The organism is Geothrix fermentans DSM 14018 (genome assembly GCF_000428885.1).
In the GTDB taxonomy this organism is placed as follows: Bacteria; Acidobacteriota; Holophagae; order Holophagales; family Holophagaceae; genus Geothrix; species Geothrix fermentans.
In genome coordinates this window covers 113,612-164,722 of record NZ_AUAU01000009.1, presented here as the reverse complement: position 1 = coordinate 164,722, position 51,111 = coordinate 113,612, and the positions used below count along the sequence as shown (strand labels likewise).

Genomic DNA, 51,111 nt, shown 5'->3' with positions numbered 1-51,111 from the left:
CAGGGGCCGCTACCTGCCAGCATTTCAGTGATTTCGAATCCCCCACTCTCCGCCAAAAAGCGCGCCCCGCAGGCGGGGCGCATTGGCGGAGAGTGGGGGATTCGAACCCCCGAACGGCTTTTGACCGTTACACGATTTCCAATCGTGCTCCTTCAGCCACTCGGACAACTCTCCCGTGGCTCCGCGCCGGGGCGCGGGGAACAGCAAGGTTAGCACGGCCCCTGGCGCGGGCCAAGGGCCGAGGTTTGAGGGGACTACACGGCCTCGAGGACGGCGACAAGGAGCTTCCAGAAGTTGCCCACGGAGGGCACGCTCACGTGCTCGTCGGGGGTGTGGACGTCCCACATGCTGGGGCCGAAGGAGACCATCTCCATCTCGGTGTACTTCTCGCCGATGAGGCCGCACTCCAGGCCGGCGTGGATGGCCATGATCTCCAGGGTCTTGCCGAACACCTTCTGGTTGGTCTCGTTGACGATCCTCACCAGGGAGGCCTTGGGCTCGGGCTTCCAGCCGGGGTAGCCGCCCGTCACGTGGGACTCGAAGCCGCCCAGGGCGCAGGTGGCGGCGATGCGCTCGGAGAGGGCGGTCTTCGAGGCGTTGATGGAGCTGCGGGTGAGGAGGTTCAGCTCCACCTCGCCCTCGCGGGTCTCGATCACGCCCATGTTGGTGGAGGTCTGCACCAGCCCGGGGATGTCGGGGCTCATGGCCTCGACGCCGTGGGGCAGGGCCAGCAGCAGGCGGATCAGGGCCTCGGCGTCGGCGCCGGACATGGCCTGGGTGGCCTCCCCGGCCTCCAGGGCCAGGTGCAGGCCGGGATCGAAGGCGCCCAGGGCGGCGCGCCAGTGGGCCTCCTGGCCCGCCAGGGCCGCCTTGAAGGCCGCTTCCTTCGCGGGATCCAGGAAGATCTGGGCGGAGGCCTCGCGGGGGATGGCGTTGCGCTTGTTGCCGCCCTTGATGCCGCCCAGGGCGAAGCCGAAGTCCGCCTTCAGGGCGCCCAGGATCTGGGCGAGGATGCGGATGGCGTTGCCGCGGCCCGCGTGGATGTCGATGCCGGAGTGGCCGCCCTTGAGGCCGAAGACCTTCAGGCGGTAGGCGCGGGCGCCCGCGGGCGGCGCCGTGCGGGTGAGCTTGCGGGTGGCGATGGTGTCCTCGCCGCCGGCGCAGCCGATGGTGAGGTAACCCTCCTCCTCGCTGTCGAGGTTGAGGAGGAACTTGGCCTTGAGGCGGCCGGGCTGGAGGCCGTTGGCGCCGGTCAGGCCCGTCTCCTCGTCGATGGTGATGAGGACTTCCAGGGGGCCGTGGGCGATGTCCTTGCTGGCGAGGACCGCCAGGGCGGCGCTCACGCCGATGCCGTTGTCGGCGCCCAGCGTGGTGCCGGTGGCGCGGAGGAGATCCCCGTCCTTCCAGACCTTGATGGGATCCTTGAGGAAGTCGTGGCCCGTGCCCTCGTTCTGCTCGCAGACCATGTCCACGTGGGCCTGCAGGCAGGTGGTGGGCCGGCCTTCCTTCCCGGGCGTGGCCTTCTTGCGGATGATGACGTTGCCGACCTCGTCGCGCTCCACCTCGCAGCCCAGGGCCTTCGCCTGGTCCGCCACCCAGGCGGCGGCCTGGGCCTCGTTCTTGGAGCCGCGGGGGATCCTGGAGAGCCCGAGGAAGTAGGACCAGATGGTTTTCGGTTCGAGGGTTTCGAGCAGGGCGTCCATGGGATCTCCGGGCGCATCGGGCCTCGGGCCCGGCGGTCCCCTCAGGGTACCGGCGGGCCCGAGGGGCCGTTCGTGACCAAGGTCACGTCAGCGGCCGCCCCCCAGCACCTTGTAGAGGCCCACCAGGTTGCCGTAGCGGGCCCGGCGCAGGGCGATGACCCCCTGCTGGGCGGAGTAGAGCGAGCGCTGCGCGTCCAGGACACCCAGATAGCTGTCGATGCCGGCGTCGTAGCGGGCCTTGGCAAGGCTGTGGGTCCGCTCCAGGGCCTGGGTGAGCGACTCCTGGGCGGCCAGCTGGTCGTCGAGGGTTCCCCGCTGGGCCAGGGCGTCGGCCACTTCCCGGAAGGCCACCTGGATCGCCTTCTCGTACTGCGCCAGGGCGATGTCGCGGCCGGCCTCGGTGGCCTTGAGGTTCGCCCGCCGGGCGCCGGTGTCGAAGATGGGGAGGACGATCTGGGGCGAGAAGGCCCAGGTGCTGGACCCGGACTTGAAGAGTCCCGAGAGCTCGTTGCCCATGGTGCCCACGCTCGTCGTGAGCGAGATGCGGGGGAAGAAGGCGGCCCGGGCGGCGCCGATGTCGGCATTGGCCGCCTTGAGCTGGTGCTCGGCCATGAGGATGTCGGGCCGGTGGGTCAGCACCTCCGAGGGGAGGCCGGGCGTGATGTCCTTCAGGGGCGTCACGGAGCCCAGGGAGGCGGGGAGCAGCTCCGCGGGGACGGGCGCGCCGACCAGGAGATCCAGGGCGTTCCGGTCGATGGCCACGGCGCGGGTGAACACCGCGACGTCGCCCCGGGCGGCATCCACGCTGACCTGGGCCCGGCGGGCGTCGATCTCGGAGGAGGCTCCGACCTCGAAGCGCCGCTGGATGAGCTTGTACGAGGCCTCCTGGCTGGCGAGGGTCTCCTGGGCCAGGGCCAGGCTCTCCCGGTCCGTGGCCAGGGCGAGGTAGACGTTGGCCACCTCGGCCAGCAGCGAGATCCGCGCGCTGTCCTGGGCCTGTTCCGTGGCGAGGTACTGCTCCAGGGCCCGGTTCTTCAGGCTCCGGACCCGCCCGAAGAAGTCCAGCTCCCAGGCGCTGATCCCGACGCCGGCCTGGTCCTGCTCGACGACGAGGGCCTGACCCGTGCCGGAGACGCTGGCCGGGAGGCGCTGCTTGGTGCCCTGGGCGAAGGCGTTCACCTTCGGAAGCAGGTCGGCCCGCTGGATCCGGTAGTAGGCCCGGGCCTGTTCCGTGCGGAGCGCGGCGATGCGGAGGTCCCGGTTGGTCTCGAGGGCGAGGTTGAGGACCTTCCTCATCCCCTCGTCCAGGTAGAAGTCCCGCCAGGGAAGCTCGTGGGCCGCGGGAGAGGTGGCCGCCCCGGCCTTGTAGGCGGGGCCTTCGGGCCAGGCCTTGGGGACCGGGGGTTCCGGCGTGCGGTACCTCGGGGCCATGGAGACGCAGCCCGTCATGGCCAGGGAGAGGGGGAGGATGGACCAGGCTTTGAGGGACATCACAGCTTCCCCTCCTCGGAGACGGCCTCGGAGACGGCGGGGCCCGCGGGCGCCGCTTCCCGGCCCGGGCCCGTGAAGAAGCGGTTGACCAGGACGTAGGACAGGGGGATGAAGAAGACCGCGATGAACGTGGCGGACAGCATGCCGCCGACCACGCTCGTGCCGATGGCGTTCTGGGCCGCGGCGCCAGCCCCCCGGGTGAGGGCCATGGGCAGCACGCCGAAGGTGAAGGCCAGGGAGGTCATCATGATGGGCCTCAGCCTCAGCTTGGCGGCTTCCAGGGCCGCCGCGACGAGCCCGGCGCCCTGGGCCATCTGCTCTTCGGCGAACTGCACGATGAGGATGGCGTTCTTGGCGGTCAGGCCCATGGTGGTCAGCAGGCCGATCTGGAAATACACGTCGCTGGACAGGCCCCGGGACCAGGTGGCCAGCACCGCGCCGAAAACGCCGATGGGAAGGACGATCAGGACGGAGAAGGGCACGCTCCAGCTCTCGTACAGGGCCGCGAGGCAGAGGAACACCACGAGGATGGAGACCGCGTAGAGCGCCGGAGCCTGGCTGCCGGCCTGGCGCTCCTGGTAGGAGAGCCCGGTCCACTCGTAGCCGATGCCCGCGGGGAGCTTCGAGGCGAGGTCCTCCATGGCCAGCATGGCGTCGCCGGTGCTCTTGCCGGCAGCGGGCTCGCCCTGGATGTTCATCGAGGGGAAGCTGTTGTAGCGCTGGAGGTTCGGGGAGCCGTAGCTCCACTCCCCGGTGGAGAAGGCGGAGAAGGGGACCATGGTGCCGGTCTTGTTGCGGACATAGAGCTTGTTCAGGTCCTCCAGCTGCATGCGGAAGGGGGCGTCGGCCTGCATGTAGACGCGCTTGACCCGACCCTGGTTGATGAAGTCGTTGATGTACGAGCCGCCCCAGGCGCTGGCGAGGGTGTCGCTGACCACGGGAAGGGGGACGCCCAGGGCGCCGGCCCGGTCCTGGTTGACCCGGACGTTGTACTCGGGCTGGTCGTCGAGCCCGTTGGGGCGCACGGCCTTCAGGTTGGCATTCTGGGCGGTCATGCCCAGCAGCTGGTTGCGGGCCTCCATGAGCTTGGCGTGGCCCACGCCGGCCCGGTCCTGGAGCTGGAAGTCGAAGCCCGTCGCGTTGCCGAGCTCCAGGATGGCGGGCGGAGCGAAGGCGAAGACCATGGCGTCCCGGCGGGAGGAGAAGGCCTTCATGGCCCGGCCCACGACGGCGTCGGCCTTCAGGTTCTTGCCATCCCGGAGGTGCCAGTCCTTGAGCTTGATGAAGGCCATGCCGTTGTTCTGGCCGCGGCCGGCGATGCTGAAGCCGGAGACGGTCATGCAGGAGGCGACCGCATCCTTCTCCTGCTCCTGGAAGTGCTGCCGGACCTCGTCCATCACCTTCTGGGTCTGCTCCATGGTGGACCCGGCGGGGAGCTGGACCATGGTCATGAGGATGCCCTGGTCCTCCTCGGGCAGGAAGGCGGTGGGGAGGCGCATGAACAGCACGCCGAGGCCGACGACGATGACGCCGTAGATGACGGTGTAGCGGACCCACTTCGCCAGCACGCGGTCGAGCTGGGAGACGAAGATGCCGTTCAGCTTGTGGTAGAAGCGGTCGAACCAGAGGAAGAGGGGGCGCGTGACCTTCCAGCCCTTCTCGGCGGCCTCGTGGCCCTTCTCGATGGGCTTGAGGAACGTGACGCAGAGGGAGGGCGTCAGGATCAGGGCCACCACCACGGACAGCATCATGGCCGTGATGAGGGTGAAGGAGAACTGCTGGAAGATGACGCCGGTGGAGCCGCCGAAGAAGGCCATGGGGCCGAACACGGCGGACAGCACCAGGCCGATGCCCACCAGGGCGCCGGTGATCTGGCCCATGGACTTCCGCGTGGCCTCCAGGGGTGGGAGCCCCTCGTCGTGCATGATGCGCTCGACGTTCTCCACCACCACGATGGCGTCGTCCACCAGGAGGCCGATGGCCAGCACCATGGCGAACATGGTGAGCATGTTGATGGACATGCCCACGTACTGGAGGATCGCGAAGGTGCCCAGCAGCACCACGGGGACGGCGATGGTGGGGATCAGGGTGGCGCGGAAGTTCCCGAGGAAGAGCAGCATCACCAGGAAGACGAGGATCACCGCCTCCACGAGGGTCTTCACCACCTCGTTGATGGCCACGGTCACGAACGGCGTGGTCTCGTAGGGGTAGCTGGCCTCGACGCTGGGCGGGAAGTAGGGCGCCAGGTCGCCGACCTTGGCCTTGATGAGCTTCGAGGTGTCCAGCGCGTTGGCGCCGGAGGCCAGGCGGATGAGCATGCCCGCGGCGGGCTTGCCGTTGAGGCGCGTGTCGCTCTCGTAGGACTCGGTGCCCAGCTCCGTGCGGGCCACGTCCCGCAGCCGGATGGTGGAGCCGTCGGGGTTGATGCGGAGGGGGACGGCGCCGAACTGCTCCGGGGTCTGCAGGAGCTCCTGCACGTTCACGGTCACGTTCAGCTTCTGGCCCTTGACGGCGGGGAGGCCGCCGGCCTGGCCGGCGGAGACCTGGGCGTTGTAGGCCTTCACGGACTGGCGGATGTCGTCGGGGGTGATGCCGTAGCCCACCATCTTGTCGGGGTTGAGCCAGATGCGCATGGCGTACTGGGTGCCGAAGGACATGACCTCGCCCACGCCCTGCACGCGGCTGATGACGTTCTCCACATTGGAGGCCAGGTAGTCGCGCAGGTCCTCGGCGTTCATGCTCCCGTCCGTCGAGGTGATGGACAGGATCATGAAGATGTTCTTCGTGGATTTCGTGACGGTGATGCCCATCTGCTGCACCACCTGGGGCATCAGGGGCTTGGCCAGCTCCAGCTTGTTCTGGACCTTGGCCCAGGCGGCGTCGGGATCCGTGCCCGGCTGGAAGGTGAGCGTGACGCTGCCGTGGCCCGCGGAGTCGCTGGTGGCGGACATGTAGAGCAGCCGGTCCAGGCCCGTCATCTTCTGTTCGATGATCTGGGTGACGGTGTTCTCCACGGTCTTGGCGGAGGCGCCGGGGTAGAAGGCGTCCACGGAGATGGAGGGCGGGGCCACGGGCGGGTACTGGGAGATGGGCAGGGTCTTGATGGCCAGCAGGCCCGCCAGCATCATGACGATGGCGACGACCCAGGCGAAGATGGGCCGGTCGATGAAGAAATTGACCATGGGGCTGCTCCTCTACTTCTTCGCGGCCGGGGCCGCGGGAGCGGGGTTCGAGCTGGCGGGCACGACCTTCACGGCCGCGCCCGGACGGATCTTCTGCAGGCCCTCCACCACCACGCGGTCCCCTGCGGAGAGGCCCTCGGTGACCAGCCACTTCGCGCCGATGGCCCGGTCCACCTTGAGGGTGCGCTGCTCGATCTTGTCCGAGGCGCCCACCACCATGGCGATGGCGTTGCCCTTGGGATCGCGGGTGACACCCTGCTGGGGCACGAGGATGGCCTGCTCGGCCACGCCCTCCTCCACGATGGCGCGGACGTACATGCCCGGCAGCAGGACGTGGCGGGGGTTGGGGAAGACCATGCGCAGGAGCTGGGAGCCCGTGGTCGGGTCCACGGTCACGTCCGAGAACTTGAGGATCCCGGTCTGGGGGTAGGGCGTGCCGTCCTCCAGCAGGAGCTTCACCTTGGCGGAGTCCGCGCTGCCCTTGATGCGGTTGGCGGCCAGGTTCCGCTGGATGCCCAGCAGCGCCGCGCTGGACTGCGGCGAATCCACATAGACCTGGTCCAGCTGCTGGATGGTGGTGAAGGCCGGGCCCTGGTAGGCGGCGGCCAGGGCCCCGGGGGTCACATTGGACTTCCCGACGCGCCCGGAGATGGGCGCGACGATGCGGGTGTAGCCGAGGTTGATGCGGGCGGACTCGGCGGCGGCCTTCAGGGCCTGGACCTCGGCCTCGGCCTGCTTCTGGGCCGCGGAGGCATCGTCGTAGTCCTGCTGGCCCACGGCGTGGACCGCGAGCAGCTCCTTGAACCGCTCGGCGCGCTTCCGGATGGCCGGCAGGTTGGCCTCGGCCCGGGCGAGGGCGGCCGCGGCCGAGTCGTAGGCGGCCTGGTAGGGCCGCGGATCGATCTGGTAGAGCAGGTCGCCCTGCTTCACATCGGCCCCCTCGGTGAAGAGCCGCTGCTGGATGATGCCGTTCACCTGGGGATGGACCTCGGCCATGAGGAACGCGGAGGTCCGGCCGGGCAGCTCGAAGGTGACTGCGACCTTCTCGGGCTGCATGGTCACCACGGCCACCTCGGGGGTGGGCTTGACCTGCTCCTTCTTGCCGCATCCGACCAGGAGTCCGCCGGCCACGAGGGCTCCGGCGAGGGAAAGCATTCCGCCTCGAGATGGGGTGCGCATGAGAAAGCTCCGTGTCATGAACGGGGGCGGAAGCCCCGGCTCGTCGGGTGGGACCGAAAGAATTCGGACCGAAAGTATCTAACGGCGCTGGAGGCCGTTGAAAGCGAAATCCGCGAGCCGGTCCGCTGCGGCATCGAGGGTCAGGGAAGGGTCGGCCGAGGTCCAGGCCAGCTGATGGATCTCGGCCATCGAGGCGTGGTGAATGCAGCACCCGTGAATGGCGCAGCCCCAGAAGTCGACCTCCGCGGGGGAAAGGTCGGGGCGGATGGCCCGGATGCATGTCCGGGCTTCGCGCACGAAGGGCTCGATGCGCTCCTGGAGGAGGTCCCTGATCTCGTGCCTCGGAGCCAGGAACTCGCTCATCCACAGCCGCGACGCCGACTCCCGGAGGGGGTCGGAGGTGTCGAAGTGGGCGTCCACCTCGCGGAGGACCCTGCGGATGTGGGCCCGCAGCCGCGCCCGGCCCTCCTCGGGATCCGCCGGATTGGGTCCGGCCTGATCGGCGTCCTGCGCGCCCTCATCCTGCGTCTTGGCGGCGAAGTGGGTCAGCAGGTACCGGAAGACCTCCCGGTACAGCCCCTCCTTGCCCTTGAAGTAGTAGGAGATGAGGGAGGAGTTCTTCCCGGCCATGGAGGCCACCAGCCGGGTGGAGGTGGCGTCGTACCCGTACTTCGCGAAGCAGGCCAGGGCCGCTTCGATCAGCGCTTCACGCGAGTCGGGACAGGAGGGGGTGTTAGAGGGGCACATGGGACCGGATGTATAGGTCGTTCGACCGATCTACAGCATTGATCAATCGAACAATCATGGCAATCCTTTTTTGCCCCATGTTGCATTTTAAGTTTCAAGATCATTTTTTTTATTGATTTATGTGCATTTCGAATGATTTGATGACCTGTTGGTCAATCGTGCCATCGAGGGTTCCCGACCGCCCTCAGATGCTGTAATCCTCGGGGAAGACCTGGACCCGCGCCGGCCGGACATAGACTTGGCTGCCCTCGGCGATCTGGAGATCGGCCAGGCGGTCGCGGGTGAGGTGCACCTCCACCTCGCCGCCGGAGGCGAGGCGCAGGCGCAGGCGGGCCAGGGCCCCCGTGGGCGCCAGCCGCGCCACCTGCGCCGCCTGGCCCTCGCCGGGATCCAGGCTCAGCTCCATCTCATGGGGCCGAGCGAAGGCCGTGCCCTCGGCCACCTGGTGGAGGCGGTTCATCTGGCCCACGAAGCCGGCCACGAAGGCCGTGGCGGGGTGGTCGTAGATGTCCCGCGGGGGGCCCACCTGCTCGATGCGGGCGCGGTTCATGACGGCCACGGTGTCGGCCACCTCCATGGCCTCCTCCTGGTCGTGGGTGACGAGGACCGTGGTGACCTTGGAGACGTCGTGCAGGCGGCGCAGCCAGTGGCGCAGCTCGGCGCGCACCTGGGCGTCCAGGGCCCCGAAGGGCTCGTCCAGCAGCAGCACGCGGGGCTCCACCGCCAGGGCCCGGGCCAGGGCCACCCGCTGGCGCTGGCCGCCGCTCAGCTCCGCGGGCAGGCGGTGCCCGTAGCTGCCCATCTGGATGAGCTGGAGCAGCTCGTCCACCCGCGCCCGGATGGCCTCGCGGGAGGGCCGCTGGGCGCGGGGCTTCACGTCCAGCCCGAAGGCGATGTTCTGGCGCACGCTCATGTGGGGGAAGAGGGCGTAGTGCTGGAAGACGAAGCCCACCTGGCGGTCCTGGGGCCGCCGGGCGTGGCTGGCCTCCCCGTGGACCCGCACCTCGCCCTCGTCAGGGGTCTCCAGGCCCGCGATGATGCGCAGCAGGGTGGTCTTGCCCGAACCGCTGGGGCCGAGCAGGGCCAGGAGGCCGCCCTCGGGGATGTCCAGGCTCACGCGATCCAGGATGGTCTTGCCCCCCAGGCGCTTGGACAGGTTCCGGATCTCGATGCTCATGCGACCTCGCCAGGGAAAAGGAACACCACGGAGACACGGAGGGCACTGAGGGAAACACGGAGGGAAGCACGGAGGAAGACAGGGTTTCTCCGTGTTCTCTTCTCTGCGCCCCCCGTGTCTCCGTGGTGGATCTTTCTCATGTTCCCTCCCGGTCCCGCCGGGCGCGCCAGGCGACGAAGGACTTCAGGGCGAGGCTCACCAGGGCCACCAGGCTCAGCAGGCTGGCGCAGGCGAAGGCGGCGCCGAACTGGTACTCGTTGTAGACGGCCTCGATGTGCAGGGGCAGGGTCATGGTCTCGCCGCGGATGTGGCCGCTCACCACGCTGACGGCGCCGAACTCCCCCATGGCCCGGCTGGCGCAGAGGATCACGCCGTAGAGCAGGCCCCACTTCAGGGCAGGCAGGGTGACCCGCAGGAAGGTCTGCCAAGGCGAGGCGCCCAGGAGCCGGGCGGCCTCTTCCGCTTCGGGCCCCAGGGCCTCCACGAGCGGAAGCAGCTCCCGGGCCACGAAGGGGAAGGTGACGAAGGCCGTGGCCAGGATGATGCCCGGCTTGGCGAAGATGACCTGGGTGTTGTGCCGGTCCAGCCAGGGGCCGAACCAGCCGTCCAGGCCGAAGAGCAGCACGAACATGAGGCCCGCCACCACGGGCGAGATGGCGAAGGGCAGGTCCAGCACCGCCACCCAGAGCCCGTGGCCGGGGACCCGGTGGCGGCCCAGGAACCAGGCCGCCGCCAGGCCGAAGACCGTGCTGAGCAGCACGGCGGCGGCAGAGCTCGTCAGGCTGAGGCGGATGGCTAGGGCTGCCTCCTCGTCCCGCAGGCTGGCCAGGAAGACGCGCCAGCCTTCGGACAGGGCGGCATGGAAGATGTTGGCCAGGGGCAGCACCAGGAACCCCAGCAGGAAGGCGAGGGCCAGGGCGGTGAGGGTCCACCGCAGCCAGCGGGGCTCGCCCACGCCCTCGGCGGGTAGGGGCATCTCAGGCATGGCGGCTGGCCCCCCCGAAGCGGCGGTGCAGCAGGTGGACCCCCAGCAGCACCAGCAGGGAGACGGTGAGCATGATGACCGCCAGGGCCACGGCGCCGTCGTAGTCGTACTGCTCCAGCTTCACCACGATGAGCAGAGGCGCGATCTCGGTCCTGAACGGCAGGTTGCCGGAGATGAAGACCACGCTGCCGTACTCGCCCACGGCCCGGGCGAAGGAGAGGGCGAAGCCGCTGAGCAGGGCCGGCAGGAGCTGGGGCAGCACCACCCGGCGCAGGGTGGCCCAGCGCGAGGCGCCGAGGCAGGCGGCGGCCTCCTCCATGTCCCGGGGCAGCTCCTCCAGCACGGGCTGGAGGCTGCGCACCACGAAGGGCAGGCTCACGAAGCTGAGGGCCAGCACGACGCCGGCCTGGTTGTAGACCGCGGAGAACGGCAGCAGGCGCCCGATCCAGCCGGTGGGGCCGTAGAGCGAGGCCAGCGTGAGGCCCGCCACGGCGGTGGGCAGGGCGAAGGGCAGGTCCACCAGGGCATCCGCCAGGCGCCGCCCGGGAAAGGGATAGCGCACCAGCACCCAGGCCAGGAGCGAACCCCACAGCAGGTTGAAGAGGGCCGCGATGAGGGCGGCCCCCAGGCTGAACAGGCAGGCCGTCCGCACCCGCGGATCCCCCAGCAGGGCTGCGAAGGTCCCGACTTTGGCGTGGCCCGCCTTGAAGGCGAGGGCGGCCAGGGGCAGGAGGATCATGAGGCTGGCGCCCAGCAGGGTGATGCCTGCGCTGAGGGCGAATCCGGGACGGCGGGGCTTCACTGGGGTTCCCTTCTTCTACTTCCGGGCGGTGATCTGGTCGAAGGTGCCGCCGTCCTTGAAGTGGGTCTCGTGGGCGTGCCCCCAGCCCCCGAAGGGATCGGCGACGGTGAAGAGCCTCAGCTTGGGGAACTTCGAGCCCGCGTCCTTCAGGGCCTTGGGATCGGAGGGGCGGAAGCCGTTCCGGGCGATGATGGCCTGGGCCTCCGGCGTGTAGAGGAACTCCAGGTAGGCCTTGGCCACGGCGGCGGTGCCCTTCCGCTGCACCACCCTGTCCACCCAGGCCACGGAGGGCTCAGCCAGGATGCTGCTGGAGGGCAGGACGATCTGGAACTTGCCCTTGCCGGTGCCCTCCGACACCAGCAGGGCCTCGTTCTCCCAGGCCAGCAGCACGTCGCCCAGACCCCGCTCCACGAAGGTGGTGGTGGCGCCCCGGGCTCCGCTGTCCAGCACGGGCACCCGCTTGAACAGCTCGGTCACGTAGGCGCGGGCCTTGGCCTCGGAGCCGCCCTTCTGAGTCAGGGCCTGGCCCCAGGCCGCCAGGTAGTTCCAGCGCGCGCCGCCACTGGTCTTGGGGTTGGGCGTGATCACCTGCACGCCGGGCTTGAGGAGGTCATTCCAGTCGCGGATGCCCCTGGGATTGCCAGCCCGGACCAGGAACACCACCGTGGAGACGTAGGGGGAGCTGTTGCGCGGGAGGCGCTGCTGCCAGGTCGCGGGGAGCAGCTGGCGCTGGGAGGCGAGGGCGTCGATGTCGTGGGCGAGGGCCAGAGTCACCACGTCCGCGGGCAGCCCGTCTATCACCGACCGCGCCTGCTTGCCCGAGCCGCCGTGGGACTGCGAAATGGACACAGTCTGTCCTGTCTTCGCCTTCCACTGGGCCGCGAAGACCGGGTTGAGGGCCTGGTACAGCTCCCGCGTCGGATCGTAGGAGACGTTGAGCAGCTTCAGGGACTGGGCCTGGAGCGGGGCGCCGACGGAGGCGAGAAACAAGAAGACCGTAAGGAAAGGTTTCATGAGGCCATCTTTCGAAAATGTCTGGAATCAATGGGCGAAAAGAAGGGAAGCGATCCTGCCGATCGAGTCATGCCACGCAGCGTTCATGACTGGGGAAAACCGCTTTCACCACGAAGACGGGAAGACCACGAAGAAGAAAAAAGTAAGGAACTACACTCGCGGAGGGTCGCAGAGACAGCAGAGGGCCCAGAGAAAGGACCCAGGCTTGAAGGCTCCGCATCCTCCGCTTCCTCATCTTTTCTCCGCGAGTGTTTGTTCCGTTCCTCGTGATCTTCCTGTCTTCGTGGTGAATCCTTTCCCCCCGTCATCAGTAGTTCTCCTGCGCCAGCACGAGGCCGGCGGCAACGGTGGCGTGGGTGGCTTCGTCCACGAGGATGAAGGAGCCGCCGCTGCGCACCCAGCCGTGGGGATCGGCGGCGACCGGCTGCTGGAGGCGGAGGTTCACCGTGGCGATGTCGTTCATGCGGAGTTCCGAAGCGGGCAGGGACTCTAGGGCCTGGAGGTCGAAGCGGCCGAGGATCTCTTGCACCTTGGCCCGCACCTCCCGGGTGCCGTGGCGCAGGACCAGGCGGCTCCCGGGGTCCAGGGGCTTCTCACCCAGCCAGCAGAGGGTGGCGTCCAGGTTCCGCACGGGCACCGGGGCTCCGGCGCTGCCGGCGATGAGGTCGCCGCGGCTCACGTCCACCTCGTCGGCCAGATGCAGGGTCACGCTCTGTCCCACCACGCCGCGCGCCAGGTCCTCCCCGAAGAACTCCACCCGCCGTACGGTGGTGCGCACGCCCGAGGGCAGGAGCGTCACGGCGTCACCGGGGGCCACGGAGCCGCTCTCGATGCGGCCCTGGTAGCCGCGGTAGTCCAGGAGGCCGCCGGTGCGGGGCCGGCAGACGAGCTGCACGGGGAAGCGGAAGGGCGCGTCGAGGTCCCGGGCATCCAGGTCCACGCCTTCGAGGAGCTCCATGAGGGTGGGGCCATCGAACCAGGCCAGATTCACCCCCCTCTCCACCACCATGTCGCCCTTGAGGGCGGACAGGGGCACGTACTGGAGGTGGGGGATCTCCAGCTTGCGGACCAGGGGCGCCACCTCCGCCTGGATGCGGCGGAAGACGCCCTCGTCATAGCCCACCAGGTCCATCTTGTTGATGGCCACCACCACATGGCGGATGCCCATGAGGCTGGCCAGGGTCATGTGGCGCCGGGTCTGGGGCAGTACTCCTTTTCGAGCATCGATGAGGACGATGGCCAGGTCCGCCGTGGAGGCGCCCGTCACCATGTTGCGGGTGTACTGCTCGTGGCCGGGCGCGTCGGCCAGGATGTACTTCCGGGTGCCCGTGCTGAAGTAGCGGTAGGCCACATCGATGGTGATGCCCTGCTCCCGCTCGGCGGAGAGACCGTCCGTGAGGAGGGAGAGGTCCACCTCCTCCAGGCCGCGCTTGCGGCTGGAGGCGGCCAGGGCGTCCAGGGCGTCCGCCAGGATGGCCTTGCTGTCGTAGAGCAGGCGCCCGATGAGCGTGCTCTTGCCGTCGTCCACGCTGCCGCAGGTGATGAACCGCAGCAGGCCGTTGTCCACGAGATGGTCCTGGGTCATCAGAAGTACCCCTCCTTCTTGCGCTGCTCCATGGAGGCCTCGCTGGTCTGGTCGTCGAGGCGCGTGGCGCCGCGCTCCGTGATCTCCGTGGTGGCGGTCTCTTTGACGATGGCCGCCAGCGTGCCGGCCTCGCTGGGGACGGGAGCGGTGCAGCTGATGTCGCCCACGGTACGGAAGCGGACCGACATGCGGACGGACACGGCGCCCTCGGACACCGGCGTGAGGGGCGTCACCGGCAGCAGGGCGCCGCCCGGCAGCACCACCACCTCCCGCTCATGGGCGAAGTAGATGGAGGGCAGCTCCAGCCCTTCCTCGGCGATGTACTGCCACACATCCAGCTCCGTCCAGTTGGAGATGGGGAAGGCGCGGATGTGCTCGCCGGGGTGGATGCGGGCGTTGTAGAGGTTCCACAGCTCAGGCCGCTGGTTCTTGGGGTCCCACTGGCCGAACTCGTCGCGGAAGCTGAAGATGCGCTCCTTGGCCCGGGCCTTCTCCTCGTCCCGGCGGGCGCCGCCGATGAGGCAGTCGAACCTGAACTCGTCCACGGCGTCCAGCAGGGTCACGCTCTGGTGTCGGTTGCGGCTTTCATGGGCCTGGCGCAGCACGATGCGGCCCTTGGCGATGCTCTCGTCCAGGGTGCGCACGATGAGCCGCTCGCCCAGCTCTGCGGCGCGGCGGTCGCGGAAGGCGATCACCTCGGGGTAGTTGTGGCCGGTGTCGATGTGCAGCAGGGGAAAGGGGAAGCGGCCGGGCCGGAAGGCCTTCTCTGCCAGGCGGAGGAGCACGAGGCTGTCCTTGCCGCCGCTGAAAAGGAGCGCGGGATTCGAGCACTGGCCCGCCACCTCCCGGAGGATGTGGATGGCTTCGGCTTCCAGGGCCTGGAGGTGCGTGAGGGTCTTCGTCATGGTTCTCTCGTTTGTTTCGCGGCAGGCGTGGTGTCCGGGCTTTGCCCGGGCACCGCGTGGGGGAGCACGAGGGGATGCGACGCATGCGTCGCATCAGAGGGAGCGGAGCGACTGGGCGGTCCCCCTTCGTTCTTGCCGGCACGGTTGTGGAGGCCGCATTCCTTGTGCTCGGGCCGCTCCCACCACCAGCGGCCCGCGCGCAGGTCCTCGCCGGGCTGGATGGCCCGGGTGCAGGGGGCGCAGCCGATGGAGGGGTAGCCCGCGGCGTGCAGGGGATGGGTGGGGATGTGGTGCTCCTTCGCGAAGGCCCAGACGCGCGCCGTGTCCCAGTCCAGCAGGGGGGCGACCTTCAGGCGCTCGGGGGTGCCGCCGTCGGCTTCCGTGGCCTGAAGATCCGTGCGGGTGGGGCTCTGCTCCCGGCGCAGGCCCGTGAGCCAGGCCCGGGAACCTGCCAGGGCGCGCTTCAAGGGGCGCACCTTGCGGATCTCGCAGCAGGCGTGGCGCTGATCCAGGCCTTCGCGGAAGCCGAAGAGCCCCTGGTCCCGCACGAGGGCTTCCACCTCCGCGGCCTCGGGGGCGTAGGCCTCGAAGCGCAGCCCCGGATAGCGGGTGCGGAGCCGCTCGAAGGTCTCGTGGGTCTCGGGGTGGAGGCGGCCCGTGTCGAGCATGAAGACCCGCACGGGATGGCCGGTCTGGGCCGCCAGGTGGACCAGGACGCTGTCTTCCACGGCGGCGCTGCAGGCCAGCGCCAACTCGTCGCCGAAGGTATCCGCGGCCCACTGGACGAGGGCCTGGGCGTCGAGGCCCGGCGGTGGCTGGGGAAAGGGGGTGGACATAGGCGGCCTCAGCTTTCGGGTTCCAGGAGGTGGCTCAGAGCTTCGGCACCGGCGCGGGCGGCGAAGTCCCCGAAGGCCTCGGCGGGGCGGCCTTCCCGGGCCCAGGCGCCGAACAGGGCGTCCAGGGCCGTGGGCAGGGCGTCCACGGCCAGCTTGTGGCGCACAGGAAAGGCCAGGCGGGTGCCCTCCGGGTCGCCGCCCACATAGAGGGCATAGCTCTTCGAGGTCTGCCCCACCAGGGCCAGCTCGGCGGTGTAGGGCCGGGCGCAGCCGTTGGCGCAGCCGGTGACGCGGAAGATGAGGGTGCGGCCCGCGAGTCCCTGGCGGGCCAGGGCGCTCCGGACCTGGCCGAGGAAGTCCGGCATGGCCCGCTCGGCCTCGGTGAGGGCCAGGCCGCAGAGGGGCAGGGCCACGCAGGCCATGGCCCGGGCGGCCAGGGGATCCACGGCCTCCAGCGCATGGCCGTGCTTCCGGAACAGGGCTTCCACGGCGGGGCGATCCTCTCGCGCCAGGCCCAGCAGGATCAGGTCCTGGTCCGGGCTGACCTGGGACGAGGGCCGGAAGGTGGCGATCACCTCGCGCAGGGCCGCCTTGAGGCTTCCCGCGATGCGGCCCGAGGGGACGGAGAGCCCCAGGGCCAGGGTGCCGTCCGTGCGGTCCAGCCAGCCCAGCACCGGGGAGGTGCGCCAGGGCGGCAGGGGCCGGGCCTCGAAGGTCAGGCCGGCGCGGGCCTCCACCTCAGCCTTGAACCAGGGCAGGCCCTTGCGGGCGATGACGTACTTGAGGCGGGCGCGCTTACGGTCCTCGCGGTTGCCCTCGTCGCGGTGCACGCCGACGACGGCCTCGGCCACGGGAAGGAGCGCCGCCGCCGGGATCCAGCCCAGCTCGTCCGCCACCCGGGGGAAGGTGGTGGCGTCGCCATGGGTCATGCCCAGGCCGCCGCCCGCCACCACGAAGAAGCCGTCCAGGAGCCCGCCGTCATCGAAGGTGGCGGCGAAGCCCAGGTCGTTGGTGTAGAGGTCCACCAGGTTCTCGCCGGTGACCGTGGCGCTGATCTTGAACTTGCGGGGCAGGTAGGTGGCGCCGAAGAGCCGCTCCTGCTCGCGCTCCGGGTCCACCCGCTCGCCGTCCAGCCAGATCTCGGCGTAGGCGTTGGAGGTGGCCTGGAAGTGCGAAGCCAGCCGGTCCACCACGGCGTCCAGCTGGGCCAGGTCCGGCCGCAGCCAGGGATTGGGGGCCTGGGTGACGGTGCGGACCACGTCGCCGCAGGCGCCCTTGGTGGTCTGCAGGGCGTCGTGGATGCCCTGCAGGGTGGCCTTGAGATCGCCCTTGAGGACGCCGTGCAGCTCGATGCTCTGGCGCGCGGTGAGGCGCAGGGTGCCGTCCCCGTACTGATCCGCCAAGCCGTCCCAGGCCAGGTACTGGTCCGGGCTGAGGCGCCCGCCGGGGATGCGGCCCCGCAGCATCAGGACGGGCGGCTTGTCGGCGGCGCCCCGCTCCTTCTGCTGGTAGAAGCCGTGGAACTTCACCAGGGCCTGGCCGTCCTTGGAGAAGGAGGGATCGGGGCTGGCGAGCTCCTCGGCGAGGGTCCCCCGCAGGTGGCGGGAGGCGGCCTTGAGGGTTTCCATGGCGGTGAGGGTCATCGGTGGGCCTCGGCGGGAAGGGCCTCCTGCTGGACCTGGCGCAGGAGGGAGCGGAGCCGTTCGGCGCGCTCGGCGGGATCGGGAAGGGACTGGCGGAGTTGGCGGCGGAGCTGGACCAGGGCTTCGAACTCAGGGATGGCGGCGTCGGGCACCAGGCCCTCCAGAGCCTCCCGCACCACGCGGCTCAGGCCGGCGAAGGCGCCTTCCGTCGAGAGGGCGGCCACGAAGGGCCCACGGCGCAGGATGCTGGGAAAGAGGGCATCGCAGGAGGCGGCGTCGTCCACGGCGTTCACCCACAGGCTCTGGGAGCGGGCATGGGCGGCGACGACGGCGTTGGCCGCCGGGTCGTTGGTGGCGGTGATGACCAGGTGGACGCCGTCCAGGTCCTCCGGGACGAAGGCGCGGTCGTGGCGCTCGGTGTCGAAGGCTGCCAGCTCCGCCAGGAAGGCCGGATTGAAGGCCGGGGAGACGGCCCGGATGCGGCAGCCCGTGGGACGGAGGGCGCGGAGCTTAGCCTGCGCGACGCTCCCGCCGCCCACCACGAGCACCTGCTTCCCGCGGAGATCCAGGAACAAGGGCAGCAGGCTCATGGGGGATCTCCTGGGTCGGGTGGAAGCGGTGGTGGAGGGATTCGCCGAGGAAGAGGATTCCGGGGCCGGGAGTGGCGGGGAGGAGGGCGCCGGAGGCCGCGTGGGCCAGGGTGGAGAAGGTGCTGGTCTGGCCCGGACACTGGGCCTGCTCCACCAGCGCCACGGGCAGGGCGGGCGAGGCGCCGTGGGCCAGCAGCTCCCGGGCCAGGGCCCGGAGGGTGCGGGTGCCCATGTAGACGGCGATCGTGCCGCCGCTGGCCGCCAGGTCGCGCCAGGCGGCGGTCGTGGCGGGCAGGTGGTGGCCCTCCAGCACCGTGATGCGGCGGCTGACCTCCCGGTGGGTGAGGGGGAAGCCCGCGCCCGCGGCGGCGCCCTGGAGGGCGCTCACGCCCGGGATCACGTCGAAGGGGATGCTTGCGGCCTCCAGGGCCAGGGCCTCCTCGCCGCCCCGCCCGAAGATGAGGGGATCGCCGCCCTTGAGGCGCGCCACCCGGCGTCCCGCGCGGGCATGTCCGATCATCAGCCGGTGGATGTCCGCCTGGACCGTCCCGGCCGAGCCGCAGCGCTTGCCCACGGGGATGGCCAGGGCCCCGGCCGGGAAGAGGGCCGCGAAGGAGGGATCCAGCAGGGCGTCGTAGAGCACCACCTCGGCAGCCTCCAGGGCCCGGAGGCCCCGGACCGTGATCAGGTCGGGGTGGCCGGGGCCCGCGCCGATGAGGCTGACGAAGCCTGCGGTGGATGCGGTTGGGCTGGGGACCTGCTCGATGCGATGGGGATCGGGCATGGGGTGCTCCGGGGGCGGCCTGGGGAGGCGGTCACCCCAGATTCCACGGAGCTGGATGGATTGTCAATCTGTTTAATTAAATTGATTAAGTATTATTGAATTCCCGGGCGCCCATCCAACGCAAAGCGCCCGCCGGAGGGCGGGCGCAGGGCAGTGGGGGTGGGGGCAGGCCCTGGGAGGATCAGGCCCCGGCCGCCTCCCTCACTTCGGTGAGCTGGGCCAGCGTGTAGGCCGCGAGGGCGAGCAGAAGGTCCCGGACCGCCACGTCCAAGTAGGCGCCCATGGTGAGCAGGTTCAGGGCGATGCCCACGAGCCAGAGGCCGGCCACGTAGGCCCCCAGGCGGGTCCAGCGGGTGAGGATGGCCAGGCCCACGGCCATCTCCACCAGCCCGATGGCGCGCATGAAGGTGGCGGGGGAGACCGGGATCACGCGCAGCGCCAGGGGGTTCAGGTACAGCTCCCACTTGGCGAGGAGGTTGAAGTACTTGTCCAGTCCGGCCAGGAAGGGCGCGGCGCCGAGGCCGATGCGCAGGGCCCACCAGCTGGTGTTCAGTCGGTCGTTCATGGTGTGTGTCCTTTCGTTCAGGAGAGCCTCACAGGCTCTTCAGGTACTCGACGAGGTCCGCCTTCTGCGCGGGGGTCAGCCCCAGGCCCTTCCGGGTGTCATAGGTGTCGACGACCGCGCCGAGCGTGGGGGCCGTCCCGTTGTGGAAGTAGGGCGCGTGCTGCCACAGCCCCGCCAGGGGCGCGGTCCGGTACATCTTGGTGGCGCTCCGCGAGGCGTAGCTGGGCACCCCCGCGGGCTCGGGCTCGCTGACCACCTCGCTGGGCGAGTGGAGCCTGAGGTTGGCATCCGTGAACGTCGGGCCCGCGTGGCAGGCGGCGCACTTGCCCGGGCCCTCGAAGACCGCCTTGCCCCGGACCGCGGCGGCGGCATCGAAGCTCCCGGCCGGCGGCCGCGGCGCGGCGATGCTCAGCTGGTAGGCCTGGAGGGCCGGCAGCTTGGAGGACACCAGGTCCGTCGTCCCGTTCGTCACGTTCACGCCCGTGCGGGGCTCGGAGAAGCTGCCCTGGCCGCCCATCTGGGTCACGGCCACGTAGCGGTTCCAGTAGGCCAGCTCGGTGCCGTCCCCGGTGGCGGTGACGCTGTGCACGCCCAGCAGGCCGTAGGCGGGGGGGATCACCTGGGGCCCGTTCTGGCCGTCCAGGTTGAAGCGGGGATCGTACCTGCCCTTGCCCCAGGAGGCGTAGACGGCCTTGGCGCCCGCGGGCACCGCGGGGGAGAGGGCGATGATGGCGCCGGGGTTCAGGTCGCGGTTGGCCCAGCCGTCCAGGCGCTTGCCGATGCCCGGCGCGAAGGAATCGTCCACGGTGGAGTGGCACAGCGCGCAGGTGATGCCGACCCGCGTGAGGGTGTCCTTCCCGTTGACGCTCTCCACCGTGCCCTTCACGCCCACGACGGCGTTGAGCTTCAGGAGGGCCACCGTGGTGGCCGGGTCCGTCAGGCTGATGGCCCCGCTCTGGATTCCCTGCACCACCGCCGGGGGCAGCGCCTCGGCGTCCACCTTCAGGCCCACGGACAGGGCGGTGGTGGGATCCACGGCGGCGGCGATCACCTGGTGCATGCCCAGGGTGTCCGTCCAGAAGGCCTCATCCCCGAAGGTGTCATTCCGGAAGATGACCTTGCCCTGGGCCACCAGGGCGGGGTCCAGGGGCGGCTCTCCCGGCACGGCTGCCGCGCGGTGGCTGGATGTGCAGGCGGCGGCGGCGAGCAGGGCCAGGACCGGGAGGGCCAGGGCGTATTTCAGGGGCGGTTTCATGGCGGACTCCTTGAGCGGACGGGCGCTCCAGTGGCGCACCCTCCGAATCTAGGGGTTCGATAAAAACAAACAAGAATGTTTAAATTGTTTAAACTCTCACTGAACTCTCACTCGGACACGCGCCTCCGGAGGCGGCCATGAAGAACCTGCACGAGAACCAGCGCAAGATCCTGGAGCACCTGCTCAGCCACCACGAAGGCGCCTCGCTGGACGAGCTGGCCACGCACCTGGGCCTCACCCGGACGGCGGTGCAGCAGCATGTCCTGAGGCTGATGGACCTCGGCTACCTCACCTACACCGACACGAAGGGAGCCGTGGGCCGACCGCGGCGGCACTACCTGATCTCCGACCAGGGGATCGACGCCTTTCCCAAGCAGTACTCCTGGCTGGCCAACGCCATCCTGGCCCAGCTCGCCCAGGATCTGGGGCCCGGCGCCGCCCGATCCTTCATGAGGAACCTCGCCGGGTCTGTGGCGGCCTCCCTGGAGGGCCAGGTGAACCCTGCCGATCCGCCGGCCCAGCGGCTGCGGAAGGTCACCGCCCTCATGAACGACCTGGGCTACCGGGCCGTCCTGAAGCCCGGGGGTTCCGCCGGAGAGGGCGCCATCGAGGCGGTCAACTGCGTCTACCACTCCGTGGCCAAGGCGCACCCGGAGCTGTGCCAGTTCGACGTCAGCCTCATCGAGCGCGCCACCGGGATGGACGTCCACCTCGAGACCTGCATCGCCAAAGGCGGCGCCGTCTGCCGGTTCTGCGTGGCGAAGGCGAAGCTGGCGTGACCCGGATGGCAGGGGTTCTCCCGACGGCGGGCTTGCCTTCCGGCCGGTGCCCCCTCATCTTGGAGGCGGAGTCTGGATGCGCCATCAGCACACGACAACCTGGATGAGCCTGGAGACGGTTGAAGCCTCCAGGGCCGAAGCCTAGGCTCCGGCCCTCACCCACTCAGAAGCGCCCCCGCCCAGGGGCTTGAGCGGCCATTCATCCAGGAAATCCACCATGACGCATCCTGCGCACGCTCCCGCAGGCCCCGGCCTGCCTTCATTCAATCCCCTCGAGCCCTATGGTTGGACTCCAGCCCGCGCCGAGGCCTATGGCAGATGTCTCCAGCCAGGCTGCGAGCCGGGGCGCATCGTGGCTGCGACCCGTGGCCTCGTGCTCGCCCAGACCGCTCACGGCGAACACTGGGGCGTGCCCACGGGCCACCTGCGGGAACGCCTCCAGCGCGACGGGCTGAGCCTCTGCGCCGGGGACTGGATCGTTCTCCAGCCGAACCCCGGCCCCTCGAAAGCCTCGGTCATCGAGCTGCTCCCGCGCGGAGCTTCGCTCCTGCGGCAGGGGGCTGGACCCGGCGGCCGCCCCCAGTGCCTCGCGGCCAACCTCGACGTGGTCCTGCTGGTCATGGGGCTGGACCGCAACTTCAACCCGGCGCGCATGGAGCGGCTGCTGGCCCTGGCCTGGGGCAGCGGCGCCCAACCCATGGTGGTGCTCACCAAGCGCGATCTGAACGCGCAGTGGAAGGCCTTCTCCACCCGGATTGAAGGGATCGCCCCCGGCGTGATGGTCCGGGCGATCTCCGCGTGGAGCGGCGAGGGCCTGGAAGCGCTCCAGGACCTTCTTCCCGTGGGGCGCACCGGCGTCATGGTGGGGTCCTCGGGGGCCGGGAAGTCCGCCCTCCTCAACGCCCTGATGGGCAGCGAGATGCGGCGCACGCAGGAAGTGCGGGCCTCGGACGGCCGGGGCCGCCACACCACCTCACTGCGGGAGCTCTTCCTGCTGCCGGGCGGCGGCTGCCTCATCGACACCCCGGGCATTCGCGAAGTCGGCCTCTGCGTCGAGGGCTCCGACCTGGACACCGCCTTTTCCGACATCGCGGCCCTGGCGGAAGGATGCCGTTTCAGGGACTGCACCCACGGCGCCGAGCCGGAGTGTGCCGTGCAGGCCGCCCTCGCGGGAGGCGCCATCGATCCGGATCGATACGGCCACTACCTGCGCCTGCGCCGGGAAGCGGCCTTCGAGGCCGCCCGCAGCGACGAACACCTCTGGCGGGAGCGCGAGGAGAAGTGGCGCCGCATCAGCAAGCTCCAGAAGCGATTCAAGAAAGGCGAGTGAATGTTCCGCAGTCAGCGCCCTCTCTAAGCCCGGGCGGCAAGACCGACACGCCATTGTCCGAACACGGCCATCTTTTCTCATTAGGTAATGAGGCGTTATTCGATTGGTGTAATGTCCTTTTGACGTAGGCCAAGAACCAAATCATTCAATTCTTCGAGTGCTTTCTGCTCGAGGATCCATGCCTTCGTTCGAAGGGTGCTTGCGCGAAGGGCAAGATTACCAATCTCATCTCGAACTTCTGCGGATGGCCAAGGCACTGGGATGGTGGCGAGTTGAAATCGATCAATTTCTTGGATTACAGAGCCATAGGCCTGCCGTTTAACGAGGAGTTGCCCAAGATCAGATGCCAACCACACGTATAGGTACCCAGGATTACAGGTATCAGCAGGCACAATCCGATTTGCATGTTCACTAGCAGTCCAACCGCTCATATATTTCGGGACTAGAAAGGTTTTTCCGGTTGTTCCCGACCTTGTCACCAGTACCATGTGTTCAGCAAGTTGGATTTCAGGGAGGTCTTTAGTATGTGCACCCTTAGCTAATCGTTTGATGTCGATTGGGTCGATTTGGAATATCTGTTTACTGCTGAGCATGGGAATTCCGCCTTTGGGCACATAGACCCGTTTGCGGAATTTGGTGACTGAAAAGATGTTTTTAGAAATATTGGGATCACCAAGGGTCAGCGTGGTAATAGGCAGTTTTTTAATTAATTGAAGAACTCGATATACTTCGGGAGAATGATAACTGCCCTCTAAGCGGTCCTCTAAGGTTGATGCACGAATTTGACTGCAGCGTGGACCTGGGTTTTCGGCACCCAAGTCACTGACCGGGGGTAACCCAAGACGCTCATGCAATAACTTGCCTGCATGTTTGAGGAGGTTATTGGCCTCGTCTCTTGCTTCAGTGGCCTCTACCATCGCTCGGCCAATTTGGAAGCGCATGAGGGTTGGAATATCTGGCACTTGTATTCTTTTCAAGTGGTTTGGCTCGATATGAACAACCACTGATCCGTAGGTGGCTTGGGTCATCTGCAGACGTCCCCAGCGTGTGCGCAAAAAAGCGGCAATGAATCCCGCCAGTTCCGGTTCTATGGAGCGAAGACGGATTGCGTGCTGAGACAGCGCCATTCCTTCAATGGATTGTCCGGCTAAAGCAACATTCCCAATCGTTCCAGAACATGAAATAAGAACGTCCCAAAGTCTTATCTTTAAATGATCAATTCGTTTAGTGTGTTTTAAGCTCAAATACCCTTCTGGCTCTGGATTTAGTGCAATAATATCAGAGCTAGACAGAAAAGGAATACCATGAGGAGGGCGGACCCAAATTCTTTTAAATCTGAAAGCATTATGGGCTTCATGTGCAAGCCCTCCGTGGCCAAATAGGGGCACCAAGTTATAAGGAGCAGCATCAAGCTCCTCAATGGCCTTCTTAGCTTCCAGGTTGAAGGCCGACGCTTCCAAACGCTCCCCTGCCTTCAAAACCTCTCGTAATGACACGCCGATAGAGTGCCTAAATATCGGACCATTCGAATAGGGCTGAGTTTTGACGGCGGTTTTCACCATCCCAACACCTTCTCGATTTTCCAGGTCAAGAATTCCGCAGCAACTTCTGGGGTGTCGTCGTCCAATACCTTTAAACGCGGGGCATGACGGACAGTCCCTTTTCCATTTGCAGTGTGTTCCATATGGGAAATTTTAGGACTAATTAAAATTTCTTGACCATCCTCATCGCGCTTAAACACCTTATTATTTCGCTTGTCATGGCCTATGGCCTTGATTTCAGCCATGAAAATCTCGTAGTCACTCAAAGATCCTTGAAGAGCCTCTTTTGTCATTTCCTCCTCAGTTTTTCGTTGGAGGATAAGCACAGATGTTTGCGTGCCGTTTCGGGGTTGAAAGGTGTCAGGATGGAGATCGATTGATCCCACAATGCGGCAGTGCGTAAGCATCCAATGACGGACATAGGCTAGCCCTGGCGCGCCCAGGATGGCGTCTGGAAGCACAATAGCCATGCGGCCACCCGGCTTCAAGAATTGCCAACATCGCTCAATAAAAAGAATTTCGGGTGGTTGAGAATTCTGCACTTGCTCTGTTGGTTCCCATCCCTTAGAGGATTTTCGCCAAACGTGTCCTAGCTTGAATTGGGATAGAATTTCTCGGTCTTTTATGGGTAGTTTTGAACCGAATGGTGGGTTTGTGGCGATGGCGTCAAACAATGCCAGATCCTTTGGCCCTCGAATCTGATTGGGTTTAACTTTTACAGAGGCAGCAAAGGCATCTCTGAAATCACTTTCCCAAGCATGTGGATGGAGGAGACTATCTTGTCGAAGGATGTTTCCTGCGCCGTCATTATTCATTACCATGTTCATTTTTGTGGCTTTGACGAGGTCGGGGTTGATGTCGATCCCAAAGAAACAATCCCCAGCTAATCGTTTAACTCTCTCTTGAATAGCGAGCCGTTGAGCTTCTGATCGACCACGCCCGGCTTCGGTTCTCAGTTGGTTGATCATTTGGGCCATGGCGATGACCAGGAATCCACCCGTACCACAAGATGGATCCAGGATCCGTTCGCCTCGCTTTAAATCTAGCATTCGAATGGCCATAGTTTGGACATTACGAGGAGTAAAAAACTCTCCGCGGTCACCGCGGAGATTCGCACCAACCAACTCTTCATAGGCTTTCCCCTTCACATCAATATCCGTGTCCAGGAAGCTATAGCGCTGGAGCTCTCCTACCACATATGCAAGTGATCGTGGCTGTAACTTAATTTCATCATTTGCATCGAAAATAGCGAGGTATTGCTCTCGCACCTTCTTGAAGATTTTTCCGAGGCGATTCTTTACTGTGAGTTGACCATCAGATGAGGCCTTTTCCTTGGCTGTTGCAAAAAATTCGAGTGGTTCAGGGATATTTCGTTCATCCCAAATTTTGCAGAATATAACTTTCAATAATTCAAAAAAGGCTGGCTGTTTTTGCATGCCATCAGTTACGTAAATATGGTCATGACAAATCCTAAATGAAAATAACATATTGTCGTCGGAGGCATGTTTTAATTCATCCCTTTTGGGGCGATCTACCTCTTCGGGATCACCATTCTTAGCCGGAATGTCATTTGGTTCCTCCCACTCCGTTGCGCCATCAATCTGAACTTTTCGATATACAGCCTTGTGCTTCCCGTTGGTCCACATGCCCCATTGCGCATTTGGGCAGGCTGTCATGTAACTCTTTAACTGCGCAGCTCCATCCTTTTGACTAGAGGGGGGTATAGTGTCGCGCTTGCATTCGATAATGATCCAAATATTGTCCTGAAGATGATCCTTACCCTCTGGAAATATGGCCAAATCTACACGCGTCTTCTTTACTCCCATCTGAATCTGAAACTCAACCGCGATTTGGTCGGATGAGAAGCCAAGCTCTAGGACGAGACGCCGCTCAATGTTTTGACGGACGTATTCTTCTGGGGTGTCGTTGCGAATCTTGCCGTCGATGTAATCGCAGATCTTGCCATCGGGTAGTGCTTCGAGAACCTTGGTCATTGGATTCCTGGCCGCTGGGAACGGCATTCGCCGTTGGTTGGATGATTGGGATTCTGCCAGGAATGTTCCCAATCCCGTCCATTGCCTTTGCTCGGTGGTAGCGCGGTGGTAGCACGAAAGGAAAAGGCCCTTCCTGGCGGGAGGGCCTAAGTGGCGGAGAGAGAGGGATTCGAACCCCCGTTGAGGTCACCCCCAAACCTGATTTCGAGTCAGGCGCCTTCAACCGCTCGGCCATCTCTCCAGGCCGTCCAGTCTAGCAAACTGGAAGCTAGAATCCAGCGGCAGGAGGGGACACATGGCGGCGAGGGCCTGGGCATTCGGTCTGGCGGTGATGGCGGCGGGGAGCGTGGTCCGGGCACAGGAGACGGACCTCGTCCTGACGGACGCGGCGGCGGACCGCTTCGCGGCGCTGGCGCTGAAGTGCGTGCGGCAGGAGTACCCGAACAAGCTGGACCACGTGATGAACGGGGCGGGCGAGGTGAAGGGGCCGAAGGACCTGCACCCGGCCTTCTACGGCTGCTTCGACTGGCACTCGTCGGTGCATGGGCATTGGATGCTGGTCCGGTTGCTGCGCACCCATCCGGAGATGGCCCGGGCGGCGGAGATCCGTGCGGTATTGGATGAACACCTCTCGCCGGGCCCCATCGCGGCGGAGGTGGCCTACCTCGGCCAGCCCAACCGGCGCAGCTTCGAGCGCACCTACGGCTGGGCCTGGCTGCTCAAGCTGACGGCGGAGCTGAGGGCCTGGGACGCGCCCGAGGCCCGGCGCTGGTCCGCGGCCCTCCAGCCGCTGGCAGACCGGGTGTCGCAGGCCTTCCTGGACTTCCTGCCGAAGCAGACCTACCCCATCCGCACCGGCGTGCATCCCAACTCGGCCTTCAGCCTGGACCTGGCCCTGGACTACGCGAGGGAGGCGAAGGACACCCGGCTGGAGGCGGCGATCCTCGACCGCGCCCGCGCCTGGTTCGCGAAGGACCGCCGGGGGCCCCTGGCCTGGGAGCCGGGCGGGGAGGACTTCCTCTCGCCCTGCCTGGAGGAGGCGGCCCTCATGGCCCGGCTGCTGCCCCGGGACCGCTTCGTCCGGTGGCTGGACGGCTTCCTCCCGGGCCTGCCCGGCGCGCTGGTCCCGGCGGTGGTGTCGGATCGCACGGATCCCAAGATCGTCCACCTGGACGGCCTGAACCTGAGCCGCGCCCGGGCCCTGTACGAGCTGGGGCGCGCCCTCGGGCCCGCGGACCCGCGCCGCGCCGCCCTGGTGCGGGCCGCGGACCGGCACGCCCGGGCCTCCCTGCCGCACCTGGCCACGGGCAGCTACGAGGGCGAGCACTGGCTCGCCACCTTCGCCGTGCGCGTGCTTGAGGCGCGCTGAGCCGGGGCCGGCCTCTCAGGCCCGGGAGGCGGGCCCCAGCTTCTCATTCAGGTGCGCGAAGTAGTGGCGGTCCTCGGTGATGAGGTGCCCCTTCACCACGTCGTTGACCAGGAAGGCCACCAGGCGGCCGAAATCCACCTGGCCCTCCCGCAGGTCCTGCTGGAGGTCGTGGGCCGTGGCCAGGAGGCCCGCGTGGATGCGGTGGTGCTCCGGCAGGTCGGGATAGCCCGCCCGCTGGAGGAGGCTCTCCTCGTCCCGGAAGTGCTTGTCGGTGTGGTGGATCAGGGCGTCCAGGCGACCCTCCACCTCCGCCTGGGGCCGGCTCTCCAGGAGGGCGGCGAAGAGGGCGTTGGATAGCTCGAAGAGAAGGATGTGCTGGGCATCGATGAGGCGATGGCCGCTGGCATAGGCCTCCTCCCAGACCAGCTCCAGCAGGTTCGGTTCCGCCTGGGCGGTGGTGCCCGGGCTGGCGGCCACCTGGTTCCTTCCCCCGGCCTTGGCCTGGTAGAGGGCCCGGTCGGCCCTGGCCACCCAGGCCTCCACGTCCTCGTCGTGCAGGTACTCGGCGACGCCGGCGCTGAGGGTGATGGGCTCGGCTCCGGGGAACGCGGTCTCGGCCAGAGCCGCCCGCAGACGCTCGCCGAGGCGGAGGGCCCCTTCCAGGTTGGTGGCCGGCGCGAGGACCAGGAATTCCTCGCCCCCCCAGCGCACCAGGACATCCGAGGCCCGCAGCACGGGCCTGAGGGCCGCCACGGCGCCGGCCAGCACCGCGTCCCCGGCCGGGTGGCCGAAGGTGTCGTTGATGCGCTTGAAGTGGTCGAGGTCCACGATGATGAGGGCCAGGGGCAGGCGGCGGCGGCGGGCCAAGCTCATCTCGGCGGCCGCCACCTCCTCGAAGTGGCGCCGGTTCCAGGCCCCGGTGAGGCGGTCGCGGCTGGCGGCCTCCTCCAACTCCCGCATGGTCTGCTGGAGGTCGGTCCTGGCCTGGAGCTCGGAAGCGGCCGCGGCCTCGGCGGCCCGGGTCCGGGCCGCGAGGGTGCGGCTGCGCGCCGCCGAGCGCCACCAGCCCAGCAAGGCCAGGGCGGCCAAACCGGCTGGAAGGGTCGAGGCCAGGGATCCGAAGGTCGCCACGGTTGCTCCGATGCTTCCATCATCGGACGGGCGGGGGGGAAGTCTGAGAAGTCTGAGTCGTGGGCAGAATGTGCTTGACCCTCAATCTCGATTGGCCGAATATCGGGCAGTCTAGTCCGAATCATCGATAAATGACTGCGCTCCGCCTGATGCCACGGGGAAGGCGTTTCCGCTCTCCCCGGGGCGCGGGCCTGATCCAAGGAGGATCCCATGAGGATGCGGCCTGATGTCCTGGCAACCGTGGCTCTCGTGAGCCTTTTCCCGCTGGCCACCCCGCTCCAGGCCTGCTGCGACGATTTCTGGAGCTGCGTGGGGGCCGTGGCCTCCGGGGGCCTCACCTGCGCGGTCGAGAGCCTGATCAACAGCATTAGGAGCCTCATCGAGAACGTCTCGCGGCTGGCCTCCACCCTCGGCCAGCAGGCGGCGGACGTGGTGAACCTCGCCAAGTCGGAGCTGAACGGCGCCGCCAACGACCTGCGGAACCTGGCTGGGCAGGCCGAAGGCGACTTCAATGCCGCGGCCCAGCTGGCCCAGTCCGTCGTCAACGAGGCCAACCGTCCGCAGGTGATGGTCCCCCATGTGGCGCCCGGCGTCGCCACGGCCGGAGCGCGCGTGGGCGCGGCCGCCGTCCAGCCTCCCGGGAGCCGCCCCGCGGCCGCAGCCGCACCGAAGCCCGGTGCCGCCACCGCCATCGCTCCGAAGCCGGTGGCCGTGGGCGCCGCAGGCATGGGCACGGCCGTCCGCGTGGACCAGCTGCCCGCCGATCCCCAGGAGATGTTGGAGGCGCTGCGGCGGGCCAAGGAGGCCATCGACGCCCTGCGCCCGGACGTGACCCAGCCCATCAACCAGGTCCGCCAGTTCGCCACCCAGGCGGAGCAGCAGGCCGCCTCGGCGGCGACCTCGGCCGCGAACATCGCCCAGACGGCCCTGCTGGGGCCCCTGCAATCCCTGGGGAACATGCTCACGGACCTGGTCAACCACCCGGAGCGGATCTTCGACCCCAGCCGGATCGTGGACGATGCCATCACCCAGGTCACCAACCAGGCCGTCACCACCATGACCCAGGTGCACGACGCCGTGATGCAGCAGGCGAAGGCCACCCTCGACCAGGCCCAGCGGCCCATCCAGGACGCCCTCGACCGCGCCGCCGTCGCGAAGAAGATCGCCGACGCCATGCAGAAGGTCCAGCGCGCGAAGACCAAGGCTTCCTGCGACGCCCTCAACGGGCTGATCCCCCGCCAGCGGCTGGACGTCCGCGCCTTCACCACCCATGTGGCCGGCGCCGCGCCCGCGCCGGGGATCGCGGCCCTGAACCTGGGCCAGCACCGGACCATGGCCCTGGCGCCCTTCAACCGGACCGCGGCCTCGCGGCTCACCGCCAAGACCGCCGGCACCCAGATGGGCGCCAAGCTCAAGGGCCCCTGGCAGGAGTTCAAGCGCCTCCAGGCGGCGCCGCCCAAGGTGGATCCCGCGGCCAGGCCGCGGGTGGACGCCGAGATCTCCCGCCGCTTCGCCGGCAAGTCCGGACCGGCGGCGGAGGCCGAGAAGCGGGCCATGCTGAACGAGGCCCGCGCGCGGTTCGCCAAGGATCCCGCCCTGCTGCGGAAGGTCGAGGCCATGCTCGACAACGATCCGGTGATCCGTGGCCACCTGGGCGGACCGCAGGGTCCCGCGGTGCGCGAGCGGTAGGTCCTTCTGAGTTCCCCCCTTGCCTGGGAGGCATGCGTGATCGACCGGTCTCTGCGGACCTTCGTCCTGGCCACCGCCGTCGCCACTGCCACCGCCACGATGGCGGCCGGGGAGGCCTTCGAGCTGAAGCCTCCCGCGGCGCCCGGTAGGCCCCTCCAGGGCACCGCCACGGCCCCCGCAGGGACGGAGTGGGTGGTGGTCTTCTACCGCGTGGCGGGCGAGGAGGAGTTCTCCAGCTTCAACCTGGATGCGGGACCGGACGGCACCTCGTATGCCGGCCAGCTGGAGGCGGCCCTCCCGGCCGGGGCGAAGCTGGAATACTACGCCGCCCTGCGCACGCCCTCCGGCATCAAGTACCTGCCCAGGGAGGCCCCGGCCTCCTTCGCCAGCCTGCAACTGTCCGGCACGCCCTCCGCCTCCGCCGGCGGGGCGGCCCCCGCACAGACCCCGGCCCCGGCCCAGGCCCAGGCCCAGGCTCAGGCCGGGGCCACCTCCACCCCGCCTCCGGGTACGGTTCCAGGCGCCCAGCCCCCGGCCCATGGCCCCATCTATTTCGACGGCGCCTTCGAGCGCGTGGCCCACCACCAGGAACCGGTTCCCGGGGAGGCCCGGAACCTCGCCTCGGGCCAGATCCGGCTCGCCTACCAGAGCGAGGAGAATGGCCGCCAGGTGCTGCTCAACGCCCGGCTCGTCTACACCAACCAGCCCCTCGGCACCCAGTCCCGCTGGAGCCTCGGCGACCTCCAGGCGGCCTATGCCGCCGGGAACCACAGGATCCAGCTGGGCGACATGGTGGTCCAGGAATCGGAGTTCACGCTGGCCGGGGCGGGTCGGCGGGGACTCGACTACGCCTATGCGGGGCAGCCCCTGGGAGCCCACCTCTTCGCCCTGAACACCCAGGCCCACTCCGGCACCGAGGGCCTGGCCTGGCCCGAGAAGGGCAGCGAGGTCTACGGCGGATCCCTCGGCTACGGCTGGCTCGCGGGGAACCTCCGGGCCAAGGTCGTCTTCCTGTCGGGGAAGGACGACCCTGCCACAGCCGTGAACCTGGCCTCGCTGTACGCGCCCATGGTGCGGGATGGCTCCACGGGCTCCTTCGTGCTGGACGGCCGGTTCTTCGACAGCCGCCTGGCGGTGTCCGGGGAATACGCCCGCAGCCTCTTCACCAAGGACCTCCTGAACCAGGGGACCCACCTCACGGACCAGGCCTGGCGCCTGGGGGCCATGTGGATGAACGGCCCCTTCAGCGCCCAGCTGGGCTACCGGGACGTGGGCCGGGATTTCGGCACCGTGGGCGTGGCCTTCTTCGTGGGGGATCGCCGCACCCTGAACGGCAGCGTGGGCTTCAACCGCGCCACCTGGAGCCTGAGCGCCACCGCCGTGGACGAGCGCACCAACCCCACGGGGCAGCCGGGCCTGGACCAGGCCTGGAACCAGTCCCAGAGTCTGGACGCGCGGGTGGGCCTGACCCAGTCCCTGTTCTGGCGCGTGGGCCTGCGGCATGCCCGCCAGGAGGCCGAGCTGGTCTCCAATCCCCTCATCCCCTTCAGCAACAGCAACCGCGCCGGCTTCACCACGGGCCTCGACCTGATGCTGCCGCCCGCCTCGAGCCTGGCCTTCAATGCCCAGTTCGACCGCCTGCGCTCCGAGGGCGCCAGCGGCACCCGGGGCACCAGCACCACCTTCTCCCTGGGCGGGAGCCTGGGCCTGGGCGCGCGGGTGCGGCTCTCCCCGAACCTGAGCTGGTCCCGCACCCTCAGTGACCCGGGCGACCAGAAGACCACCATGGAGAACGCCTTCCTGAACGCCGACGTCGCCCTCGTTCCGGGGCTCCTGGGATTCCTCCTGAACGGGGGCGTCTCCCGCACCATCCTGGTCACCGGCGATGTGATGGAGAACTCCGTGGCGGAGGGCACCCTGCGCCTCTTCCTGGACACTTTCCTCAAAGGCCGCGGCCGGGCCAGCCTGGGCCTCAAGGGCCGCTACACCCACGCGCCCGACCTGGCGGCCCTGGCCCGGAGCGCCGCGGCCACGGGCGTCCCCGCCACCGGCGCCACGGCCCCCATGGCCAATGACACGCAGGTGTCGATCCTCCTGAACGTCTCGTACTGAGGAGCTGCCCATGCGAATCCTCCTCCTCACCCTCGCCCTCCTCGGTTCCCTGGCGCTCCGCGCCCAGGGGACCATCTCCGCGGCCCCGGGCCTCCCCCTCACGGGGATCCCCACCACCTTCCTCCTGTCGGCCCAGCCCGTGGGCCCCGTGGCCTGGGACTTCGGGGATGGCGCCACCCTCAGCGGCGGCACGGCGGTCTCCCACGTGTACGCCCGGCCCGGGACCTTCCTCGTGCAGGCGGTCTATCCGGTGGTGGCGGGCCAGGTCATCCAGACGGCCCAGCTCCCCCTCCGGGTGGCGGACCGGTTCGGCCCCGCCGCGCCCTTCAGCATCTCCATGCTGCGCCTCCGCTGGGAGGACGGGCGCGTGGACACCACCGTGGAGCAGGGCTTCAGCCCCCTGACGGCCTATGCGGACCTGAAGTTCGAGGGCACGGGCCAGCTCCAGGCCCAGTGGGTGGTGGACGGGATCCCCCTGGGCACCTTCACGGCCCCCCTGGCCTTCGCCGGGACGGCCACCCTCGACTCGAGGACTGCGATCCCGCTGCCCACCACGGACTACGGCGAGCACCGGGTCACGCTGAGGATCCTTTCGCCGGCCATGCCCTTCGAGCCGCCCCAGATCCGGTACTTCGTGAGGCTGGGCGGCGAAGAGGCTCCCCAGATCGACGATGTGGTTCCCTCCGCGGCGCGTCCCGGCGAGGAGGCCGAACTGCGCATCCGGGGCCGCCGCCTGGCTCCGGGCATGGCCGTCTCCTTCGGGAAGGACGTCGCCCTGGTGGCGCCCCTCCGCTTCCCCGAACCCGGCTGGGCCATCGCCCGGGTCTTCGTCTCGCCCACCGCCAGGCCCGGGTTCCGAGAGGTCCAGGCCTTCAGCAAGGCCGGGCGCAGCCGGGGACCCGCCCGCCTGGAGGTGCTGCCCCGGCCGAGGCAGGCCGCTGCGGGACCGGCGCCGGCGCAGGCCTCCCCCCTGGTGGCCTTCCTCTGGTCCGAAGGGGAGGGCGTCGCCCGGCCCAGCCTCCTCCGGGCGCTGACCGCCGCGTTCTTCCCCGTCCCGGACGAAGCCGGTGTCCCGATGGAGGCGGCGGGCCTCTTCCCGCTGAGCTCCATGGAACGCTAGCCCCGGCGGCGCCGGAAGAAGGCCTGGAGTTGCTCCCGGCACTCGGGCTCCAGCAGGCCGCCCTCGAAGGTGAACCGGTGGTTCAGGGCGGCGCCGTCGAGCGTGTCCAGCCACCGGCTGACGCCGACCTTGGGGTCCGACGCGCCGAACACCACGCGGCCGACGCGGGCGTGGATCAGGGCGCCGAAGCACATGAGGCAGGGCTCCAGCGTCACGTAGAGCGTGGCACCCGTGAGCCGGTAGTTCCTGGCCCATGCCCCGGCGGCCCGCAGGGCCTGGACTTCCGCGTGGGCGGTGGGATCGTTCAGCTTCACGGGGTGGTTGTGCCCCCGGCCCAGCAGGGCGCCCTCGGAGACCACCACCGCGCCCACGGGCACCTCGTCCAGGCGGTCCGCCTTCTCGGCCTCCTCCAGGGCGAGCTTCATGAAGTAGATGTCGTCGCCGCTCCACATGGGATCAGTGTGGCCGAACAGCGATCGGTACATCGGAAACAAAGGAGCAGTATGACCGGAAAGCCCTTGAACAAAAAGGCTGATCCTCGCTTTCCCAGGTCGTTACACTCACTTTTGGTCCCGAAGGACCGAGTCATTCTCACGACCCCGCGGCGGCCCGGCCCCCGCGGGGTTTTTGCAGAGCCACTTGACATGATCCGTGGGGGACGGCCTGCTCACTGCATTCACGATGTCCCCCCCGGGCCCCCCACCTCGCCATCAGGCTCAGCCTGACGCAGAGGTCCGTTGCGGAGGACGCACATGCAAGCGCACCTGATCCTGAAGGACGGGACCATCTTCCGGGGGCGCGCGCCGTTGGGTTTCGGCGGAGACGGCGAGGCGGTGTTCACCACGGCCATGGCCGGCTACCAGGAGATCCTCACGGATCCCAGCTTCGCGGGGCAGATGGTCTGCATGACCTTCCCCGAGCAGGGCATCTACGGCATCCACGCCGACCTGAACGAGGGCACGCGCCCCTGGGCCACGGGCCTGCTCTGTCGCCGCCTGACCTTCGCGCCGGATCACACCCGCTCCGAGGGTGATCTGGCGGGCTGGCTCAAGCGCCACCACATCCCCGTGATGACGGACCTGGACACCCGCGCCCTCACCCAGCACCTGCGCGACCAGGGCTCCCAGCCTTCCCTCATCTGGACCGAGCTGGACGGCAGCCTGGACGCTGGGGTGGCCAAGGCCAAGGCCCTGCCGGACATGACCGGCCAGGCCCTCTGCGCCGAGGTGAGCTGCAGGGAGCGCTACGAGCTGAATCCCGGCGGCACCTTCCGCGTGGCGGTGCTGGACGGCGGCATCAAGCTCAGCATCCTGAGGCAGCTGGAGGCCGTCGGCCTGCACCTGGAGGTCTTCCCCTGGGACGCGCCCGCGACGGAGCTTACGGACAAGCGCTTCCACGGCCTCTTCCTCAGCAACGGCCCCGGCGATCCCGCCGCGCTGCCCGGCATGCAGAAGGAGGTGGAGGCCTGCCTCGGCAAACTGCCCATCTTCGGCATCTGCCTGGGCCACCAGCTGCTGGGCCAGGCCTTCGGCGGCCGCACCTTCAAGCTCAAGTTCGGCCACCGCGGGGCCAACCAGCCCGTCCACGACCTCATGACCGGCCGCATCGAGATCACCGCCCAGAACCACGGCTTCGCCGTGGACGAGGCCAGCCTCCCCAAAGAGATCGAGGTCACCCACAGGCACCTGAGCGACGGCACCGTCGAGGGCCTGCGCCACACGAAGCTGCCCATCTTCAGCCTCCAGCACCACCCCGAGGCCAGCCCCGGCCCCCACGACGCCCATCCTGCGTTCAAGCGGTTCGTTGCGTTGATGGAAAAGAATCCAAGATGATCAACCGCAGAGGACACAGAGGGCACAGAGAAAGAAAAAGCCTTCTGTTTTTCCTCTGCGCTCTCTGTGTCCTCTGCGGTTAAACACAAGGATCTGGTGATGCCGAAGCGTACGGATTTGAAAAGCGTGCTGGTGCTGGGCTCGGGCCCCATCCAGATCGGGCAGGCCTGCGAGTTCGATTACTCGGGGACTCAGGCGCTCAAGGCGCTGCGGGAGGAGGGCATCCGCACCATCCTGCTCAACTCCAACCCGGCCTCGATCATGACGGATCCGGGCCGGGCGGACGCCACCTACCTCGAGCCGCTGACGCTGAGCGTGCTGGAGAAGGTGATCGAGGCTGAGAAGCCCGACGCCATCCTGCCCACGGTGGGCGGCCAGACGGCCCTCAACCTGGCCATGGAGGCCCACGAGAGCGGCCTGCTGGCGCGCACGGGGGTCCTGCTCATCGGCGCCCAGCCCGAGGCCATCAACCGCGGCGAGGACCGCCAGCTCTTCAAGGCCCTCATGGACGACCTGGGCCTGGAGACCTGCCGCGGCGGCTTCGCGCACAACATGGCCGAGGCCCGCGACCTGCTCAAGCTCACCGGCTTCCCTGCCATCATCCGGCCCAGCTTCACCCTGGGCGGCAGCGGCGGCGGCATCGCCTACAACGTGGACGAGTTCGAGACCATCGTGGCCCGCGGCCTGGACCTGAGCCCCACCAAGCAGGTGCTCATCGAGGAGAGCATCCTGGGCTGGAAGGAATTCGAGCTGGAGGTGGTGCGCGACCTGGACGACAACGTCGAGGTGATCTGCTCCATCGAGAACCTCGACCCCATGGGCGTCCACACCGGCGACAGCATCACCGTGGCGCCGGCCCTCACGCTCACGGACCCGGAGTACCAGCGCATGCGCGACGCCGCCCTGGCCGTCATCCGCGCCGTGGGCGTGGAGACCGGCGGATCGAACATCCAGTTCGCCCTGGACCCCGAGACCAGCCGCATCATCGTCATCGAGATGAACCCCCGCGTGAGCCGAAGCTCGGCGCTGGCCTCGAAGGCCACGGGCTTCCCCATCGCCTGGGTGGCCACGAAGCTGGCCCTGGGCTACCGGCTCTGGGAGCTGCCCAACGCCATCACCCGCATGACCAAGGCCGCCTTCGAGCCGGTGCTGGACTACGTGGTGGTGAAGATCCCCCGCTTCACCTTCGAGAAGTTCCCCCAGGCCGAGAAGGTGCTGGGCACGCAGATGAAGAGCGTGGGCGAGGTCATGAGCCTGGGCCGCAGCTTCCAGGAGGCCCTGCAGAAGGCCATCCGCTCGCTGGAGGAGGGCCACCGCGGCATCTCCGGTGCCCTGGAGGGCAAGCTGGACCTGAACCGCCTCAAGGAGCACCTGCTCATCCCCGGGCCCCAGCGCATCTTCTGGGTCTACCACGCGCTGAAGGCCGGCCACAGCGTCGAGGAGCTGCACCGCCTCACGAAGATCACCCCCTGGTTCCTGCGGGAGATCGAGGAGATCGTGGTGCTGGAGGGCCGCCTGCGGAGCTTCCCCGTGGACCGGCTGCCCGTGGAGCTGCTGGAGAAGGCCAAGCGCGCCGGCTTCGCAGACGACCAGATCTCGGTGTTCTGCTCGGGCACCGAGGCGGAGGTCGCCGCCCGCCGCGAGGCCCTGGGGCTGAGGCCCGCCTACAAGCGGGTGGACACCTGCTCCGGCGAGTTTCAGGCGGAGACGCCCTACCTCTACGGCACCTGGGAGGATCACAGCGAAGCCGCGCCCACGGACCGCCCCAAGGCCATCGTGCTGGGCAGCGGCCCCAACCGCATCGGCCAGGGCGTGGAGTTCGACTGCTGCTGCGTGCAGGCCGTGGAAGCCATCCGCGCCAGCGGCGTGGAGGCCATCCTCGTCAACTGCAACCCCGAGACCGTCAGCACGGACTTCGACACCAGCGACCGCCTCTACTTCGAGCCCCTCACCTTCGAGCATGTGAAGGCCGTGGTGGACCGAGAGGCCGCGGGCGGCAAGCTGCTCGGCGTCTTCGCCCAGTTCGGCGGCCAGACGCCGCTCAAGCTGGCCTCGCCCCTGGACGCGGCGGGCGTGAAGCTGCTGGGCACACCCCTCGACACCATCCTCGACGCCGAGGACCGCGAGCGCTTCGGGCGCGCCCTCAAGCGCCTGGGCATCCCCGCGCCCGCCTGGGGCATGGCCACCAGCTTCGAGCAGGCCAAGGACATCGCCCAGCGCCTCAACTATCCCGTGATGGTGCGGCCCAGCTTCGTGCTGGGCGGCCGGGCCATGGCCGTGGTCTTCGACGACAAGGGCCTGGAGAAGTACATGCGGGAGGCCGTGGCGGTGAGCAACGACCAGCCTGTGCTGCTGGACCGCTTCCTGGACGGCGCCCAGGAGCTGGACATCGATGTGGTCTGCGACGGCGAGGAGGTTGCCATCGCGGGCCTGCTGGCCCACATCGAGGAGGCGGGCATCCACAGCGGCGACAGCTACGCCGTGATCCCGGCCCTGGGCGTGCCCGAGGACATCCTGGAGACCGTGAAGGGCTACGCGCGCAAGCTGGCCCTGGACCTGGGCGTGAAGGGCCTCATGAACCTCCAGTTCGCCGTGAAGGACGGCATCGCCTACTGCCTGGAGGCGAACCCCCGCGCCAGCCGCACGGTGCCCTTCGTGAGCAAGGCCACAGGCGTGGATTGGGCCGGCGTGGCCGCCCGCATCGGCCTGGGCCAGACGCTGAAGCAGCAGGGCGTCACCGACGGCGTGCCCCGCGCGGTCTCGGTGAAGGGCGTGGTGTTCCCCTTCGCCAAGTTCCCAGGCGTGGACCCGGTGCTGGGCCCTGAGATGAAGAGCACGGGCGAGGTCATGGGCATCGGTGAGACCTTCGGCGAGGCCTACGCCAAGGCCCTGCTGGCCGCGGGCATCCCGCTGCCGCTGTCGGGCACGGTCTTCCTCACCGTCAACGACCGCGACAAGGCGCGGCTGCCGGAGCTGGCCCACAAGCTCGTGGCCCTGGGCTTCGGCCTCTGCGCCACCGAGGGCACGGCCCGCACCCTGGAGTCCGTGGGCCTCAAGGTCCGCAAGATCTTCAAGGTGAACGAGGGCCGGCCCAACGCGGTGGACCTCCTCAAGAACGGCGAAGTGCAGTGGGTGATCAACACGCCCCTGGGCCGCGACGCATTCTTCGACGAGAGCGCCATCCGCCGGGAGGCCCTGCGCCTGAAGATCCCCTGCCTCACCAACCTCAGCGCCGCCCTCGCCGCCTGCGAAGCCGTCGAGACGTTGCGGGGCGAGATGAAGGTGAGGGCCATCCAGACGCTGGGGGCTCCTTCTCCTTCTGGGCGTTAGTTCGTATCGGTGGTGTTTCCACTTGATTCGATTTTATGGTCCTGTAGTGCTTTTACTAAAGTTATTAATTCTGGATGATCACCTAAAATATTAATTCTGAGATGACTTACTTTATTTATCTGTTGATAAGCATCGGTAATTCTTTCTAGCATTGGTACAATTTTTTCGTGAGAAGTGGATACAAACTCTTCGATATCGGATAATTTTGTTGGCAATTTGTATCCATATTTTCCACTTGAAATGATGACATTTCTTCTACGTAGTATGGATATACCCTGCGCTGCTAAACGCCTACGATTGAGATTTTCGATTCCCTTTGTTTTTAAATGTTTTATAATTTTATCTGAATATGCAAATTTTTCATCGTCAAATATTTCATTATTTAGTAGAAGAAACTTTAAGATTTCTACCCGAAGACGCTCCTCAAGCCCATCTTCCGTGGATTCCATAGACTTTGGAGTATTAGCTTCAATATATATTTGCGCTTGAGTGTAACAATAATTACGAATGATTTTATCCAAATGATCAGGAGTATGTGTATCACTGTAAAATGATTCATGTGATGGTGGCCAGAATTCAATGGAAAGTGCGGTTGATCTTATGACATTTTTAAATTCATTTCTTATCTCAATTGGTATTCTTTTATCTACAATTTTAGCCCATGTTCCTGCAATGAAGTCTGCAATTTGGATTAATATTTCGTCTTTACTTGATTTAAATGAAAAGATATAGTTTTCTTCTGGCAGCAACGAGGGAGTTGTTTTTGATCCGACGTATTGTTCAACGGATTTCATGAATTCTCTACTGCCATGTTCATCGCTTATGATCGTTAGATTTTTATATGTTTTAAAAAGATCTTGATATAATATTCCTGGAAGATATTTTCTAAATACTTTTTTAAAGCCTAAACCACCTGTTTTGTCAATTTTATTTTTATCAACGATAAAAGTTATATATTTGATATTAATCATTTCGATATCTTGTAATATTTTTATTCTTTTTGTATGTTTATTGCTGATTGTCGATGATTTTATTTCGCCTGTTTGGAAATGTGTGTTTCTGAGTGAATTTGAAAGTCTCTTTGCAAGTTCAAGACCCGATTCGGGAACAAGAACGGCTGTGATTATAAAAAAATCAGAAACGCCATCAATTTTTGTATTTAAATTTTCGTTACCTGCTTCGTCAATAAACGCAAAATATGTTTCTTCCATACCTATTTATCCTTTCTTGGAAAATTTAAGATTAAGCCTGATCTGATTGATATAGGAAATATCTCAGTCATCTATATAATCTATGATAGGCAAAGTGCAAGTAGAAATATGAATGAGCAACTCGTTTATGGGACGCTAACAATCTTCAAGTGAGAAAATTGGCCCGGACACTTTGACTTGATGTTGTTCGACTTTTATGTGAGGCGCGAATGTCTATCAATGACCGCATCCAGTCCTTCCTGGCCTCGGGGCCCTTCGCGGTGGTGGGGGCCAGCACGGACCGTGACAAGTACGGGAACAAGGTGCTGCGCTGCTACCAGCAGCACGGGCATGAGGTCTATCCCATCAACCCCAAGGCGCCGGAGGTGGAGGGCCTCAAGGCCTACCCCTCGCTGGCGGCGCTGCCCGTGAAGGTGCCGGCCATCTCCGTCATCACGCCGCCCGCCGCCACGGAGCAGGTGGTGCGCGAGGCCGCCGCCGCAGGCGTGAAGCACGTCTGGATGCAGCCCGGCGCCGAGAGCGACGAGGCCATCCGCACGGCGGAGTCGCTGGGGATGAACGTCATCGCCGGGGGGCCGTGCCTGCTGGTGGTGATGGGGTACCGCGAGAGCTGAATCTGCTGCCCAGATTCAGCAGGGAATTCGCCATGCGAATTCAGACATACATCTTCGTTTCTTACTGAATTCGCGCAGCGAATTCAGCCTACGCCAGCCCCAGGCTCCTCCGGACCTCGAGCCGATCCTCCTCGTGGGCCTGAACCACCTTCGGCACCTCGCGGCGCCACAGACTCGAGACATCGGCGAAGGAGATGGTCGGCTTCAAGGCGGCGCCAGGGGTCGAGGCTTCGGTTGAGTCCTGCGAGCACATCCCGCGGGTACCAGGTTCGGGGGTCATGGGTTTGGATCCTCAGGAGAGAAAGGTAAGCGGTCTGGAGCTGGTAGGCAACCGCGGATTCGGCCTGCTTCGGGCGGGCGCGCACACTGGCGAGGGCCTCCTGGCCGCTGGTCATGAGGTCTTGGCCCGCATCATCCACCCGCACGTGGTACAGCCAGAGGCCGCGGCCCGCGCGGGGCCCGAGGCCCAGGAAGGTGAAGGGGGCCCAGGCGTGGGTGCGGGCCATGCGGTGCAGGGGCACGTAGCGCCCCTCGCGCTCGGAGCGGGCCAGCATGGCCCTGAGGGCGCCGTCGAGGTCGCGGTCCGTGTAGGCGAGATGGACCTCCCCGCAGCCCGCGCGCCGGATGCGCTCCAGGAGGAAGGCCACGCCGTCGGGATCCGTGTGGGGCGCGTCGAACACCGCGCCGAAGGCTGACCCCAGGGCCAGCGCGTGGGTGGTCTTCCCCGTGGCCTGGCCGCCCATGAAGATGATCACCGGCCCGCCCCGGGCCAGGCCCAGGGCCCGGTCGCGGAGGCGCTTGGCCAGGGCGTTCAGGTGCACCGAGGCCCGCCCCCCGGGATCCTCCAGGGCCTCGTAGCCCTGGGTGGGATTGCGGCGCAGGGTGGGCAGCAGGGTGGCAAGCACGTCCCCGTTCACCAGCTGGCCGCCCAGGGTGCCGGGCCGGGCGGCATAGTCGTCGAGCGCCGCCTCGGCGCGGCGGGCCAGGTCCGCGGCCTCCATCTCCAGGGCTTCGCGCAGGTCCCTCCGCAGGCCTTCCTCCAACTCCCAGTAGGAGCGGCGCTGGTGCCAGGGGACCTGCTGCCAAGGCAGTGGAGCCGGGAGGGGGGACATGGCCCCCAGCCTACTGGATGCCGGGGCTTCCGGCACCCTATGCTCGAGACCATGTCAGAGCCTGCGCCAGATCCCGCGTCCGAAACCGCCTGCACCCTCCTGTTCCCCGGCCAGGGCACCGAGGCCGTGGGCATGTCCCGGGGCTGGGAGGCCCATGGACCCTGGACGGACGCGCTGGAGGCTGCCGAAGCCCGCACGGGCCATCCCCTGCGGCGGGCCATGGCGGAGGGCCCCCTGGACCTGCTGCGCGCGCAGCGCCTGGCGCCCTGTGCGGTGCTGGCCCACTCCGTGGGCATCTTCCGTGCGCGCCGCGCGGCAGGCATGCCCCTGCCCGTGGCCGCCGCCGGGCACAGCATGGGCTTCTACTCGGCCCTGGTGGCCGCGGGCGTGGTGCCCCTGGAGGCCACGCTGGACCTCATCTCCGCCGTGGAGGACCTCAGCGAGACGGCCTTCGGCGAGGGGACCATGGGCATGGCCTTCCTCATCGGCGTGCCGGAGCTGGACGTGCGGCGGACCCTGGCCGGCCACCCGGAGCTGGTGCTGTCCAACCGCAACGGCCAGGCCCAGTTCACGGTCTCCGGTCCCCTGCCGGCCCTGGAGGCGCTGGTGCGGGAGCTCGGCCCTTCAGCCCTGAAGGTCGGCCTGCTGCCGGTGAAGCATCCCCTCCACGGTCCCCACATGGCGGCACTCCTGCCGGCCATCACCCGGAGGCTCGGGGCGGTGAAGCCCGCGGACCCGGCCTTCCCGCTCATCTCCCACTTCGACGGCCGGCTGCTGACCACCGGAGCGGCGGCCTGGGACGAGGGTCTCGCCTCCGTGGCCCTGCCCGTGGACTGGCTGGCGGTGGTGGCCCGCCTGAGGGCCCTGGGCGCGCCCCTGGCGGAATGCGGCCATGGCCGGCAACTGGCGGGGCTGACCCGCTGGGCGGCGCGGGATCTCGCCGTGGCCTCGCTTCAGGAACCTCCTCAGCCATAAAAAACCGCCTCGATGCCCGGAACTCCTCTAGATATGCCGGTCGCGGCTCTGCCATGATGGGCTCCCGACCCCCTGGTCCGGACGCGCCCATGCCGGTTTCCCCTCTCAATCTCAGCGAAGCGCTGGCGAACCGGTGTTCCCAGGTGCTCTACCGGTGCATGGAGGAGGTGGGCAGCACCAAGGGGGCGCTCTACCTGCGCGTGCCGGGGCAGGGGGGCTTCGAGGTGGTGAGCTTCTACGGCTGGCCGCGGGGCACGCGGCCCCCGGTGGCCATTCCCGGCGGCCACCCGCTCCTGGTGAGGACCCAGCGCGCGCGGCGGACCTACGTGGTGAACGACGCCTCCGAATCCCCGGAGCTCTCGGCCTTCGGCCAGGGTGGGGAATGGCCCCGCTACCTCATCACCCCGGTCTACCTCCAGGGGGACTGGGTGGGCCTGCTCATCCAGCGGGACCGCATCAAGGGCGGGACCTTCGAGGTGGAGCGCGACGAGCTGCCCACCCTGGCCATCTGCGGGGACCTGGTGGCGGCCCTGAAGGAGTTCCGCCTCTACGGCGGCCCCGAGGCGGCCGCGCCTCAACCTATCGGCCCCGGCCAAGTGCCCGAGGGCCTGCCCACGGCGGCGGACATCCTGGAGGAGCTGGCCCCGGAGATGGAGCGGCTCCTGCCGCCAGGTCCTTCCGCGGCCCCGGGTCCGGCCCGGGCCCAGAAGCCCGGCGACCGGCCCGCGGTGCACCAGGACCGGGAGCGGCTCTACGGGTTCCCCGGAGGCCGGGAGACCTATGGTTCGCTCCCCTGGGACGCGGACCGCAGCCTCAGCAGCTGGGTGGCCCCCGCCCCGGCGAACGCCGAGCGCCGGACGGGCATGGTGCCGCCGGAGCAGCGGACGTTCTTCTGGGAGATCGCGGGGCTCATCAGCCAGATCCTGCCCGCCACCGCCGTGGCGCTCTGGACGGAGGACCCGGAGGAGATCCGGCCCATCCTGGCCTTCAGCACGCTGCCCCTGTCGCCGGAATTGCAGCAGCAGATCCTGGCCCACGCCACGTTCCACCTGCCGGCGGTGCGCGAGCCGGACCTGCGCCTCATCAGCCGGGTCGAAATACCCGAGGTGCCCGTGCTCACAGGCGCCTTCGCCACCTACATGCCTCTCCTCCTCAACGAGACGCCCCAGGGCCATGACCTGGTGATGGTGTTCCGCCTGGAGGACCACTCGTTCTCCCTGGCGGAGATCGAGGCCATCCAGCAGCTGAGCCGGGTGCTGGCCCTCCACCTCCAGGAGGCCCGGCTCCACGAGCGGTACCACCACGCCTTTCTGTCCGTGAGCCACCGCATCCTCCAGGCCGGCGAGGTCCGGATGCCGAACCTGCGCCCCCACAGCCTCGCCACGGCCCGCCTGGCCCGGGATCTGGCGATGATGCTCGACCTGCCCACCGAGGAGGTGGAGGCCGTGAGCATCGCCGCCATCCTCCATGACGTGGGCCTGCTGCTGCTGGATCCCCAGATGCTGGCCAAGCCCACGCTGACTCCCGAGGACATGCGGAAGGTCCGGGATCATCCGGAGCTGGCCGCCGTCTTCCTCAAGGACCTGCGCTTCCCCTTCGACGTGGTCCGCGTGATCCGTCACCACCACGAGCGCTGGGACGGCCAGGGCTACCCCGATCGCCTGCGGGAGACGGCCATCCCCATGGGCAGCCGCATCATCGGCGTCATCGAGGCCTACGAGGTGATGACCAGCGGCAGGGGCTACCGGCGTCCCAAGGGCTTCCGCCAGGCTCTGGCGGAGCTGCGCAATGAGGCCGGCACCCAGTTCGACCCGGCGGTGGTGGGAGCTTTTTCCGAGCTCATGACACGGAAGGGGGAACGGGCCTGATAATGGTCAGGCCTGGTTCTCCAGGTCCAGGAGCCACCTCCATGCGGTCCGCCCGTATCCTCCACGCCCAGAGAGGCTTCACCATGGCCCTGGCCCTGGCCCTGGCCGTGGCCATGGGGGTCATGCTCATGAAGGCCGGCCCGCGGCTGAGCGCCGAGGTCCAGCGGGAGAACGAGGCCGAGCTGATCTTCCGGGGGGAGGCCATCGCCTCGGCCCTCCGCATCTATTTCGCCAAGATGAAACGCTATCCCACGGATCTGGACGAGGTCATGAAGGTCCGGCCCCGGATCCTGCGCCAGAAGTACCTGGATCCCATGACTCCCGGCGGGGAATGGCAGTTCGTCACCCAGGTGCAGGCGGGGGCCTCCGGGAACACCCAGGGCCTGCCCATCGTCGGCGTGCGCAGCCGCAGCGAGAAGGACAGCATCCACGCCTACCAGGGCAAGACCCTGGTGAAGGACTGGCTCTTCACGGCCGACGAGAACCTCCTGGGCGGAGGCGCCGTCACGGAGAACGAGCGGACCAGGCCCAGCCTCCGGGGCACCCCGGTGGTGGCGAAGCCCTGAGGCGCCATGCGGCCGCTCGCCCTGACCCTCGCCCTGTCCCTGCTCTCCGCCCTGCCATCGGGGGCCCAGGGCTTCCGCCCCTGGGTGCGGAGCCTGGAGGCCCGCGGCATCGCGGTGTCCGCGGGGATCTGGGACGTGGACACGGGGAGGGCCCTGGAGCGCCATGACGACGCCGTGGCCCTGGTGCCCGCCAGCACCACCAAGGTCGTCACCACCTACGCCCTGCTGAAGACCCTGAAGCCCGACAGCACCATCGAGACCGAGGTGTGGGGCGACCTGAAGGACGGCGTGGTGCAGGGCGACCTCACTTTCAAGGGCGACGGCGACCCCCTCCTCACCAGCGAGCGCATCTGGATGCTGGCCCAGTCGCTGAAGCGGCTCGGCCTCCAGCGCGTCACGGGGACCATCCGCCTCGACCAGAGCGCCTTCGACGCCCAGCGGCAGCCCCAGGGCTGGGAGAACACCTCCGCCGACGCCCTGCCCGAGGTGCGGGCCCTGTCCGTGGACTTCAACCGGGGCGAGAACGGGCGGCCCGTGGCGGACCCCGACCGCCTGGCCCAGGAAACCATCCTGCGCATCCTCCAGGAGACGGGCATCACCGTGGAAGGCCGTCCCGGCGGCAACGGAAGTGGAAGTGGACCCGCCGTCCCCCGCAAGCTGGCCACCTGGACCTCGCCGCCGCTGCGGGCCCTGGTGCAGGACATCAACAAGTGGTCCAACAATTTCATGATCGAGATGCTCACCCGGCGCTACGGGGCGGGTTCCTGGCCCCGGGGCGTGCAGCGGATCCAGGCCTTCTACCAGACGGCTTTCAACCTGGGTCCGGAGGCCATCCAGATCACGGACGGCTCCGGCCTCAGCAAGGACAACCGCCTGTCCGCCCGCACCCTCGCCATCATCCTGCGGGGGGCCTACCACGACTTCGAGGTGGGCTCCGAGTTCGTCTCCTCTCTGAAGATCATCGGGGGCGAGCCCTGGAAGCTGCGGATGAAGGACCCCAACCTCACCCGCCGCGTGCGCGTGAAGACCGGCCACCTCGACCGCGTCATGAGCCTCTGCGGCTACCTCCAGACCCTCGACGGGAAGGTCCGGGTCTTCGCCATCCTGCTGAACGGGCCCGCCCGGGACGAGGACGTCTGGGAGCAGGTTTCCCGCTGGGCGAACTGACCGGATCGGCCGGGGCCCCTTGCGGGCCGGTCCGTCCGGCGGCGATGCTGGAACCATGGATGAGATGCGGGCGGGGACGCCGGATCCGAGAGGCCTGGCGGCCCTGATCCTCGGGGCTTCGCTCCTGGGGTTCGCGGCCATGCTCGTGCGCTGGGCGGCGCCCGCGGGGCCGCTGGCGGTGGGCTTCTACCGCATGGCCATCGCCCTGCCGCCCGTGGCCTGGCTCGCCTGGCGGGCCCGGGCCTCCGCCCGGCCCGGCCTGGGCCGCGCCCGCGTCTGGGCCGGCGTGGCGGGCCTCTGCTTCGTGGGCGACCTCTGGATGTGGCACACCTCGCTCCACCACACCAGCGCCGCCAATGCCACGCTGCTGGTGACGCTGGCCCCCATCTGGGTGGCCATCGTGTCCGTCCTGTGGCTGGGCGCCCGCCTGCGGCGCCGGTTCTGGCTGGGTGTGTTCCTGGCCCTGGGCGGGGCCCTCATCCTGGGGCTGGCCAAGGGGGCCCGCTGGGGCACCGGGCTGGGCGAGCTGCTGGGGGCCCTGGCCTCCCTGGCCTACGGCGCCTTCACCCTGGCCCTGGGCCGCGCCCGGCAGGAGCTCAGCGCCCCGGAGGCCCTGTTCTGGGTGGTGCTCTGGTGCGGCTTGGGATTCGGCCTCCTGGGCCTCGCGCAAGGGGAGGCCTTCACGGGCTACCCCGCCCGGGCCTGGTGGGCCCTGGCGGGCCTGGGGATCGTGGTGCAGGTGGTGGCCTGGTGGTTCATCACCTGGGGCATGGGCCACGTCTCCACGAACATGGGCGCCATGGGCCTCATGACCCAGCCCGTGGCCACCGTCATCCTGGGGTGGTTCCTGCTGGGGGAATCCGTGAAGCCCATGCAGGGCCTGGGCACCCTGCTGGTGCTGGCGGGCATCGCCGCCTGCGCCTTCGCGCCGCCGGTGACGGCGCCGGGCAAGGGGTGAGCCCCGTCCGTCAGAGCTGCAGGTGGAGGCGCAGGCCGTAGAGGGTGGCCGGGCCCCGGTCATGGTTGAAGGCGAGGTTCTCGAAGCGCTGGGCCTCGAGGCTGAGGGAGCCGAAGGCGCCGAGGGCCACGGCGTAGTAGACGTCCAGCACGCGCTCGGCCGCGTAGGCCAGGCGGCCGTCGCCCACCATGAAGCCGTAACCGCCCGCCGCCAGGTAGTCACGGTGGTCGCGGTTGAGCCCGTTGGCCGCGAAGCCGAGCCCGGCCCGGTCTGCGCTGCGGCCCCAGGCCCGGGCGTTGGCGGACAGGCCCATGGACAGGGTGCGCTCCACTTCGGTGAAGGCCCAGGATTCGGTCCTGCCGTCGTTCCAGCCCGCCCGCAGAAAGAGGCCCAGGTCCGGCGTGACCGCCTGCTCGGCGTTGAGGCCGAACCCGTGCTTGACGCGGCCCGGCGCGCGGGTGGCCGTCACGTCCGGGGCGGCGGGAGCCAGCGCGAGGGCCTCCCGGTAGGACCCCATGCGCGCGTGGTTCTGGAAGGCGAGCAGGCGCAGGGCGCCCTTCTGGCCGCCGAGTTCGTGGTCGTGCTCCAGCTCGATCACCTCGCCGTGGGCATGGCGGACCTCGTGGTCCAGCTCCAGCTGGTTCGCCTCCTTCGGCTCCATGAGGGACCCGGCCCGCAGGGCCCAGTCGTCGTGGAGCCACTCCAGGGCGAGCCCCCAGGTGTAGCCGCGGGTATCCGCCGGATAGTCCCAGGCGGCGTTCGCCCACAGGCTCCAGTTGTTGAACTGGGTGCGGGCGTCGTGGCTGTAGGTGTTCCCGTCGAAGATGTCCGTTCCCGACAGCTTGCCGGCCGTGAGCGCCACGCGGCGGCGGCTCTGGCGGGTGGCCGCCTGGTTGGGACCGTCTTCCACGGCCTCCAGAGGCCCGTCCAGGTTCCAGGTCTGGCGCAGGAAGAGGCGCGCCAGGCCCACCTTGAGCGTGGGGCTGTCCACCCGGTAGGTTTCCCCGTTCGGGGGCGCCGCGAGGCCCAGCACGCGGCTGACCCCGGCGCCCGCGAAGGCTTCAGCGTTGGCGTAGAGTTCCGCGCCCTCCCACAGCCGCCGGCCGATGAAGAAGGTGGTCGTGTACGAACCCCGGACCTCCCGGCGATCCTGGAGGCTGTTATCGCCGGCGTAGGGGGCGTTGAACCCGCCGTGGCCCTGCAGCTGGTAGGTGAGCTGGGCGTGGAGGGACCAGGGCGAGTCTGGGCCGGCCTGCGACTGGGCCGCGAGAGCCGCTGGCAGGCAGAGCAGGGCGAGGAGGCGGGGTCGCTTCATCATGGGGCGGTCTGTCGGGAGGGCTATTCGGGCGTGAGGACGCCGCGTTCCTCGCGGTAGGCGAAGAGTTCCCCGAAACGGCCCCACGCGACGAGGGTCTCGAAGGTCTTCTCCGGATCCTCCATGGGCAGCCGGGTGGCCAGTTCCTGGAGGAGGGTCTCCTCGGAGAGCTCACCCTCCTCGAGGTGTATCATCTCCTGCACCACGCGGAACAGGCGCAGCTCCAGGAGCTGGGCCCGCCAGATGTCCTTGCGGTCGTCCATGTTGGCGTTCACGAAGCGCTTGCCGAGGGGCGTGAGCAGGACGCCGCGCTTGGGCGTGTCCACCAGGTCCAGCATCTCGGCGGCCTTCACCGTGGTGAGCACCTTCTCGAAGGCGACGTGGGTGTGCGAGGCCACCTGGAAGAGGTCGCTGGTGCCGCCCTGGGTCTCCAGGAACTCCAGCAGGCCCAGGATGTCGCCGCTCTGGGCCTGGGGCAGGGGCTCCACCTGGTCCTCCTGGGAGGCGGCGCTGGGAATGGGGGCGGTGACCTGGACGTCGGGCCGCTCGGCGCTGGTGAAGATGTCGTGCAGGTGGTCCACCAGCTTCATGAATTCCGCAGAGCGGCTGTCCCGGGGGCGCGCCATGGGCACGTCCACGATGGTGCGCAGGGTGCCGGGACTGCCGGAGAGGATGGCCACCCGGTCGGCCATGAGCAGGGCCTCGCGGATGGACTGGCTCACCATCACGATGGCCGAGGGGTTGCGCTCCTTGTCGGCCCAGATGTCCATGATCTCGGCGCGGAGCGCTTCCGCCGTGAGGGCGTCCACCTGGCTGAAGGGCTCGTCCATCACCAGGATCTCCGGATCCACGGCCAGGGCCCGGGCCACGCCCACCCGCTGCTTGGTGCCGCGGGAGAGCTCCCGGGGGAAGGCCTCCTCGAAACCCTCGAGACCCACCTTGCGGATGGCCTGGTGGGCCCGCTCCCGCACCTCGTCCTCGGGGAGGTCCCGGGCCCGCAGCACCACGCGCACGTTCTCCTCCACCGTCATCCAGGGGTAGAGGGCGAAGCTCTGGAACACCATGGCCACGCCGGGGTTCAGGCCCTCCAGCCGCTCGCCGTGGTGGCGCACCTCGCCCTGGGTGGGGGGCATGAGGCCCGCCAGCAGCCGCAGCAGGGTGGACTTGCCGGATCCATTGGGGCCGATGAGGCAGAGGATCTCGTCCGGGCGCACGTCGAGCCGGATGTCCTCGAGCACGCGCTGGACGCCGCCGCGCGGGGCGGGGAAGCGCATCTGCACGCCGCGCAGCTCGCAGATGGGGGAGGTGTAGGCCTGCTGCATGTCCACCTCAGCGGTTGAGGGCGTAGCGGGTCTCGGCCAGGCGGTAGAGGGGCACCCAGACGAGGCGGTTGAAGAGGACGACCAGGGCAGCCATGAGCAGGGCACTGGCCGCCAGGTGGGGCATGGAGCCCTGTTCCGTGGCCAGCACCACCTCGGCGCCGAGGCCGAAGGTCCGGAGCGTCTGCTGCTTGGCGGTGACGATCTCGGTGACGATGCTGGCGTTCCAGGCGCCGCCTGTGGCGGTCACCCAGCCGGTGACGAGGAAGGGGAACACGGCCGGGAAGTAGAGGTTCCAGCATCGCTTCCACAGGGACATCCGGTAGGCGGTGGAAGCCTCGCGCAGGTCCGCGGGGATGGCCTGGGCGCCCGCGATGATGTTGAAGAGGAGATACCACTGGGTGGACAGCACCATCAGCAGCACGCAGCTCACGCCCAGGCTGATGCCGACGGAACTGAACAGCAGGATGAGGGACGCGAAGATCAGGGAGGAGGGGAAGGAGGCCGCCACCTGCACCACGGACTGGAGGCGGCGGGACCACTTCGGCGACATGCCGATCCAGAGGCCCACGGGCAGGGTCCAGAGGGTGGCTAGGAACGTGGAGAGCAGCACCCGGGCCAGGGACGCCCCGCCGGCCTTGAGCAGGGTGACCCACTTGGCGCCGCTCACCTCCGCCAGCAGCCGCACGACGGAGATGCCCCCCAGCGAGAGCAGCCCGAGGATGCCCACCAGGGCGGACGCCGCCACCCAGGATCCCAGCCTCCCCGGCCGCTGGATCTCCTCGCGGGCCTTGCGGAGGATGAGGGCGGGGCGCGGCACCCGGCGCTGCAGCCGCTGGTTCCTCCGCTTCTCGAGCCACTTCAGGAGCCGGGAGCGCCGGAAGAGCCTGAGCAGCCAGTTGTCGCCCGGGTCCACCTCGGCGCCCTCGTCCACCTGGAAACGCTGGGACCAGGCCACCACGGGGCGCCAGACCAGCTGGTCCAGGAGCACCACCAGCACCAGCATGGTGAGGATGGCGTAGATCTGGGCGCGGGTGTTCCCCTGCTCCACCGCGGTGTTCATGTACGAGCCCAGGCCCGGGAGCTGGAAGTTCTTGTTGCCCGCGCGGAAGGCCTCGGCGGACATCAGGAAGAACCAGCTGTTGGCCACGCTCACCATGGAGTTCCACACCAGGCCCGGCGTGGCGAAGGGGATCTCCACCCAGCGCAGCTTCTGGAGCCAGGTGAACCCGTAGAGACTGGAGGTCTCCTCCAGCTCCTTGGGCAGGGTCTTGAGGGACTGGTAGAAGCTGAAGGCCATGTTCCAGGCCTGGCAGGTGACGATGAGCAGCACCGC

40 protein-coding genes and 2 tRNA genes (1 of these 42 running past the window's edge) are annotated in these 51,111 nt (G+C 67.7%); 14 read left to right on the top strand and 28 right to left on the bottom strand.

The genetic code is table 11. From position 1 onward, the window contains the following. Positions 1-83: 83 nt before the first annotated feature. The 18 genes from G398_RS0104265 to G398_RS0104175 form a co-directional block, all read right to left on the bottom strand. Positions 84-174 (bottom strand) — tRNA-Ser (locus G398_RS0104265). Positions 175-254: 80 nt separating this feature from the next. Then, positions 255-1,703, bottom strand: a complete 1,449-nt coding sequence (locus tag G398_RS0104260) for an aminoacyl-histidine dipeptidase (RefSeq protein ID WP_026852667.1) — start codon at positions 1,701-1,703, stop codon at positions 255-257. 87 nt (positions 1,704-1,790) lie between these two features. Continuing rightward, positions 1,791-3,194 (bottom strand): efflux transporter outer membrane subunit, encoded by a 1,404-nt coding sequence (locus tag G398_RS0104255; RefSeq protein ID WP_026852666.1) that lies wholly within the window; start codon positions 3,192-3,194, stop codon positions 1,791-1,793. Beyond that, complete coding sequence (locus G398_RS0104250; RefSeq protein ID WP_026852665.1) at positions 3,194-6,376, bottom strand: efflux RND transporter permease subunit; 3,183 nt, start codon at positions 6,374-6,376, stop codon at positions 3,194-3,196. Before G398_RS0104250 ends, G398_RS0104255 begins: the two co-directional genes overlap by 1 nt. A 12-nt stretch (positions 6,377-6,388) precedes the next feature. Further along, positions 6,389-7,555 (bottom strand): efflux RND transporter periplasmic adaptor subunit, encoded by a 1,167-nt coding sequence (locus tag G398_RS0104245; RefSeq protein WP_026852664.1) that lies wholly within the window; start codon positions 7,553-7,555, stop codon positions 6,389-6,391. 78 nt (positions 7,556-7,633) lie between these two features. Further along, entirely contained in the window at positions 7,634-8,302 is a 669-nt protein-coding gene (locus tag G398_RS0104240; RefSeq protein ID WP_084511974.1) for a TetR/AcrR family transcriptional regulator, read from the bottom strand. Between the two features lie 184 nt (positions 8,303-8,486). Then, on the bottom strand, positions 8,487-9,479 hold the full coding sequence (locus tag G398_RS0104230) for a sulfate/molybdate ABC transporter ATP-binding protein (RefSeq protein ID WP_026852662.1): 993 nt from the start codon (positions 9,477-9,479) through the stop codon (positions 8,487-8,489). A 136-nt stretch (positions 9,480-9,615) separates the two neighbouring features. Then, on the bottom strand, positions 9,616-10,464 hold the full coding sequence (cysW, locus tag G398_RS0104225) for a sulfate ABC transporter permease subunit CysW (RefSeq protein WP_084511972.1): 849 nt from the start codon (positions 10,462-10,464) through the stop codon (positions 9,616-9,618). After that, positions 10,457-11,266 (bottom strand): sulfate ABC transporter permease subunit CysT, encoded by an 810-nt coding sequence (cysT, locus tag G398_RS0104220; protein ID WP_026852660.1) that lies wholly within the window; start codon positions 11,264-11,266, stop codon positions 10,457-10,459. Before cysT ends, cysW begins: the two co-directional genes overlap by 8 nt. A 15-nt stretch (positions 11,267-11,281) precedes the next feature. Continuing rightward, complete coding sequence (locus tag G398_RS0104215; RefSeq protein ID WP_026852659.1) at positions 11,282-12,280, bottom strand: sulfate ABC transporter substrate-binding protein; 999 nt, start codon at positions 12,278-12,280, stop codon at positions 11,282-11,284. Positions 12,281-12,587: 307 nt separating this feature from the next. Then, complete coding sequence (locus G398_RS0104210) at positions 12,588-13,868, bottom strand: GTP-binding protein (protein WP_157492274.1); 1,281 nt, start codon at positions 13,866-13,868, stop codon at positions 12,588-12,590. Further along, positions 13,865-14,770, bottom strand: coding sequence for a sulfate adenylyltransferase subunit CysD (cysD, locus tag G398_RS0104205; RefSeq protein ID WP_026852657.1), 906 nt, complete (start codon positions 14,768-14,770; stop codon positions 13,865-13,867). The genes G398_RS0104210 and cysD overlap by 4 nt, the downstream gene beginning before the upstream one ends. Beyond that, on the bottom strand, positions 14,767-15,606 hold the full coding sequence (locus tag G398_RS16190) for a phosphoadenylyl-sulfate reductase (protein WP_084511970.1): 840 nt from the start codon (positions 15,604-15,606) through the stop codon (positions 14,767-14,769). Before G398_RS16190 ends, cysD begins: the two co-directional genes overlap by 4 nt. A gap of 8 nt (positions 15,607-15,614) precedes the next feature. Continuing rightward, positions 15,615-17,249 (bottom strand): NADPH-dependent assimilatory sulfite reductase hemoprotein subunit, encoded by a 1,635-nt coding sequence (locus tag G398_RS0104195; protein ID WP_026852656.1) that lies wholly within the window; start codon positions 17,247-17,249, stop codon positions 15,615-15,617. Further along, positions 17,246-17,839, bottom strand: a complete 594-nt coding sequence (locus G398_RS0104190) for a precorrin-2 dehydrogenase/sirohydrochlorin ferrochelatase family protein (protein WP_026852655.1) — start codon at positions 17,837-17,839, stop codon at positions 17,246-17,248. Before G398_RS0104190 ends, G398_RS0104195 begins: the two co-directional genes overlap by 4 nt. Next, positions 17,760-18,623 (bottom strand): uroporphyrinogen-III C-methyltransferase, encoded by an 864-nt coding sequence (cobA, locus tag G398_RS16185; protein ID WP_052571410.1) that lies wholly within the window; start codon positions 18,621-18,623, stop codon positions 17,760-17,762. The genes G398_RS0104190 and cobA overlap by 80 nt, the downstream gene beginning before the upstream one ends. Before the next feature lie 181 nt (positions 18,624-18,804). Next, positions 18,805-19,188, bottom strand: coding sequence for a DoxX family membrane protein (locus G398_RS16180; RefSeq protein WP_052571408.1), 384 nt, complete (start codon positions 19,186-19,188; stop codon positions 18,805-18,807). A 28-nt stretch (positions 19,189-19,216) separates the two neighbouring features. Continuing rightward, a complete protein-coding gene (locus G398_RS0104175; RefSeq protein ID WP_026852654.1) occupies positions 19,217-20,443 on the bottom strand; it encodes a c-type cytochrome in 1,227 nt (408 codons plus the stop codon). A gap of 137 nt (positions 20,444-20,580) precedes the next feature. Between G398_RS0104175 and G398_RS0104170 the strand changes: the two genes are divergently transcribed. Together G398_RS0104170 and rsgA are read left to right on the top strand one after the other, a co-directional pair. Then, complete coding sequence (locus G398_RS0104170; RefSeq protein WP_026852653.1) at positions 20,581-21,222, top strand: helix-turn-helix transcriptional regulator; 642 nt, start codon at positions 20,581-20,583, stop codon at positions 21,220-21,222. Between the two features lie 352 nt (positions 21,223-21,574). Beyond that, the gene (rsgA, locus tag G398_RS0104165; RefSeq protein ID WP_169720611.1) at positions 21,575-22,552 is read left to right on the top strand and encodes a ribosome small subunit-dependent GTPase A; all 978 of its coding nucleotides are present in this window, start codon (positions 21,575-21,577) and stop codon (positions 22,550-22,552) included. A gap of 95 nt (positions 22,553-22,647) precedes the next feature. Here the strand turns inward: rsgA and G398_RS20615 are convergent, their stop codons facing one another. The 3 genes from G398_RS20615 to G398_RS0104155 all read right to left on the bottom strand — a co-directional run bounded on the left by G398_RS20615 (position 22,648) and on the right by G398_RS0104155 (position 26,328). Continuing rightward, positions 22,648-24,114, bottom strand: coding sequence for a restriction endonuclease subunit S (locus G398_RS20615; RefSeq protein ID WP_157492273.1), 1,467 nt, complete (start codon positions 24,112-24,114; stop codon positions 22,648-22,650). Next, positions 24,108-26,087, bottom strand: coding sequence for a type I restriction-modification system subunit M (locus tag G398_RS20150; RefSeq protein WP_084511968.1), 1,980 nt, complete (start codon positions 26,085-26,087; stop codon positions 24,108-24,110). Before G398_RS20150 ends, G398_RS20615 begins: the two co-directional genes overlap by 7 nt. 151 nt (positions 26,088-26,238) lie before the next feature. Continuing rightward, positions 26,239-26,328: transfer RNA gene (locus tag G398_RS0104155), tRNA-Ser, on the bottom strand. Between the two features lie 90 nt (positions 26,329-26,418). Here G398_RS0104155 and G398_RS0104150 point away from each other — a divergent pair. Beyond that, positions 26,419-27,456, top strand: coding sequence for a DUF2891 family protein (locus G398_RS0104150; protein ID WP_052571412.1), 1,038 nt, complete (start codon positions 26,419-26,421; stop codon positions 27,454-27,456). A gap of 15 nt (positions 27,457-27,471) precedes the next feature. On the opposite strand, the gene G398_RS16175 is transcribed toward G398_RS0104150, so the two are convergent. Next, positions 27,472-28,587 (bottom strand): diguanylate cyclase, encoded by a 1,116-nt coding sequence (locus tag G398_RS16175; protein WP_052571404.1) that lies wholly within the window; start codon positions 28,585-28,587, stop codon positions 27,472-27,474. A gap of 210 nt (positions 28,588-28,797) precedes the next feature. Between G398_RS16175 and G398_RS0104140 the strand changes: the two genes are divergently transcribed. The 3 genes from G398_RS0104140 to G398_RS0104130 are packed head-to-tail and all read left to right on the top strand — an operon-like array spanning position 28,798 to position 33,508. Continuing rightward, positions 28,798-30,276, top strand: coding sequence for a hypothetical protein (locus tag G398_RS0104140; protein WP_026852650.1), 1,479 nt, complete (start codon positions 28,798-28,800; stop codon positions 30,274-30,276). Positions 30,277-30,312: 36 nt separating this feature from the next. After that, positions 30,313-32,388, top strand: coding sequence for a hypothetical protein (locus G398_RS0104135; protein ID WP_026852649.1), 2,076 nt, complete (start codon positions 30,313-30,315; stop codon positions 32,386-32,388). A gap of 10 nt (positions 32,389-32,398) precedes the next feature. Beyond that, positions 32,399-33,508 (top strand): PKD domain-containing protein, encoded by a 1,110-nt coding sequence (locus G398_RS0104130; protein ID WP_026852648.1) that lies wholly within the window; start codon positions 32,399-32,401, stop codon positions 33,506-33,508. On the opposite strand, the gene tadA is transcribed toward G398_RS0104130, so the two are convergent. Next, entirely contained in the window at positions 33,505-33,993 is a 489-nt protein-coding gene (gene tadA, locus G398_RS0104125) for a tRNA adenosine(34) deaminase TadA (RefSeq protein ID WP_245576264.1), read from the bottom strand. The two genes, G398_RS0104130 and tadA, sit on opposite strands and share 4 nt — an antisense overlap. Positions 33,994-34,260: 267 nt before the next feature. Between tadA and carA the strand changes: the two genes are divergently transcribed. Continuing rightward, positions 34,261-35,340 carry a glutamine-hydrolyzing carbamoyl-phosphate synthase small subunit gene (gene carA, locus G398_RS0104120; protein ID WP_026852646.1) on the top strand — a complete coding sequence of 360 codons (1,080 nt, stop codon included), beginning with the start codon at positions 34,261-34,263 and terminating at the stop codon, positions 35,338-35,340. A gap of 99 nt (positions 35,341-35,439) precedes the next feature. Further along, positions 35,440-38,670 carry a carbamoyl-phosphate synthase large subunit gene (carB, locus tag G398_RS0104115; protein WP_026852645.1) on the top strand — a complete coding sequence of 1,077 codons (3,231 nt, stop codon included), beginning with the start codon at positions 35,440-35,442 and terminating at the stop codon, positions 38,668-38,670. On the opposite strand, the gene G398_RS20145 is transcribed toward carB, so the two are convergent. After that, positions 38,667-39,881 (bottom strand): DUF3800 domain-containing protein, encoded by a 1,215-nt coding sequence (locus G398_RS20145; protein ID WP_084511978.1) that lies wholly within the window; start codon positions 39,879-39,881, stop codon positions 38,667-38,669. The genes carB and G398_RS20145 overlap by 4 nt on opposite strands. Positions 39,882-40,090: 209 nt before the next feature. On the opposite strand from G398_RS20145, the gene G398_RS0104110 reads away from it, so the two are divergent. Next, positions 40,091-40,495, top strand: a complete 405-nt coding sequence (locus tag G398_RS0104110) for a CoA-binding protein (protein WP_026852644.1) — start codon at positions 40,091-40,093, stop codon at positions 40,493-40,495. An 83-nt stretch (positions 40,496-40,578) separates the two neighbouring features. Here the strand turns inward: G398_RS0104110 and G398_RS0104105 are convergent, their stop codons facing one another. Next, complete coding sequence (locus G398_RS0104105) at positions 40,579-41,607, bottom strand: hypothetical protein (protein ID WP_026852643.1); 1,029 nt, start codon at positions 41,605-41,607, stop codon at positions 40,579-40,581. 51 nt (positions 41,608-41,658) lie between these two features. On the opposite strand from G398_RS0104105, the gene G398_RS0104100 reads away from it, so the two are divergent. The 5 genes from G398_RS0104100 (at position 41,659) to G398_RS0104080 (ending at position 47,141) form a co-directional block, all read left to right on the top strand. Continuing rightward, on the top strand, positions 41,659-42,582 hold the full coding sequence (locus G398_RS0104100) for an ACP S-malonyltransferase (RefSeq protein WP_169720610.1): 924 nt from the start codon (positions 41,659-41,661) through the stop codon (positions 42,580-42,582). 89 nt (positions 42,583-42,671) lie between these two features. Then, the gene (locus G398_RS21875) at positions 42,672-44,450 is read left to right on the top strand and encodes an HD-GYP domain-containing protein (RefSeq protein ID WP_052571402.1); all 1,779 of its coding nucleotides are present in this window, start codon (positions 42,672-42,674) and stop codon (positions 44,448-44,450) included. 41 nt (positions 44,451-44,491) lie between these two features. Then, positions 44,492-45,016: a type II secretion system protein gene (locus G398_RS0104090; RefSeq protein ID WP_026852641.1), complete on the top strand. Its 525-nt coding sequence runs from the start codon at positions 44,492-44,494 to the stop codon at positions 45,014-45,016. A 6-nt stretch (positions 45,017-45,022) separates the two neighbouring features. Then, a complete protein-coding gene (locus tag G398_RS0104085; protein WP_026852640.1) occupies positions 45,023-46,183 on the top strand; it encodes a D-alanyl-D-alanine carboxypeptidase/D-alanyl-D-alanine-endopeptidase in 1,161 nt (386 codons plus the stop codon). A 55-nt stretch (positions 46,184-46,238) separates the two neighbouring features. Next, complete coding sequence (locus G398_RS0104080) at positions 46,239-47,141, top strand: DMT family transporter (protein WP_026852639.1); 903 nt, start codon at positions 46,239-46,241, stop codon at positions 47,139-47,141. Between the two features lie 10 nt (positions 47,142-47,151). On the opposite strand, the gene G398_RS0104075 is transcribed toward G398_RS0104080, so the two are convergent. The 3 genes in view from G398_RS0104075 to G398_RS0104065 are tightly spaced (at most 20 nt apart) and all read right to left on the bottom strand, a layout consistent with a single transcriptional unit that may run on beyond the window. Beyond that, positions 47,152-48,459, bottom strand: coding sequence for a carbohydrate porin (locus tag G398_RS0104075; RefSeq protein WP_043483499.1), 1,308 nt, complete (start codon positions 48,457-48,459; stop codon positions 47,152-47,154). A gap of 20 nt (positions 48,460-48,479) precedes the next feature. Then, positions 48,480-49,778, bottom strand: a complete 1,299-nt coding sequence (locus tag G398_RS0104070) for an ABC transporter ATP-binding protein (protein ID WP_043483496.1) — start codon at positions 49,776-49,778, stop codon at positions 48,480-48,482. A gap of 7 nt (positions 49,779-49,785) precedes the next feature. Continuing rightward, positions 49,786-51,111 carry the 3' portion of an ABC transporter permease subunit gene (locus G398_RS0104065; RefSeq protein WP_026852636.1) on the bottom strand. It continues 426 nt past the right edge of the window, so the window shows 1,326 of its 1,752 coding nt (coding positions 427-1,752); its start codon lies beyond the right edge, outside the window — the gene reads right to left on this strand; it ends in the stop codon at positions 49,786-49,788.

Excerpts from the sequence above, each read along its gene's own strand:
- G398_RS0104255 (WP_026852666.1), bottom strand. The coding sequence starts at position 3,194 with ATGTCCCTCAAAGCCTGGTCCATCCTCCCCCTCTCCCTGGCCATGACG.
- G398_RS16180 (WP_052571408.1), bottom strand. The coding sequence starts at position 19,188 with ATGAACGACCGACTGAACACCAGCTGGTGGGCCCTGCGCATCGGCCTC.
- carA (WP_026852646.1), top strand. The coding sequence starts at position 34,261 with ATGCAAGCGCACCTGATCCTGAAGGACGGGACCATCTTCCGGGGGCGC.
- G398_RS21875 (WP_052571402.1), top strand. The coding sequence starts at position 42,672 with ATGCCGGTTTCCCCTCTCAATCTCAGCGAAGCGCTGGCGAACCGGTGT.
- G398_RS0104105 (WP_026852643.1), bottom strand. The coding sequence starts at position 41,607 with ATGTCCCCCCTCCCGGCTCCACTGCCTTGGCAGCAGGTCCCCTGGCAC.
- G398_RS0104140 (WP_026852650.1), top strand. The coding sequence starts at position 28,798 with ATGAGGATGCGGCCTGATGTCCTGGCAACCGTGGCTCTCGTGAGCCTT.
- G398_RS20145 (WP_084511978.1), bottom strand. The coding sequence starts at position 39,881 with ATGGAAGAAACATATTTTGCGTTTATTGACGAAGCAGGTAACGAAAAT.
- cysW (WP_084511972.1), bottom strand. The coding sequence starts at position 10,464 with ATGCCTGAGATGCCCCTACCCGCCGAGGGCGTGGGCGAGCCCCGCTGG.
- G398_RS0104215 (WP_026852659.1), bottom strand. The coding sequence starts at position 12,280 with ATGAAACCTTTCCTTACGGTCTTCTTGTTTCTCGCCTCCGTCGGCGCC.
- G398_RS0104130 (WP_026852648.1), top strand. The coding sequence starts at position 32,399 with ATGCGAATCCTCCTCCTCACCCTCGCCCTCCTCGGTTCCCTGGCGCTC.
- cysD (WP_026852657.1), bottom strand. The coding sequence starts at position 14,770 with ATGACGAAGACCCTCACGCACCTCCAGGCCCTGGAAGCCGAAGCCATC.
- G398_RS0104230 (WP_026852662.1), bottom strand. The coding sequence starts at position 9,479 with ATGAGCATCGAGATCCGGAACCTGTCCAAGCGCCTGGGGGGCAAGACC.
- G398_RS0104245 (WP_026852664.1), bottom strand. The coding sequence starts at position 7,555 with ATGCGCACCCCATCTCGAGGCGGAATGCTTTCCCTCGCCGGAGCCCTC.
- G398_RS16190 (WP_084511970.1), bottom strand. The coding sequence starts at position 15,606 with ATGTCCACCCCCTTTCCCCAGCCACCGCCGGGCCTCGACGCCCAGGCC.
- tadA (WP_245576264.1), bottom strand. The coding sequence starts at position 33,993 with ATGTACCGATCGCTGTTCGGCCACACTGATCCCATGTGGAGCGGCGAC.
- G398_RS0104110 (WP_026852644.1), top strand. The coding sequence starts at position 40,091 with ATGTCTATCAATGACCGCATCCAGTCCTTCCTGGCCTCGGGGCCCTTC.
- G398_RS0104090 (WP_026852641.1), top strand. The coding sequence starts at position 44,492 with ATGCGGTCCGCCCGTATCCTCCACGCCCAGAGAGGCTTCACCATGGCC.
- cobA (WP_052571410.1), bottom strand. The coding sequence starts at position 18,623 with ATGCCCGATCCCCATCGCATCGAGCAGGTCCCCAGCCCAACCGCATCC.
- G398_RS0104250 (WP_026852665.1), bottom strand. The coding sequence starts at position 6,376 with ATGGTCAATTTCTTCATCGACCGGCCCATCTTCGCCTGGGTCGTCGCC.
- G398_RS0104150 (WP_052571412.1), top strand. The coding sequence starts at position 26,419 with ATGGCGGCGGGGAGCGTGGTCCGGGCACAGGAGACGGACCTCGTCCTG.
- G398_RS0104075 (WP_043483499.1), bottom strand. The coding sequence starts at position 48,459 with ATGATGAAGCGACCCCGCCTCCTCGCCCTGCTCTGCCTGCCAGCGGCT.
- G398_RS0104190 (WP_026852655.1), bottom strand. The coding sequence starts at position 17,839 with ATGAGCCTGCTGCCCTTGTTCCTGGATCTCCGCGGGAAGCAGGTGCTC.
- G398_RS0104100 (WP_169720610.1), top strand. The coding sequence starts at position 41,659 with ATGTCAGAGCCTGCGCCAGATCCCGCGTCCGAAACCGCCTGCACCCTC.
- G398_RS0104195 (WP_026852656.1), bottom strand. The coding sequence starts at position 17,249 with ATGACCCTCACCGCCATGGAAACCCTCAAGGCCGCCTCCCGCCACCTG.
- carB (WP_026852645.1), top strand. The coding sequence starts at position 35,440 with ATGCCGAAGCGTACGGATTTGAAAAGCGTGCTGGTGCTGGGCTCGGGC.
- G398_RS0104175 (WP_026852654.1), bottom strand. The coding sequence starts at position 20,443 with ATGAAACCGCCCCTGAAATACGCCCTGGCCCTCCCGGTCCTGGCCCTG.
- G398_RS0104070 (WP_043483496.1), bottom strand. The coding sequence starts at position 49,778 with ATGCAGCAGGCCTACACCTCCCCCATCTGCGAGCTGCGCGGCGTGCAG.
- G398_RS0104240 (WP_084511974.1), bottom strand. The coding sequence starts at position 8,302 with ATGTGCCCCTCTAACACCCCCTCCTGTCCCGACTCGCGTGAAGCGCTG.
- G398_RS0104085 (WP_026852640.1), top strand. The coding sequence starts at position 45,023 with ATGCGGCCGCTCGCCCTGACCCTCGCCCTGTCCCTGCTCTCCGCCCTG.
- G398_RS0104170 (WP_026852653.1), top strand. The coding sequence starts at position 20,581 with ATGAAGAACCTGCACGAGAACCAGCGCAAGATCCTGGAGCACCTGCTC.
- G398_RS0104260 (WP_026852667.1), bottom strand. The coding sequence starts at position 1,703 with ATGGACGCCCTGCTCGAAACCCTCGAACCGAAAACCATCTGGTCCTAC.
- G398_RS0104080 (WP_026852639.1), top strand. The coding sequence starts at position 46,239 with ATGGATGAGATGCGGGCGGGGACGCCGGATCCGAGAGGCCTGGCGGCC.
- G398_RS20150 (WP_084511968.1), bottom strand. The coding sequence starts at position 26,087 with ATGACCAAGGTTCTCGAAGCACTACCCGATGGCAAGATCTGCGATTAC.
- G398_RS20615 (WP_157492273.1), bottom strand. The coding sequence starts at position 24,114 with ATGGTGAAAACCGCCGTCAAAACTCAGCCCTATTCGAATGGTCCGATA.